This is a genomic window from Kitasatospora purpeofusca, assembly GCF_034043715.1.
Taxonomy (GTDB): domain Bacteria; phylum Actinomycetota; class Actinomycetes; order Streptomycetales; family Streptomycetaceae; genus Kitasatospora; species Kitasatospora purpeofusca_A.
Genome location: NZ_JAXCLC010000076.1, coordinates 1 through 41788, shown reverse-complemented (window position 1 = coordinate 41788; position 41788 = coordinate 1). Strand labels below are relative to the sequence as shown.

The following is a 41788-nucleotide window of genomic DNA, read 5'->3' as shown; positions in this document are numbered from 1 at the left end:
TGGGGGCTCCATTGGTTGCGCTGTGCATTGGGATCGCTACGACCCGTATCCATGGTGGGGCCGGAGGAGCTACGATCGGAAGGTCTTTAACTCTCTAGTCCACGCTGCTTTAAGTGGGGCGATCTTGAAGCGCATTGCACTTGACCCGACGTCATCTCCGCTTGCCGCCTTCGCGGTTCAACTTCGCAGGTTGCGTGAGGCGCGAGGACTGACTCAGGTCGAACTCGGCACCCTAGTTCGATACTCCAGCGTCTACATCTCGAACGTGGAGACGGCAAAGCAGGCCCCGAGCTTAAAGTTCGTCCAGCGGGCCGACGAGGCGCTGACAGCCGGCGGGGCGCTGGAGCTGCTGTGGTGGAGCTGGAAGAACGGAGCCCTCATCCCGGGATTCCCCGAGTACGCCACCAAGGAGCGCGAGGCGATCTGCATAAGGTTCTTCGCAACGGGCCTGGTGCCTGGCGTCCTCCAACATCAGGACTACTCTGCGGCATACGAGGCCGCGATCGTGCGGCGCGGCGAGGCCACTCGTGCTCAGGCGGACGAGCGACTCCGAGTTCTCGCTGTGCGACAGAAGTTGCTGGAGCGGACACTGACGATCCATGCCGTGCTGGACGAAGGCGTTCTTCGCCGTCCGATCGGCGGCGCTGCCGTCATGGCGCAGCAACTCACCTACCTGATGGAGCTGGCGGCCCGACCGAACGTCGTCCTGCAGATCGCGCCGTACGGCCTGGGCGAGGAGCGCCCCCTCTCGCACGCGGTCACCCTCTTGACGCTGCCGAATCGCGCGATGGTCGGGTACACCGAGACGCTTCAACGGGGCTACCTGGAGCAGGATGCCGAAGCCGTCGCGGCCTGGGCTAGAAAGTACGATCGACTTCAGGTTGACGCACTTCCCCGGGCGGACAGCCTGACCATGATCCATGAGGTACGGAAGGAACTTGAACGCCATGCACGTTGATCTATCCGGCGCCGAGTGGCGCAAGAGTTCACACAGCGATGGTGGGGGCGGGTGCATCGAGGTCGCCGATGGCTACACCGATGTCATGCCGGTTCGAGATTCCAAGGACCCGCAAGGCCCCTCCCTCCTCTTCCCCGCCAACGCCTGGCGCGCCTTCGTCGCCAGTGTGCAGGCGGGCGAGTTCGGCACCGCCTGACCTGAACCGACACCTGGGCCCCGACCAGATTTACGGTCGGGGCCCAGGCGTTGAGCGTACTTGCTACCGTGAGTCGCATGACCCCTGTGAGCTGGCGCAAGAGTTCCTACAGCCAGAACGGCGGCAACTGCATCGAGGTTGCCCCCGACTTCCCTGGTCTCATCCCGGTCCGCGACTCCAAGGACCCGTCCGGCCCCGCTCTCCTCTTCCCCTCCGATGCCTGGCGGTCGTTCGTCGCCGCCGTGCAGGCAGACGAATTCGGCATGGTCTGACCTGAACCGACACCTGGGCCCCGAAAGAATTACCGTTCGGAGCCCATGAGTTGAGGACCGCTTGCTACCGTGGGTTGCATGACTCCTGTGAGCTGGCGCAAGAGTACTTACAGCAACAACGGCGGGACCTGCGTCGAGGTCTCCCCCGACGTCCCCGGCCTCGTCCCCGTCCGTGACTCCAAAGACCCCTCCGGCCCCGTCCTCGCCTTCCCCGCCGACGCTTGGCGGTCGTTCGTCACCAGCGTGCAGGCAGGCGAGTTCGGCACGGTCTGACACGAACCAACTCCTGGGCCCCGACCGGATTTCCGATCGGGGTCCACGTGTTGAGGCGTCCGAGCTACTGTAGGTGGCATGACTCCTGTGAGCTGGCGCAAGAGTTCCTACAGCAACAACGGCGGAAGCTGCGTCGAGGTCGCGCCCGACGTTCCCGGTCTCGTCCCCGTCCGTGACTCCAAGGACCCCTCCGGTCCCGTCCTCGCCTTCCCCTCCGACGCCTGGCGGTCCTTCGTCGCCGCCGTTCAGGTGGGCGAGTTCGGCTCCGTCTGATCGGCTAGAGCCGCACGGCGGGTCCCACCAAGGGCCGGAGGGTGGGCGACGAGGAACGGAGCGGCGCAGGGAGGACGCGGTGCAGGGGGGACGGGACGACGCCCCGGCGGGACCACTCGTGCGGGTAGCCGAGCGAGACCTCGTGGAACGGGACGCCGTCCGCGCGCACCGTGCGCGGGATGTGGAGGTGGCCGTAGACCACGGCCACGGCGTGGAAGCGGCGGTGCCAGTCGGCCGTGTGCTCGGTGCCGCACCAGAGGGCGAACTCGGGGTGGCGCAGCAAGTACGTCGGCTCCCGGCGGAGCGGGAAGTGGTTGACCAGCACGGTCGGCAGCGCCGGGTCGAGGGCGGCCAGCCGGCGCTCGGTGACGGCCAGCCTGGCCTGGCACCAGCTCTCCCGATCCGGGAACGGGTCGGCGTGGAGCAGGAGTTCATCCGTGCAGACGACCCCGGCGGCATGCGCGGCGGCGAGGGCGGCGTCCTTGGTGGCGGTGCCGCGCGGGCGGAAGGTGTAGTCGTACAGCAGGAACAGCGGGGCGACGGCGACCGGGCCGTCCGGTCCCGGCCACAGTGCGTACGGGTCCTCGGGGGTCAGCACGCCGAGGCCCCGGCAGGCTTCGACGAGCGCGCGGTAGCGGGCGTCGCCGCGCAGCCGGACCGGGTCGTCCGGGAGGGTCCAGAGCTCGTGGTTGCCGGGTGCCCAGACCACTCGGGCGAAGCGGCCGGCGAGGAGTTCCAGGGCCCCGGCGATCTCGTCGAAGCGTTCGGCGACGTCGCCGGCCACGATCAGCCAGTCCTGGTCGGTGGCCGGGCGCAGCGCCTCCAGGACGGCGCGGTTGCCGGCGTGGCCGACGTGCAGGTCGGCGACCGCGAGCAGGTTCGGCGCGTTCACCGGGTGGCCCCGACGGGGGCGGTGGCGGCGAGCAGTCGGCGGGTGTAGGGGTCGGCGGGCTCCGCGAAGAGCCGGTCGACGGGGGCGGTCTCGACGAGCCGGCCGTCCTTCATCACCGCGACCCGGTCGGCGAGGTGCTGGACCACGCCGAGGTCGTGCGAGATGAACAGCAGGGCGAGGCCCAGTTCGCGGCGCAGGTCGGCGAGCAGGTCGAGGATCTGCGCCTGCACCGAGAGGTCGAGCGCGGAGACCGGTTCGTCGCAGACCAGCAGAGCCGGTGCCGGGGCCAGTGCCCGGGCGATGGCGACGCGTTGGCGCTGGCCGCCGGAGAGTTCGGTCGGGCGGCGGGCCAGCAGGGCGGCCGGCAGGCCGACCTGGTCGAGCAGTTCGGTGACCCGCTGACGGCGGGCGTCGCCACGCGGGACCCCGGTGCGGGCGACGGCCTCGGCGACCAGGCGCTCGACGGTGAAGCGCGGGTCGAAGGAGCCGAGCGGGTCCTGCTGGACGGCCTGGATGCGCAGCCGGTCGGCCCGTCGGCGCCGTTCGGTGAGCGCGCTCCACGGGCGGCCGTCGAGCCGGACGGTGCCGGTGTCGGGGCGTTCCAGGCCGAGCACGATCCGGGCCGTGGTGGTCTTGCCGGACCCGGACTCGCCGACCAGGCCGAGCGTCTCGCCGGGGTGGAGTCGGAAGGAGACGTCCCGGACGACGGGCCGGCCGGCGAAGGAGCGGCCGATCCGGTCGACGTCGAGGACGGGGGTGGCCTCGGGACCGTCGAGGACGGCGGGCGGGGCCGGATCGGGCTCACGGACGGAAAGAGAGGCAACGGCCGCGGCGGCGGTCGGGTGCCAGCACCGCGAGCCGAGCGCGTCGACCGGCGGGAGGGTGCTGCGGCAGGTGTCGTCGGCGGCGGCGCAGCGGGCCGCGTAGGGGCAGCCGCCGGGGGCGGGGGCGGGGCGGCCGGCCGGTTCCGGGGCGAGCCGGGTGCCCCGGGTGCGGGCGCCGGGGACGGCGGCGAGCAGGGCGCGGGTGTAGGGGTGGCGCGGTTCGGCGAGCAGGCGCTCGGCGGGGCCGGTCTCGACGATCCGGCCGCCGAACATCACCGCCACCCGGTCCGCGAGGCGGCCGACCACCGACAGGTCATGGCTGATCAGCAGCAGCGCGGTGCCCCAGCCGCGGAGTTCGTCGAGCAGGTCGAGGACCTGGGCCTGGACGGTGACGTCCAGGGCCGTGGTCGGCTCGTCGGCGATCAGCAGGTCCGGTTCGGCGGCGAGGGCGGAGGCGATCAGCGCGCGCTGGCGCAGGCCGCCGGAGAGCTGGTGGGCGTACTGGGCCGCGCGGCGTTCCGGTTCGGGGACGCCGGTGCGTTCGAGCAGGGAGCGGACCCGGGCGGGGAGTTCGGCGCGGGCGGCGAGGCGGTGGACCCGCAGCGGTTCGGCGATCTCGGCGCCGACGGTGCGCAGCGGGTCGAGCGAGACCAGGGCGTCCTGGAGGACCAGGCCGATCCGCCGCCCGCGCACCTCCCGCCAGCGGGCCTCGGTGAGGGTGCCGAGGTCGAGGCCGTCGAAGGCGAGCCGGCGGGCGGAGACGGCGGCGGGGACGCGTCCGCCGGCGCCGGTGAGGCCGACCAGGGTGCGGGCGGTGACGCTCTTGCCGGAGCCGGACTCGCCGACCACGGCCAGGCACTCGCCCCGGTCGACGGTGAAGGAGACGTCCTGGACGGCGTGCACCGGGCCGAAGCGCACGTCGAGGCCCTCGACGGAGAGCAGCGGCGTCGGGGTGCTCGGCACCACGGGGGCGGCGGGGTGCGTCATGCGTCGGTCCTCCGGGTGAAGCGGGCCTGGGCGCGGCGGCCGAGGACGTTGACGACGAGGGCCGTCGCGGTGATCGCGGCGCCCGGGAAGACGCCGACCCACCAGGCGGTGGCGAGGAAGCGCCGCCCCTGGGAGAGCATCGCGCCCCATTCGGGGCTGGGCGGCTGCGGGCCGAGGCCGAGGAAGCTGAGCCCGGCGGCGGCGATCAGCGCGGTGCCGAAGCCGACGGTGGCGAGTACCAGCATCGGCCCGACGGCGTTCGGCAGCACGTGCCGGACGATCAGCAGCGGGCGCGGCAGGCCGAGTCCGACCGCCGCCTCCACGTACCCGGAGCGGCGGACCACCAGGGTCTCGGCGCGCACGATCCGGGCGTAGCCGGGCACGAAGGCGATCGCGATGGCGAGCATCACGTTGAGCGAGCCGGTGCCGAGCACGGTCACGGCCAGCAGGGCGAGCAGGATCGGCGGCAGCGAGAGCAGGACGTCGGCGAGGCGCATCAGGATCTGGTCCGCCCAGCGTCCGCCGAGTGCGGCGGCGAGGCCGAGCAGGGTGCCGCCGGTGATCGCGAAGGCGGTGGCGCCGAGGCCGAGCAGCAGGGACGGCCGGGCGCCGTGCAGGACGCGGGCGAACAGGTCGCGGCCCAGCTGGTCGGTGCCGAACCAGTGCGCGGCGCCGGGCGGGGTGAGCGCCTCGACCGGGTGGGTCTCGATGGGTGAGGCGGAGCTGAGCAGACCGGGGGCGAGCGCGGCGAGCAGCAGCAGGGCGAGCGCGGCCAGGGCGAGGAGGAGGGTGAGCGGGGGCCGCCGACGGGCGGGCGCGGCCGGGGCCGGGGCTTCCGGCGTCGGCGTTTCCGGCGTCTTGAGGAGCGCGGCGTCGGGCGCGGCGTCGGGACCGGGGGCTGGGTCAACAGTGGTGTGGGCCATGGCGGTTCAGTCGGTCCTCAGCCGTGGGTCGACAACGAGGTAGAGCAGGTCGACGAGGGTGGAGATCACCACGAAGACCAGGGCGGAGAGCAGCACCAGCCCGATCACCAGCGGCAGGTCCTTGTTGGTGGTCGCCTGGAGGGTCAGCGCGCCGATGCCGGGGCGACCGAACACCGACTCGACCAGCACCGCCCCGCCGAGCAGCGATCCGGTCAGCCAGCCGGTGAGGGTGACCACCGGCACCGCCGCGTGCCGCAGCGCGTGACGCAGCACCACGGCGGCCGAACCCACGCCCCGGGAACGGGCGGTGAGCACGAACGGCTGCCCGAGCGCCGTCTCCAGTCCCTCCCGCAGCACCTGCGCGAGCATCCCGGCGACGGGCAGGGCCAGCGTCACGGCGGGCAGTACCAGCGCGGCCACGCCGCCGTCCCCAGCCACCGGGAACACCCGCAGCTGGAAGGAGAACGCGGTGAGCAGCAGGATCCCGATCCAGTAGGAGGGGCTGGACACGGCGAGCAGTTCGGCGAGCGAGCTGAGCGCGCGCAGGGCGGGCCGGCGGCCGGCTGTGCCGACCGCCGCGAGCAGGGCCAGCAGGGCGGCCAGGCCGAGTGCGGCCGTGCCGAGTTGGACGGTCGGGCCGAGCTGGTCGCCGATCAGGTCGGCGACCGGTCGCTGCAACTGGTAGGACTCGCCGAGGTCGCCGGTGAGCAGGTGACCCAGGTAGGTGAAGTACTGCACGGGCACCGGCCGGTCCAGGCCGTACTGCTCCTGGATCGCCGCCTTGACCTCGGGGGTGGCGGCGGTGCCGGGGCCGAGCATCACGGTGACCGGGTCGCCGGGGACCAGTTGGAGCGCCGCGAAGGCGATGGTGGCGGCGCCGAGCAGGACGGCGGCGGCGCCGAGCAGCCGTCGCGCGGCGGCCCGCAGCAGGCGCGGGGCGCCGCCGCGGGCCGGCGCCGGCGTGGCCGCCGGCTCCGCGAACCCGGTGGTTCCGGTGCTCACTTGGCGATCCAGGCGTCGTGGAAGGCGAGCCAGGTGTTGGGGTCGGCGGTGAGCCCGCGGACCTTGGCGGCGGCGCCGACCACGGCGGTGCGCACATACAGGGGGACGATCAGCCCGAGCTCGATCGCCCGCTGCTGCGTCCTGGTGTAGACGTCCTGGCGGACGGCCTTGTCGAACGTGCCCTTGCCCGTGGTGGTCCACTCGTCGAGCTGGGCGTCCTGGTAGAAGGTGGCGTTCTGGCCGCCGGTGGACGGCTTGCTGGCGCTGTGGAAGTAGAGCCGCAGCACGTCCGGGTCGAAGCGGGCCCAGCTGTAGTCGGCGATGTGCTCCTTGCCGCCGTAGACGTTGCCGATGTAGGTGCCGATGTCGAGCCGGGGGCGGGTGACCTCGACGCCGATCTTCTTCAGGTCCGCCTGGATCGCCTGGCCGAGGGTCTCGCGCTGCTCGCGGACGTACTCGGCGGGCGGCAGCGGCCACTCCAGCGAGAGCCGCTTGCCGTCCTTGGTGCGGTAGCCCTCGCCGTCACGGGCCGTCCAGCCGGCCTCGTCGAGCGCCTTCTCGGCCGCCGCCCGGTCGTACGGCCAGGACTTCTCCAGCGACTTGTCGTAGTACGGCGTGCTCGGCGCGATCGGGCTCCAGGCCCGCTTGTAGACGCCGAAGTAGACGGACTGGATGTCGGTGTCGAGGTCGATGCCGCGCTGCACCGCCTTGCGGACCTTCGGGTCGTCCAGCGGCGCCTTGGTGGTGTTGAGCACCAGCGCGTAGTTGGCGCCGGGCGCGTCGGTGGCGAGGGTGCGCAGCTTCGGGTCGCCCTGGACGGTGCGCACGTCGGCCGGCGGGATCGGCTCGGCGACCTGCACCTGTCCGCTGCTGAGCGCGCCGACCCGGACCGAGTCCTCGGTCAGGAAGCGGATGGTGAGCTTCTCCAGGTAGGCGGGGCCCTGGTGGTTGGCGCTCGGCGGCGCCCAGTTGTAGTCCGGGTTGCGGGTGAAGACGGCGCTCTGGCCCTTGGTGTAGCCGGTGAAGACGAACGGGCCGGTGCCGACGTCGGCCGGGCCGCCCGCGCCGAGCTTGGCGCCGTTCTCCTTGATGGCCTTCGGGGAGTAGAAGCCGAGGTAGGCGGTGCCGGCGGCCTGGAGGAAGGGCGCGAACGGCTCGGCAAAGGACACCTTGACCGTGTGCGGGTCGATCACCTCGGTGCCCGTGTAGGGGCCGAGCAGGCTGGCCGCGTACTGGGACTTGGTCTCCTTGGCGACGATCCGGTCGAAGTTGGCCTTCACCGCCTCGGCGTCGAACACCGTGCCGTCGGTGAACTTGACGTCCTCGCGCAGGTGGAAGGTGTAGCTCTTGAGGTCCGGCGCGATCTCCCAGGACTTGGCCAGCCAGGGCTGGAACTCGCCCTTGTCGTCCTGGTGGACGAGCGAGTCGAAGACGTTGCGCTGGATGGCGCCGGTGATGTCCTGCTGGCTGACGTGGATGTCGAAGGAGATCGGCTCGACGTCGGTGGCGTAGGTCAGCGCACCGCCCTGGACCGGCTTCTCGTCGATTCCGGCACCGGCGCCGGCCGTCGCGGCCGCACCGGAGCCGGAGCCGGTGCCGGAGCTGCAGCCCGCCAGGAGCAGCGCCCCGGCGGTGAGGGCGGCGAGCAGCGGAAGGGGCCGGGGCCCGGTGATGGCCATGCTGGTGACTCCGTCGGGGTACGAGGGGTGGCTGGGAGGAATACCGCGACGCTAGCGGCGGGCCGGGGGCGGTGAACCCCTACCGGACCCCTAGCGCACCCTTAGGCCCTCCGAGCGGGGGCCAGGAAAATGGCTTGCCGCCCCGGTGGGTGTCTGTCACCGTTCGGCCTGGATCGACAGTTGATCATCGACCGTCGGTCGATGTCGGCAGGTCGGCGGCCTCTTCGGGATCCTCCGACGAGGCAGAGGTACGACGGGAACCGGTGCCATGGGGAACAGTTACGAGGACGAGTGTCGCCGGTCGTTGGCCGAGGAGCAGGTGAGGAGCCTGGCCGGGACCAACGACTGGGAACACGTGGACAGGGATCGGGTCCACCGGGACTGGGACGCCCTGTACCGGGAGATCACGGTCTGCCTGAACGACGGCGCCCTGCCCGGGGAGCAGAAGGTCCAGGAGCTCGTCCGCAGGCACTTCGACATAGCCTGCCGGTTCTACACCCCCTCCAGGGAGGCCTACGTCGGCATGGCGCTCTTCTACGCCGAGGACGAGGGCATGAGGGCGTTCCACGATTCCTACCACGCCGGGCTGGTGGAGTTCCTGGGTGCCGCGATCAGGGTGTTCGCCGACCAGGGCACCGGGTTCGCCCCCGGGACGGGGTCCGGGGCTGCGGCGCGGTCGGGCGACACGGGTCGGTGACGTGCACCGGTGACACGGGCCGGTGACGTGCGCCGGCGGGTGCGCCCGGACCGTCGTCCGGGCGCACCCGCCGGGTGGTGGTGCCGGGTGGTGGTACCGGGGGGTGGTACCGGGGGGTGGTACCGGGGGGTCAGTCGCGGTGGTGGCGCTGGCGCGGGTAGCGGGGGACGGAGCGGCGGTGGGCGATCCGCCAGCCGTCCGGGGTCCGGGTGTACACGTCGAAGTAGTCGCCGTTGTGGACGCTGCCGTCCGGCAGGATCGCCAGGTAGCGGCTGCGGCCGCGGGCGGTGCCGTCCTCGTCGACGGTGAAGACCGAGTCCAGGGTCTGGTGGTCCGGGTGCTCCGGGCCGAGGTCGCGGGCGAACACCCGGATCTTCTCCAGGCCGGTGAACACCGCACCGGTGCGGGTGAGTTCGATCACCCCGTCCTCGGCGAACACCTCGGCCAGCGCCTGCGCGTCGGCGTTGTCGAAGGCGTGCGAGAAACGGGCGAGCAGCTGGCGCAGCTCCTCGGCGTCGGCCGGGGTCGGGCCGGTCGTCATGGGCGGGCTCCTGAGGGTTGTGGTGGTTGCGGTGCTTCGGCAGTGGGTGCTCGGTGGGGACGGGGCCGGGCCCGGCCGAAGGGGAGCAGGAAGCGGCCGGGCCCGGGTCGGGAGGGGAGGGTCAGACGATGGCCGGGGCCAGCTGCTGGACGATGCCCAGGCGGTCCGGGAGCACGTTGTAGCGGACGACCTTGTTGTCCCGCACCGTCAGCCAGCTGATGCTGTGGCCCACGAAGGACCGCCCGGTGGCCGGCACGCCGAAGATCGGCCCGACGTGGGTGCCCTCGATCCGCCAGAACGCGATCACCCGGTCCCCCTCGGCCACCAGGTCCTCCACGGTGGCCTTCACGTCGCGGACGTTCTGCCACAGCCAGCGCAGGTGCTCCTCGAAGTCCGCGCGGGTGCCGCTGCCGCCCGGGCCGACCCGGGTCTCGTCGGCGGCGTCCGCGGCGACCAGCTCCTCCAGCAGCTCGACCCGCTGCCCGGTGACCAGCTCGTGGTAGTACCGCTCGACCAGGGCCTTGTTCGCCTCGATGCTCATGATTTCTCGCTCTCTTCGTCAGACGGAAAAACGGGGTGGACCGGAATCGGTGGTGGTGCGTGGGTGCGGTTCAGTGGGGTGGGGCGGTTCAGTGGGGTGGGGCGGTTCAGCGGGGCGGTGCGGTTCAGCGGGGCGGGGCCGGCGGCGGGAGCAGGATGCCGCCGTTGGCGCTCAGCCCGCCGTCGACGGGGACGGTGACCCCGGTGACGTACGAGGCCGCCGGGGAGGCCAGGAACCAGACCACCTCGGCCTGTTCGCGTGCCTTTCCCCAGCGCTGGGCCGGGATCCGGCGGGTGATGTAGGCCGAGAACTCCGGGTCGGCGACCTGCCCGGCCGTCAGACCGGTCACCGTGCCGCCGGGCGCGATCGCGTTGATCCGGATGCCCTGCGCCGCGTAGTCGATGGCCGTGGCGCGGACCAGGTTGATCACCGCCGCCTTGGTCGCGTTGTACGCCCAGGTCCCCGGGTCGCCGCGCAGGCCGGACACCGAGGAGGTGGCGACGATCGCCCCGCCGCCGGCCTCCCGCAGCGCCGGCACGGCGGCGCGGATGCCGAGCACCACGCTGCGCACGTTGACCTGGAACAGGCGGTCGAAGCGGTCGACCGCGCCCGGCGCCTCCAACGGCCCGCCGCCGCCCGTCCCGGCGTTCAGGACCGCCGCGTCCAGCCGCCCCCACCGCTCCTGGGCGAGCGCGACCGCGCGGACGTTGGTCTCCTCCGACGACACGTCACCGGCCAGGGTCACGACGCCGTCGAGGTCGGCGAGCGCCTCCAGACCGGCCCTGTCGACGTCCACGGCGACCACGCGGTGGCCCCGCTCGGCGAACAGCCGCGTCGTCGCCTCGCCGATGCCCGACGCCGCGCCGGTGACCAGTACTACGGGGTGGGTCATGCCTGTTTCCTTCCTCAGGGGATCGGTGGTGCCCGCGGTTCTCGTGGGCACCTCGGCAGCTCGTGCTGCGCGGTGGGGGCCGGTGGGGGCCGGTGGGGCCGGTGGGGCCGGTGGCTCAGGAGGCGGGCCGCTCGATGCCTTCGAGCCACTGCCGGACGGCGTCCGCGGTCGTCCCGGTGCGGTGCTCCAGCACGGTGAAGTGGTCACCGGGTATGTCCCGGGCCTCGTGCGGAACGGGCCAGTACGCCCGCCAGTCCTCGCGTTCCGTGGGGTCGACGACCATGCCGCGCAGCGGGGTGTCCGCCCGCAGCGCCAGGATCGGCGCGGTGAGCGGCGCGGGCTGCCAGCCCGCGAACACGTTGTTGTAGCCGCCCATGGCGGTGAGGCTGGCGTCGCTCCAGACCATGTCGTACTGCTCGATCCGGTCGATCATCCCGCCGAGCATCGATTGCAGCCACCACTCCCCCATGCCCTCGCGCGTCGCGCTGTCCATCGGGTACGAGTCGACCAGGACCAGCCCCGCCACCGACCGGCCGCGCGCCTCCAGCCGTTCGGCGACGGCGTGCGCGACGCAGCCGCCCATCGAGCGGCCGACGATGACGAACGGACGCTCGTCGCCGAGGAGTTCGAGCACCGTCTCGGTCTGCATGGTGAGGTAGGTGTCGATGTTGTCGGGAAGCAGGTCGGACGGGTCCCAGCCCGGGGAGGGGACGACGAAGACGTCCCGCTCGCCCTCGAAGGCGTGGCCGAGCCGGGCGTACTCGTGCGGGCCGGAGATCGCGCTCAGCGCCGGGAAGGCGACGACGGCCAACTCACCGTCCCCGGTGGCGAGCCGGATCGGCTTGGGCGCGCGCTCGGCGCGCTCCTCCGCGCCGAAGCGGTCCCGCAGGCTGGAGGCGACGCCGATCAGTGCCGAAGCCTCCGGGAAGCCGCCCCGGGCCGCGAGGCGGCGGTAGAGCGTGGACAGCGGGTTCCTGGGATCGTCCACCTCACCGGCTCCCCCGGTGCCCGCGCTTCCGGCTGCCGCGGCGAACGCTTCGTCCCCGGCCCGGGAGATCAACTCCGAAAGGTGGGTGGAGAGTTCGGTCGGGTCCGGGTGGTCGAAGGTCACCGTCGGGGGCAGCCGCAGGCCGGTGGCGGCGGTGATCCGGTTGCGCAGCTCGACGGCGCTCAGCGAGTCGAGACCCAGGTCGTTGAACGCCTTCCCCGGCGGCACCGCGCCCGGCTCGCTGCCGAGCACGGCCGCGACCTCGGTACGGACCAGATCCAGGACGGCCGCGATCCGCTCCTCCTCGCCCAGCGCCGCGAGCCGGGGCAGCACGGTCGGCGCCGCGACGGCCGGGGACGCCGCACCGGCGGTGCGGCGGGCCGGCGGAACCAGTCCGCGCAGCAGCGGTGGCACCTCCCGCTGCGCCCGGACGGCGGCCAGGTCGAACGGGACGGCGACCAGGAAGCCGGCGTCGACCCGCTCGGCCGCGTCGAACAGGGCCGTCCCGCGCTCGGTCGGGATCGGCCGAAGTCCGGCGCGCGCGGCCCGGTGGAGGTCCGCCTCGGTGAGGTGTTCGGTGATGCCGCTGGCCTCGGCCCACTGCCCCCAGGCCAGGGACTGGGCGGGCAGGCCGATGCTGCGCCGGTGGGCGGCGAGGGCGTCCAGGTAGGTGTTCGCGGCGGCGTAGCTCGCCTGCCCCGGGCCGCCGAGGGTGGCGGCGACGGAGGAGTAGAGGACGAACGCGGCCAGGTCGTGGGAACGGGTCAGCTCGTGCAGGTGACGGGCGCCGTCGGCCTTCGGCGCCCAGACGGCCGCCAGGCGCTCCGGGGTGAGAGCGGTCAGCACACCGTCGTCGACCACGCCGGCCGTGTGGACCACGGCGGTCAGCGGATGCGCCGACGGGACGGCCGCGATCGCGGCGGCAAGCGCCTCGCGGTCGGCGGTGTCGGCCGCCGCGATCGTCACCCTCGCACCCAGGGCGGTCAGTTCGTCCCGCAGTTCGGCCGCGCCCGGCGCGTCCGTGCCACGGCGGGACAGCAGCAGCAGACGACGCACACCGCGCTCGGCGACCAGATGCCGGGCCAGCAGGGCACCGAGGGTCCCGGTGCCACCGGTGATCAGCACCGTGCCCTCCGGGTCCCAGTCCCGCGCCGGAGCCTCCGGGACGGCGACCCGGACCAGACGCGGCACCCGCACCCGGCCCTCGCGCAACGCCAGCTGCGGTTCGCCACCGGCCACCGCCGCGCCGAGCGCGGCCTCCGAGGCGTCGGTGCCGTCGGTGTCGACCAGCACGATCCGGCCCGGGTTCTCCGACTGCGCGGAACGCACCAGACCCCACACCGGGGCGGCGGTCAGCTCCGGCGCCTCCGACTCGTCGACGGCCACGGCCTGCCGCGTCAGCACCACCAGCGGCGCACCCGCGCCGTCGTCCTGCGCCAGCCAGGACTGGAGCGCCGCCAGGGTCTCCGGCACGCCCCCGTCGACCCGCAGCACCTCCCCCAGCGGCACCGAAGCACCCGCGAGCGCCACCTCCGGCCAGTCGAGCCCGAAGAGCGTGTCACGGTCGACGCCGCCCGCCGGAGCCAGCTGCTCGGCGGAGACCAGCCGGGCCCGCAGCGCCTCCACCGAGGCGACCGGCGCACCGGTGGCGTCCGCGACGTCGACGGCCAGCACCTCCGGCTCGGTGTACCGGAGCCGGACCCGCAGTGCGCTCGCCCCGGCGGCGTGCAGCCGCACCCCGCTGTAGGCGAACGGCAGCCGGCTCACCCCGGGCGGGCTGTCGACCAGCCGCTGGTGCACGGTGATGTGGACGGCCGCGTCCAGCAGCGCGGGGTGCAGGCCGAACTTCGCGGCCTCCCCGGCCGTGCCCTCGGGCAGCGCGACCTCGGCGTAGAAGGTGTCGCCGTCCCGCCAGGCGGCCCGCAGCCCCCGGAAGGCGGGCCCGTAGGCGAGGCCCCCGGCGGCGAGTTCCTCGTAGAGGTGCTCGATGTCCAGCGCCTGCGCGCCCGTCGGCGGCCACTGCTCCAGGCTCACGACCGGGCCGGCGGGCGGGGCGCCCAGCAGGGTGCCGCTCGCGTGCCTGGTCCAGGTGTCGTCGAGGGTCGCCGGGAGCGCCGGACCCGCGGCGGGCCGCGAGTGGACGGCCACCCGGCGGGCGCCGACCGCGTCCGGCGCGCCGACGGTCACCCGCAGGTGCACCGCGCCGTGCTCGGGCAGCACGAACGGCGCCTCGATCACCAGCTCGTCCAGGGCGCTCGCACCCACCTCGTCGCCCGCCCGGACCACCGATTCCAGCAGGGCGGTGCCCGGAACGATCACGGTCCCCTGGACGGCGTGGTCGGCGAGCCAGGGGTGGGTGGCGAGGGAGAGGCTGCCGGTGAGCAGCACACCTTCGCCGTCGGGCAGGGCGACCGCCGCGCCGAGCAACGGGTGGCCGGTGGGCGTCAGGCCGAGGCCCCCGGGGTCACCGGTCCGGGCGGCGGGCTCCAGCCAGTAGCGGCGGCGCTGGAACGGGTAGGTGGGCAGCACGACGGACGGGCGGGCGTCGCCCAACAGGGCGGTCCAGTCGACGTGGTGGCCCTGGACGTGGATCCGGGCGAGCGCCGTCAGCGCCGTCCGCTCCTCGGGCCGCTCCCGGCGCAGGACCGGGACGGCGGTGACGGCCTCGTCCAGGATGGCGCCGACGAGGCCCGCGAGGGTGCCGTCGGGGCCGAGTTCGACGAAGGTCGTCGCGCCCTCGGCGGCCAGGGTGGTGACCACGTCGGCGAAACGCACGGCCCCACGGACCTGACGCACCCAGTACTCCGGGTCGGTCAGCTCCTCGACGGTGGCTACCTTCCCCGTGACGTTGGAGACCACGGGAATCGTCGGCCGGTGGAAGGTCAGCGCCTGTGCGACGGTCAGGAACTCCTCCAGCATGCCGTCCATGTGCGCCGAGTGGAACGCGTGGCTCACCCGCAGCCGCCGCGTACGGCGGTCCGCGAAATGCTCGCGCACCTCCTCGACGGCCGCCTCGTCACCCGAAACCACCACCGAACGAGGCCCGTTGACAGCGGCGACGTCCACACCGTCCACGCCGTCCACCAGAACGGCCCGGACCTCCTCCTCCGACGCCTCCAACGCCACCATCGCCCCACCACCCGGCAGCGCCTGCATCAACCGCGCCCGCGCACCCACCAGCACTGCCGCGTCCTCCAACGACAGCACCCCCGCCACATGCGCCGCCGCCAACTCACCGATCGAATGACCCGCCACGAAGTCCGGCCGCACACCCCACGACTCGAACAACCGGAACAACGCCACCTCCACCGCGAACAGCGCCGGCTGCGTCCACCCCGTCTCGTCCAGCCCCTCGCCCGAGGTGATCACCTCGGCCAACGGCAGCCCCAACGCCCCCGCCACCGCGTCGAAGGACTCGGCAAAGACAGGCTGCGACGCATACAACTCACGCCCCATACCGACCCGCTGAGAACCCTGACCCGAGAACAGGAACGCCAGACCACCCGAACCCGCCACCCCCCGCACCACACCCGCACCCTCGAGATCACGCAGCGCCGCCGGATCACCCAGCACCACCGCCCGCTCCTCCAACGCCGCCCGCGTGGCGACCAAGGACCGGGCGACCTCCAGCGGATCAGCCGAGAGCGCCAACTCGGCTACTCGGGACCCCTGTTCGCGCAACGCCTCGGGCGAACGCGCCGACACCACGAACGGCAGCAACGCACCGTCCACCGTCGGCACCACCACCCCCACCGGCACGGACTCCTCCACCGGCGCCTGCTCGATGATCACGTGCGCGTTGGTGCCGCTCGCACCGAAGGCCGAGACGCCGACCCGGCGCGGACCGTCCACGGCGGGCCAGTCCCGGGACTCGGTGAGCAGTTCCACGGCGCCCACCGACCAGTTGACGAACGGGGTCGGCTCCTCGATGTGCAGGGTGCGCGGCAGCACGCCGTGCCGGATCGCCTGCACGGACTTGATCACGCCCGCCACCCCGGCCGCCGCCTGGGTGTGACCGATGTTGGACTTCAACGAGCCGAGCAGCAGAGGCTGTTCGGCGGGCCGGCCGCGACCGTAGGTGGCCAGGATGGCCTGCGCCTCGATCGGGTCGCCGAGCCGGGTGCCGGTGCCGTGCGCCTCGACGGTCTGCACGTCGGCGGCGGACAGCCGGGCGTCGGCCAGGGCGGCGCGGATCACCCGCTGCTGGGCCGGGCCGTTGGGGGCGGTGAGGCCGTTGGAGGCGCCGTCCTGGTTGACCGCACTGCCACGCAGCACCGCCAGCACCTCGTGGCCCGACCGCCGTGCGTCCGAAAGCCGTTCGACCAGCAGCAGGCCCACACCCTCCGCCCAGCCCGTCCCGTCGGCACCCGCCGCGAACGCCTTGCAGCGCCCGTCGGTGGACAGGCCGCGCTGCCGGGAGAACTCGACGAAGCCCTGCGCCGTCGACATCACGCTGACCCCGCCGACCAGCGCGAGGTCCGACTCGCCGGAGCGCAGCGACTGCGCGGCCAGGTGCAGCGCCACCAGCGAGGACGAGCAGGCCGTGTTGACCGTGACGGCCGGGCCCTCGAAGCCGAAGGTGTAGGAGATCCGGCCCGAGGCCACGCTGTCCAGCCCGCCGATGCCCAGGTATCCCTCCAACTCGCCCGGGGCGTCGTGGAGTCGGGGCGTGTAGTCGGTCCCGGCCAGGCCCGCGAACACCGCCGTCCGGCTGCCGCGCAGCGCGGTCGGGTCGATACCGGCCCGCTCGAACGCCTCCCAGGCCGTTTCGAGCAGCAGCCGGTGCTGCGGGTCGGTGGCCAGGGCCTCGCGCGGCGAGATGCCGAAGAACTCGGCGTCGAACTCGGCGGTGGTGTCCAGGAATCCGCCGTGCCGGGTGTAGGAGGTGCCGGGATGGTCGGGGTCCGGGTCGTAGAGGGCGTCGAGGTCCCAGCCCCGGTCGGCGGGGAACTCCGTGATGGCGTCGCCGCCGTCCGCCACCAGCTGCCAGAGGTCCTCCGGCGAGGCGACCCCGCCGGGCAGGCGGCAGGCCATGCCGACGATCGCGATCGGTTCGCGCTTCGCCCGCTCCACCTCCTCGAGCCGGCGGTTGGCCTGGCGCGCGTCGGCCAGGGCGCGCTTCAGGTAGTCGCGGAGCTTCTGGTCGTTGGACATCGGTGCCTCTCGCAGGTGCGGTCGTACGGGTGGTGGCGGGGTGAGGGCCCCGGGTGTCGAGCTGGGGCCCGACGGCCGCCGGGGCGGGCGGCCGTCGGGGAAGGCGGCCGTCGGGGAAGGCGGCCGTCGGGGAAGGCGCGGCGGAAGGGTCAGGCGGACGGGGAGGCGTCGCGGTCCATCAGAGCGAAGAGTTCCTCGTCGGTGGCGTTCTCCAGATCCAGTTCGTCGAGGTCCCCATGACCCTCCGCGCCGGAACCGTCGGCGCCGTCGAAGCCGCCGGTGTCCCAGCGGTCCACCAGCGCCTTCAACCGGGCGAGCAGCGAGGCGCGCTCCCCCTCGGGGCCCGCCGGTCCGGCGAGGGACCGCTCCAGGGCGGCCAGGGCCGCTCCCGGATCGAGCTCCGCGCCGCCCGCGGTGTCCGGGAGTTCGCTGAGCAGCTGGGCGGCGACGGCGGCCGGGGTGGGGTGGTCGAAGACCAGCGTCGCGGGCAGTTCCAGACCGGTGCCAGCGCCGATGCGGTTGCGCAGTTCGACGGCGGTGAGCGAGGTCAGGCCCAGTTCGCGGAAGGCCCGGTCGGCGGCGACGGCGGCGATACCGCCGTGGCCGAGCACGGCCGCGGCCTCCCGGCGGACCAGGTCGAGCAGCACCGCCTCCCGCGCCTCCGCGCCCTCCGCGCCCTCCAGCCTGAGCAGCCAGGGCGCGGGCCCGGCGGTCGCGGCGTCGGCGCCCGCCGCGGCGGCCACGGCTCCGGCCACCGTCGTGTTGGTGACGGTCGCGTCCAGCCAGTAGCGCTGCCGCCGGAACGGGTAGGTGGGCAGCGCCACCGGTCGCGGCCCGGTCCCGGCGAAGACGGCCGTCCAGTCGAACGCCACGCCCCGCACCCAGAGTTCGGCGGCCGAGAGCAGGAACCGCTCCGGCCCGCCGTGGTCGCGGCGGAGCGTGCCGGCCACCACCGAGCGCTTCCCGGCGCCGACGGCGGCGAGGGTGTCCTCGATCGGCACGGTCAGCACCCCGTGCGGCGACACCTCGACGAACACGGTGTGGCCGTCCTCGGCGAGGCGCCGGGTGGCCTCCTCGAAGCGGACCGTCTCGCGCAGGTTGGTCACCCAGTAGTCCGCGTCCAGCCCCGCCGTGTCGAACCAGTCACCAGTGACGGTGGACAGCAGCGGCACGGTGCCGGTGCGTGGCCGGACCGGGGCCAGCAGCTCCACCAACTCCTCCCGCAGGCCGTCCACCTGGGCGGAGTGCGAGGCGTAGTCGACCGGGATCGTGCGGGCCCGGACGCCCTCCGCCCGGTAGGCGTCGACCAGTTCGGCCAGCGCCGCCGGCTCGCCGGAGACCACGGTCGCCGCCGGGCCGTTGACCACGGCTATCGAGAGCAGGTCGGCCCGGTCGGCGATCCGCTCGGCCACCTCGGCGGCGGGCAGGGCGACCGAGGCCATGCCGCCCGCGCCGGCCAGGGCGAGGATCGCCCGGCTGCGCAGGGCCACCACCCGGGCGCCGTCGGCGAGCGAGAGCCCGCCCGCGACCACGGCGGCCGCGATCTCGCCCTGGCTGTGGCCGACCACGGCGTCCGGCCGCACCCCGTGCGCCCGCCACAGCTCGGCCAGCGAGACCATCACCGCCCACAGCACCGGCTGGACGACGTCCACCCGGTCCAGGCCGGGGGCGCCGGGGGCGCCGCGCAGGACGTCCGGCAGCGACCAGTCCGTGTGCGGGGCCAGGGCGGCCGCGCACTCCTCGATCCTGGCGGCGAACACCGGTGCGGTGTCGAGGAGTTCGACGGCCATCCCGGCCCACTGGGAGCCCTGGCCGGGGAAGACGAACACCGTGCGGCCGGTGACGTCGGCGGTGCCGGTCACCAGTGCGGCGGCCGGGTCCCCGGCGGCCAGCGCCCGCAGGGCCTCCGGGTCGCCGACGGCGACGGCCCGTTCCTCCAGCGCGCCGCGGGCGGTGGCCAGGGCGTACGCGACGTCGAGGTCCCGGCCGTCGGGCGCCGGAAGCAGCTCGGCCACCTGGGCGGCCTGGGCGAGCAGCGCGGCGGGGGTGCGGGCGGAGACGAGGTAGGGCAGCGGGCCGGGCGCGTCGGCGGCGGCGTCAGCGGCGTCAGCGGCGTCAGCGGGGTCGGTGACGATCGGCGCCGCGTCCGGGGCCTGCTCGATGATCACGTGCGCGTTGGTACCGGACACCCCGAAGGAGGAGATACCCGCTCGGCGCGGCCGTCCGAGCTCCGGCCATTCCCGCTGCTCGGTGAGCAGTTCGACGGCGCCCGCCGACCAGTCCACGTACGGCGAGGGCTCGTCCACGTGCAGGGTGCGCGGCAGCACCCCGTGCCGGATCGCCTGGACCATCTTGATCACGCCCGCCGCGCCGGCCGCCGCCTGGGTGTGGCCGATGTTGGACTTCAACGAGCCCAGCCAGAGCGGCTGTTCGGCCGGTCGCTGCTGCCCGTAGGTGGCGAGCACGGCCTGCGCCTCGATCGGGTCGCCGAGGGTGGTGCCGGTGCCGTGCCCCTCGACCGCGTCCACGTCCGCCGTGCCGAGCCCGGCCCGCTCCAGCGCCGCCCGGATCACCCGCTGCTGGGCAGGGCCGCTGGGCGCGGTGAGGCCGTTGGAGGCGCCGTCCTGGTTGACCGCGCTGCCGCGGACGACCGCGAGCACCGGGTGGCCGTTGCGGCGCGCGTCGGAGAGCCGCTCGACCAGCAGCAGCCCGACGCCCTCGCCCCAGCCGGTGCCGTCCGCCGCGTTCGCGTACGCCTTGCAGCGGCCGTCGGCGGACAGGGCCCGCTGACGGGAGAACTCGACGAAGGTGGTCGGGGTGGACATCACGGCCACCCCGCCGGCCAGGGCGAGGTCGCACTCGCCGGAGCGAAGCGACTGGGCGGCCAGGTGCAGCGCCACCAGGGACGAGGAGCAGGCCGTGTCCACGGTGACGGCGGGACCCTCGAAGCCGAAGGAGTAGGAGATCCGGCCGGAGGCCACGCTGCCGGCGGTGCCGTTGCCGAGCCAGCCCTCGAGTTCGGCCGGCACTTCGCGGACGCGCGGCGCGTAGTCGTGGTACATCACGCCGGCGAAGACGCCGGTCCGGCTGCCGCGCAGCGCCGTCGGGTCGATGCCCGCGCTCTCCAGGGCCTCCCAGGTGGTCTCCAGCAGCAGCCGCTGCTGCGGGTCGGTGGCGATCGCCTCGCGGGGCGAGATGCCGAAGAACTCGGCGTCGAACTCGGCCGGCCGGTCGAGGAACCCGCCGTGCCGGGTGTAGGAGGTGCCGGGCTTGTCGGGGTCCGGGTCGTAGAGGGCCTCGAGGTCCCAGCCCCGGTCGTCGGGGAAGTCGGTGACGGCGTCCCGGCCCTCGCTCACCAGTCGCCACAGGTCGTCCGGTGTGGCCACGCCGCCGGGGAGGCGGCAGGCCATGCCCACGATGACGATCGGGTCGTCCTCGACGGCGGGCCGGGCCGGGGCGGGGGTACTCACCACGGGCGCCGGGGCGGCGGTGGCGCCGACGAGTTCGGTCCGCAGGTGCTCGGCGAGGGCGGTCGGGTTGGGGTGGTCGAAGACCAGGGTGGCCGACAGGCGCAGGCCGGTGGCGGCGGCGACCCGGTTGCGCAACTCGACGGCGGACAGCGAGTCCACGCCGATGCTGGTGAACGACCGCTGGGCGCCGACCGCTTCGGCCTCGGTGCCGAGCACGGCGGACACCTCGGCGCGGACCAGCCGGAGCAGCTCCGCCTGCCGTTCGGCGTCGTCGGGCAGGGCGGCGAGCCGCTGGGCGAGGGCGCCCCGGCCGTCCGTTCCGGGCGCGGCGGCGGTGCCGGGGAGTGCGGTGCCGTGGAGCGCGGCGCCGGCCGTGCGCCGGGTGGGCCGGACCAGGCCGCGCAGCAGCGGCGGTATCTCGTGCTGGGTCCGGTCCTGCTGCGCCCGCACGGCGGCGAGGTCGAGCGGGGCGGGCACCAGGGCCGCCCGGTCGCCCAGCCGCTGGGCGGCGTCGAAGAGGCGGATGCCCTCGGCGGAGCCGATCGGCCGGATGCCGAAGCGGGCCAGCCGGGCGTGGTCGGTGGCACTGAGGTGCTCGGTGATGCCGCTGGCCTCGGCCCACTGTCCCCAGGCCAGGGACTGGGCGGGCAGGCCGATGCTGCGCCGGTGGGCGGCGAGGGCGTCCAGGTAGGTGTTCGCGGCGGCGTAGCTCGCCTGCCCCGGGCTGCCGAGGGTGGCGGCGACGGAGGAGTAGAGGACGAACGCGGCCAGGTCGTGGGACCGGGTGAGTTCGTGCAGGTGGCGGGCGCCGTCGGCCTTGGGGGCCCAGACGGCGGCCAGGCGCTCGGGGGTGAGGGCGGTCAGCACACCGTCGTCGAGGACGCCGGCCGTGTGGACCACGGCGGTCAGCGGGTGGGCGGAGGGGACGGCCGCGATCGCGGCGGCGAGGGAATCGCGGTCGGCGGTGTCGGCGGCCGTGATCGTCACCTCCGCACCGAGGGCGGTGAGTTCGGTGTCCAGTTCGGCCGCGCCGGGCGCGTCGGCGCCACGGCGGGACAGCAGCAGCAGACGGCGGACACCGCGCTCGGTGACCAGGTGCCGGGCGAGCAGAGCACCGAGGGTTCCGGTGCCACCGGTGATCAGGACCGTGCCCTCCGGGTCCCAGGGCCGGGCTTCGCCGTCGGGGACGGCCGCCCGGACCAGCCGCGGGACCCGTGCCCGGCCCTCGCGCAGGGCCAGCTGCGGCTCGCCGCCGGCCACGGCCGCCGCCAGGGCGGCTTCCGAGACGTCGGTGCCGTCGGTGTCGACGAGCACGATCCGGCCTGGGTTCTCCGACTGCGCCGAACGCACCAGGCCCCACACCGGGGCGGCGGTCAGGTCCGGCGTCTCCGACTCGTCGACGGCCACGGCCTGCCGCGTCAGCACGACCAGCGGCGCACCGGCGCCGTCGTCCTGGGCCAGCCAGGACTGGAGCGCGGCCAGCGTCGCCACCACGTCCCCGTCGACCCGCAGTACGTTGTCCAGCGCTGCCGGCGCGGCCGCGAGGGCCACCTCCGGCCAGTCGACGGCGAACAGGGTGTCCCGTCCGACGGCGGGCTCGGCGCCCACCCGGTCGGTGGGGACGGGCCGGGTGACCAGCGATTCGATGGTGATCACCGGCCGGCCGGCCGGGTCGGCGGCCTCCAGGCGGTAGGAGTCGGATCCGGTCACGGTGACCAGCACCCGCAGCTCGGTCGCGGCGGCGGCGTGCAGGGTGACGCCCCGGTAGGCGAACGGGAGCCGCCGGGTCCGGGCGGCCGGGTCGCCGTCGGCGGGGTCGCGGTCCGCCCCGTCGAGGGCGGGCAGTTGGGCGGCCGCGTCCAGCAGCGCGGGGTGCAGGCCGAACCGGGCGGCGTCCCCGGTCAGTTGCTCCGGCAGGACGGCGTGCGCGTGGAGCGTCGCACCGTCCCGCCAGACCTCGCGCAGGCCCCGGAAGGCCGGCCCGTAGTCGAGTCCGACGGCGGCCAGCAGCTCGTACGCCTCCTCGGGGGTGAGGTGTTCGGCGCCCTCGGCGGGCGCCCAGGCGGTGGGCTCGGCCTCGCCGGGCCGGTCGCCGGACAGCAGACCGCTCGCGTGCCGGGTCCAGGCGCCGTCCACGGCGGCCGGGGAGGCCGGGGGTGCAGGGGCGGCCGAGCCGGGCGCGGGCCGCGAGTGGATCGTGACCGGACGTGCGCCGGTCCCGTCCGGCGCGCCTACCGCCACGTGCAGGTGCAGGGTGTCGCGCTCGGGCAGCACGAGCGGGGCCTCGATCACCAGCTCGTCCAGGGTGCTCGCGCCCACCTCGTCGCCCGCCCGGATCGCCAGCTCGACCAGGGCCGCGCCGGGCGCCAGGACGGTGCCCAGCGCCACATGGTCGGCGAGCCAGGGGTGGGTGGCGAGGGAGAGGCTGCCGGTGAGCAGCACACCCTCCGAGTCGGCCGGGGTGACCGCCGCGCCGAGCACGGCGTGGTCGACGGCCGCCAGGCCGAGTCCGCGCGCGTCGGCGGCGGTTCGGACGGCGGGCTCCAGCCAGTAGCGGCGGCGCTGGAACGGGTAGGTGGGCAGGGCGAGGCTCGGGCGGCGCCCGCCGCCGAACAGGGCGGTCCAGTCGACGTGGTGGCCCTGGACGTGGATCCGGGCGAGCGCCGTCAGCGCCGTCCGCTCCTCGGGCCGCTCCCGGCGCAGGACCGGGACAGCGGTGACGGCCTCGTCCAGGACGCCTCCGACCAGGCCCGCGAGGGTGCCGTCGGGGCCGAGTTCGACGAAGGTCGTCGCACCCTCGGCGGCCAGGGTGGTGACCACGTCGGCGAAACGCACGGCCCCACGGACCTGGCGCACCCAGTACTCCGGGTCGGTCAGCTCCTCCGAACTCGCCACCCGGCCGGTGAGGTTGGAGACCACCGGGATCTCGGGGCGCCGGAAGGTCAGCGCCCGGGCGACGGTCAGGAACTCGTCCAGCATGCCGTCCATGTGCGCCGAGTGGAACGCGTGGCTCACCCGCAGCCGCCTCGTACGGCGGTCCGCGAAGTGCTCCCTGACGCTCTCGACAGCCGCCTCGTCGCCCGAGACGACAACGGCACGGGGCCCGTTGACGGCGGCGATGTCCACGCCGTCCACGCCGTCCACCAGAACGGCCCGGACCTCCTCCTCCGTGGCCTCCAGCGCCACCATCGCACCGCCACCCGGCAGGGCCTGCATCAACCGCGCCCTTGCACCGACCAGCACTGCCGCGTCCTCCAACGACAGCACCCCGGCCACATGCGCCGCCGCCAACTCGCCGATCGAGTGGCCCGCGACGAAGTCCGGCCGCACACCCCACGACTCGAACAACCGGAACACCGCCACCTCCACCGCGAACAGCGCCGGCTGCGTCCACCCCGTCTCGTTCAATCCCTCACCCGAGACGATCACCTCGGCCAACGGCAGCCCCAACGCCCCCGCCACCGCGTCGAAGGACTCGGCAAAGACAGGCTGCGACGCATACAACTCACGCCCCATCCCCACCCGCTGAGAACCCTGACCCGAGAACAGGAACGCCAGACCGCCCGAACCCGCCACCCCCCGCACCACATCCACGCCCTCAAGGTCGCGCAACGCCGCCGGATCACCCAGCACCACCGCCCGCTCCTCCAACGCCGCCCGGCCCACGGCCAGCGACTGGGCGAGGTCCGCCGGATCGGCGGTGAGGGCCAACTCGGCGACGCGTGCGCCCTGTTCGCGCAGCGCCTCCGGCGAACGCGCCGACACCACGAACGGCAGCAACGCACCGTCCACCGTCGGCACCACGGCCTCCACCGGCGCCGACTCCTCCACCGGCGCCTGCTCGACGATGACATGGGCGTTGGTGCCGGAGACACCGAACGCGGACACCGCGGCCCGGCGCGGACGCTCCAGCGCCGGCCACTCCCGCTGCTCGGTCAACAGCTCGACGGTCCCCGCCGACCAGTCCACGTGCGGCGACGGCTCGTCCACGTGAAGGGTGCGCGGCAGCACCCCGTGCCGGATCGCCAGCACCGACTTGATCACACCCGCCACACCCGCGGCCGCCTGGGTGTGACCGATGTTCGACTTCACCGAACCCAGCCACAGCGGCTGTTCGGCCGACCGCTGCTGCCCGTAGGTCGCGATCAGCGCCTGCGCCTCGATCGGGTCACCGAGGGTGGTGCCGGTGCCGTGCGCCTCGACCACGTCGACCTCGTCGGGCGCCAGGCCCGCGTTGGCCAGCGCCGCGCGGATCACCCGCTGCTGCGAAGGACCACTGGGCGCGGTCAGGCCGTTGGAGGCGCCGTCCTGGTTGACCGCGCTGCCGCGCAGCACCGCCAGCACCTCGTGCCCCAACCGCCGGGCGTCCGAGAGCCGTTCGACCAGCAGCAGGCCCACACCCTCCGCCCAGCCCGTCCCGTCGGCACCCGCCGCGAACGCCTTGCAGCGCCCGTCGGGCGACATCGCGCGCTGCCGGGAGAACTCGACGAAGGTGGTCGGGGTGGTCATCAGCAGCACGCCGCCGGCGACGGCGAGGTCCGACTCGCCGGAGCGCAGCGACTGCGCGGCCAGGTGGAGCGCCACCAGCGAGGAGGAGCAGGCGGTGTCCACGGTCACCGCCGGACCCTCGAAGCCGAAGGTGTAGGAGATCCGGCCCGAGGCGACGCTGCCCGCGTTGCCGATGCCGAGGTAGGCCTCCAGCTCCGCCGGGACCTGCTGGGCGCCGCTCGCGTAGTCGCGGCCGGAGATGCCCGCGAAGACGCCGGTCCGGCTGCCGCGCAGGGCGGTCGGGTCGAGGCCGGCCCGCTCGAACAGTTCCCAGGTGGTCTCCAGCAGCAGCCGCTGCTGGGGGTCGATCGCGGGGGCCTCGCGCGGCGGGATGCCGAAGAACTCGGCGTCGAACTCGCCGATGCCGTCGAGGAATCCGCCGTGCCGGGCGTAGGAGGTGCCGGGCCTGTCGGGGTCGTCGGGCGAGTACAGGGCACCGAGGTCCCAGCCCCGGTCGGCCGGGAACTCGGTGAGCGCGTCGACGCCGTCGGCCACCAGCCGCCAGAGGTCCTCCGGCGAGGCGACCCCGCCGGGGTAGCGGCAGGCCATGCCGACGATGACGATCGGGTCGGTCCCGACGGCCGCGCCGGGGGCCGGGGCGGCCGTCCGGTCGCCCTGCGGGTCGGCGTCGGCCGCGCCCCACAGTTCGTCTGCCAGCCAGTCCGCGAGCGCGGCGGGCGTGGGGTGGTCGAAGACGGCGGTCGCGGGCAGCCGGCGGCCGGTGACCGCGCCGAGGCGGTTGCGGAACTCCACGGCCGTCAGCGAGTCGAAGCCCTGCTGCTGGAAGGCCCTGGCCGGGTCGACGGCGTCCGCCGAGCGGTGCCGCTGCACGGCCGCGGCCTCGGCCCGGACGACGCCGAGCAGGCTGCGGCGGCGCTCGGCGGCGGGCAGCGCGCCGAGCCGGGCGACGAGGTCGGCCTCGGCCGCCGCGCCGCCGGCGCCCTGGTGGGCCGGACCGGCCGCGCCGTCGCGGGGCAGCAGCTCGACCACCAGACGCTGGTCCCGGCCCCGGAACAGCGCCGCCCAGTCGACGTCGGCGACGACCAGGTGGCTCTCGCCCCGGTCCAGCGCGGCGCCGAGCAGTTCGACGGCCTGCGTGGGCGGCAGCGAGGCGAGCCCGTGGCGGAGCAGCTGCCGTTCGGCGCCGTCGGCGGCGATGCCCGCGCCGGCCCAGTGGCCCCAGGCGATCGAGGTGGCCGGCAGTCCGGCCGCCCGGCGCTCGGCGGCGAGCGCGTCCAAGTAGGCGTTGCCGGGCGCGTAGTTGGCCTGGCCGGGGATGCCGGCGACGCCCGCGAGCGAGGAGAACAGGACGAACGCGGTCAGCGGCAGCTCGGCGGTGAGTTCGTGCAGCAGCCGGGCGGCGCCCGCCTTGGCGCGCAGGGCGGCGGCGAGCCGGTCGGCGGTGAGGGTGGGGAGCAGGCCGTCGTGCAGGGCGGCGGCGGTGTGGACGACCGCGCCGAGCGGCAGTTCGGCGGGGATCCCGGCGAGGACGGCGGCGAGCTGCTCGCGGTCGGCGACGTCGGCCGCGGCGAAGGTCACCCGGGCGCCGAGGGCGGCGAGTTCGGCCTCCAGGACGGCGGCCCCGGGTGCCTCGGCCCCGCGCCGGCCGACCAGCAGCAGGTGCTCGGCGCCGCGCGCGGCCAGCCAGCGGGCGACATGGCCGCCGAGCGCGCCGGTGCCGCCGGTGATGAGGGTGGTGCCGCGCGGCTCCCAGCGCCGGTCCGCCGGGGCGGACGGCGCGGCTGGGGCCAGCCGGCGGGCGAAGGCGCCGGCCGGGCGCAGCGCGAGTTCGCTCTCCCGGTCGGGCGAGCGGTCGGTGATCAGGGCGGCGGCCTGCTGCCAGGTGTGCCGGTCGGGCTCGGCGGGCAGGTCGATCAGGCCGCCGTGGAGGGCGGGCTGCTCGGCGGCCAGGATCGCGCCGAATCCCCAGGTCAGGGCCTGCTCGGGGGCGGTGACGGGGTCGGTCGCGGAGTCGGCGGGCCCGGTGCTGACGGCGCCCCGGGTGAGGTACCAGACGGGGGCGGGTGCGGTCGCGTCGTCCAGGGCCTGGGCCAGCGCCACCTGGGCGGCGTGCGCCCAGGGGAGTTCGGGGTGGGCGGGGTGGGCGCCGGGGCGCAGGCCGAGCAGGGAGACGACGCCGGTGAGCGGGCCGTCCTCGGTGGTCAGCCGGGCCAGTCCGGCGGCCAGCGTGGGTCGGTCGACGCCGGCGGTGAGCACCCGCACGGTGGCGCCGTGCGCGCCGAGCGCCCCGGCGAGCGCGCCGGCCCAGGGGTGGTCGGCCGGGTCGGGAGCCTCGTCGAGGCCCTCCGGGAGGACGAGCAGCCAGCGGCCCCCGGCGGCGGTCGCGGCCCGCGCCGGGGTGCCGACCGGCCGCCAGACGACGCGGTGCTGCCAGCCGTCGGCGGCGGTCGCGGCGCGGCGCCGGTCCCACCAGGAGGCGAGCGCGGGCAGCAGGGGGACCAGCCGGTCGCCGTCGACCCCGATCGCCTCGCCGAGGCGGCCCGCGTCCTGCTCGCCGACCAGGTCCCAGAACAGGCTGTCCCCGGCGGGCCCGCCCGGGGCGGCGGTCAGCTCCGGGGAGCGGCTGGCGTCCAGCCAGTAGCGCTGCCGCTGGAACGGGTAGCCGGGCAGCTCGGCGTGCGCGGGCCGGGCGTCGGCGAAGGCCGCCGTCCAGTCGACGGCCACGCCGCGCACGGACAGCTCCGCGACGGAGGTGAGCCAGCGCTCGCGCCCGCCCTGCCCGCGCCGCAGCGAGCCGGTGACGACGGCGGACTCGGCGGCGGCCGGGCCCACGGCGTCCAGGGTGTCCTCGATCGCGCCGGTGAGCACCGGGTGCGGGGAGACCTCGACGAACACGGTGTGCCCGGTCTCGGCGAGCCGGCGGGTGGCCTGCTCGAAGCGGACGGTGTGGCGCAGGTTCCGGTACCAGTAGCCGGCGTCCAGGGCGGCGGTGTCCTGCCACTCCCCGGTGACGGTGGACAGCAGCGGCACGGTGCCGGTGCGCGGCCGCAGGTCGGCGAGCAGGGTGAGGAGTTCCTCGCGCAGCGCCTCGGTCTGGGTGGAGTGCGAGGCGTAGTCGATGTTGACCGGTCGGACGGTGACGCCCTCGGCGGTGTACGCGGCGGTGAGTTCGGCGAGCGCGTCGAGGTCGCCGGAGACGACGGTGGCCTGCGGGCCGTTGACGACGCCGATGGAGAGCCGGCCGGGCCAGGCGCCGATCCGCCGTTCGACCTCGGCGAGCGGGCGCGGCACGGACACCATGCCGCCGCGGTGGGAGATCCGGGCGAGCAGCTTGGCCCGCAGGGCGACGATCCGGGCCGCGTCGGCGAGGTCGAGGCCGCCCGCGACGTAGGCGGCGGCGACCTCGCCCTGGCTGTGGCCGACGACGGCGTCCGGGCGGACGCCGTAGGTCTGCCAGAGTTCGGCGAGCGAGACCATCACGGCCCACAGCACCGGCTGGACGACGTCGACCCGGTCGGGGTCGGGGCCGTCGGCGGCGCCGCGGACGACGTCGAGCAGCGACCAGTCGGTGTGCGGGGCCAGGGCCTCGGCGCAGCGGGTGAGGGCGGCGGCGAAGGCGGGTTCGGTGTCGAGCAGTCCGGCGGCCATGCCGGCCCACTGGGAGCCCTGGCCGGGGAAGACGAAGACGGTCCGGCCGGGGGTGGCGGCCCGGCCGCGGACGACGCCGGGGCCGTCGAGCGTGCGCAGCGCCTCGGCCGCGTCGGCGGCCGGGGCGACGACGACGGCGCGTTCGTCGAGCGCGGCCCGGCCGGTGGCCAGGGTGTGCGCGGCGTCGACGGGCCGGGTGCCGGGCAGCCGGTCGGCGATCCGGGCGGCGTGGGCGGTGAGCGCCTCGGGGGTGCGGGCGGAGAGCACGTACGGGAGGACGGCGGGGGCGGGCAGGACCGCCTCGACCGGTGCGGGCTCCTCCGTCGGGGCCTGCTCGACGATGACGTGGGCGTTGGTGCCGGAGACGCCGAACGCGGACACCGCGGCCCGGCGCGGACGCTCCAGCGCCGGCCACTCCCGCTGCTCGGTCAGCAGTTCGACGGTGCCGGCCGACCAGTCGACGTGCGGAGACGGCTCGTCCACGTGCAGGGTGCGGGGCAGCACGCCGTGCCGGATCGCCAGCACCGACTTGATCACACCCGCCACACCCGCGGCGGCCTGGGTGTGACCGATGTTCGACTTCACCGAACCCAGCCACAGCGGCGACGCGCCCTCGGCCCGCCCGGCACCGTAGGTCGCGATCAGCGCCTGCGCCTCGATCGGGTCGCCCAGCCGGGTGCCGGTGCCGTGCGCCTCGACCACGTCGACGTCGGCGGCGGTGAGCCCGGCGGAGGCGAGCGCCGCCCGGATCACCCGCTGCTGCGAGGTGCCGCTCGGGGCGGTGAGCTGGCTGGAGCGGCCGTCCTGGTTGACGGCGGAGCCGCGCAGCAGGGCGAGCACCCGGTGGCCGTTGCGGCGGGCGTCGGAGAGTCGCTCCAGGACCAGCAGGCCGGCGCCCTCGCCCCAGCCGGTGCCGTCGGCGGCGGCGGCGAAGGGCTTGCAGCGGCCGTCGGCGGCCAGGCCGCGCTGGCGGCTGAACTCGATGAACATGCCGGGAGCGGCGAGCACGGTGGCGCCGCCGGCCAGGGCGAGCGAGCTCTCGCCGGAGCGCAGCGAGCGGGCGGCGAGGTGCAGCGCGACCAGGGAGGAGGAGCAGGCGGTGTCGACGGTGACGGCGGGACCCTCCAGGCCGAGGGTGTAGGCGATCCGGCCGGAGGCGACGGAGGTGGTGGTGCCGGTGAGCACGTAGCCGTCGGTCTGCTCGGCGGGCAGGTGGTGCATGCTCGGCCCGTACTCCTGGGCGATGACGCCCGCGAACACGCCGGTGCGGGTGCCGCGCAGGGCCGCCGGGTCGATCGCGGCGTCCTCCAGGGCCTGCCAGGCGGTCTCCAGGAGGAGCCGTTGCTGGGGTTCGGCGGCGAGCGCCTCGCGGGGCGAGATGCCGAAGAAGTCGGCGTCGAACTCGCCCGCGTCGTAGAGGAATCCGCCCTCGCGGGCGTAGCTGCGGCCGGCCCGGTCGGGGTCGGGGTCGTAGAGGTGGTCGAGGTCCCAGCCCCGGTCGGTGGGGAAGGGGCCGACGACGTCGCGCTCCTCGGTGACCAGCCGCCACAGCTCGTCGGGGGTGTCGGCGCCGCCGGGGAAGCGGCAGGCCATGCCGACGATGGCGATCGGCTCCTCCGCGCCGGGGCCGGTCCCGCCGTCGGCGGCGGGGTCGGTGACGGCGGCGCGGGCCTCCGCGTCGCGCAGGCGGCGGCGGGTCTGGTGCAGCTCGGCGGCGACCTTGTTGAGGTAGTCGCGCAGCTTCTGCTCGTTGGTGCTCATATCTGCGGTGCCTCTCTCAGGAAATGCCGAGCTCGTTGTCGATGAAGTCGAAGATGTCGTCGTCGCTGACATCGGTGATGCGGGTGGCGAGGTCGCCGTCCCGGCCGTCGCCGTCGTCGTCGCCGTCGCCCTCGGTGGGGGGCGGGCCGGTCAGGCCGGCGAGCAGGGCGGTGAGCCGGTCGACGGCCCCGGCCCGGGCGGCCGGGTCGGCGGCGAGGGCGGTCAGGGCGTGCTCCAGCCGGTCGAACTCGGCTGTCGCGTCAGCGGGTTCCGCCGCTCCGCCCGAAGCGCCCGAAACGGCCGGGGAGACCGGGGTGGCCGGCGGCGGGGCGAGCCGCTCGCGCAGGTGGGCGGCGAGGGCGGCCGGGGTGGGGTGGTCGAAGAGGGCGGTGGTGGGCAGCCGCAGACCGGTCGCGGTGTTGGTCCGGTTGCGCAGCTCGATCACCCCGAGGGAGTCGAACTCGCTGTCCATGAAGCCGAGATCGGGCCGGATCGCGGTCGCGTCCGGGTGGCCCAGGACGGCCGCGGCGGTGGCCAGGACCAGTGCGAGCAGCTGCCGCTCCTGTTCGGCGGGCGGCTGCCCGGCCAGTCGGGCCAGCAGCGCGGCCGGACCGTCGGCACCGCCCCTGGCGGCCGGGCGGGCCCGGTGCCGGGCGAGTCCGCGCAGCACCGGCGCCAGCCGGTCGGCGGGGACGGCGGCCGGGTCGAGCCGGGCGGCCACCAGGGCGGCGTCCGGGACACCGGCGGTGCCGGGGGCGGCCTTCGGGGAGCCGGCCGGCCCGGCCGGGGCGCCGAGCGCGGCGTCGAACAGCGCGAGCGCCTGCTCGTCGGTCATCGGCGCGAGGCCGGTCGCGCCGAGGCGCTCCCGCTCGGCGGCGGTGAGGCCGGCCGCCATCCCGCCCTCGGCCTGCGCCCAGTGGCCCCAGGCGAGCGAGACGGCGGGCAGCCCCCGCACCCTCCGGTGCTGCGCCAGCGCGTCCAGTTCGGCGTTGGCCGCGCCGTAGTTGGCCTGGCCGGGATTGCCCAGCAGGCCGACGGCGGAGGAGAACAGGACGAACGCGGCCAGGTCGTGGGAGCGGGTCAGCTCGTGCAGGTGCCGGGCGCCGTCGGCCTTGGGCCGGCGGACGGTCCGCAGCCGCTCGGCGGTGAGCGAGCCGAGCACGGCGTCGTCCAGGACCCCGGCGGCGTGCACGACGGCGGTCAGCGGCCGTTCGGCGGGGACGGCCGCGAGCAGCGCCGCGACGGCGTCCCGGTCGCCGAGGTCGGCGGCCCGCACGGTCACCCGGGCGCCCGACTCCGCCAGTTCGGCGACGAGTTCGGCGGCGCCGGGAGCCTGCGGCCCCTGCCGGCCGGCGAGCAGCAGGTGCCGGACGCCGTGCCGGGCGACCAGGCGGCGGGCGACGAGCCGGCCGAGGGCACCGGTGCCGCCGGTGACGAGGACGGTGCCCTCCGGGTCGAGCGGGGCGGGCAGGGTCAGCGCGAGCTTGCCGGTGTGCCGGGCCTGGCTCAGCCGTCGCAGCGCCTGCGGGGCCTGCCGGACGTCCTGGGCGTGGACCGGCAGCGGGCGCAGCGCGCCCCGGGCGAAGAGCCCGGCGAGTTCGGCGAGGATCTCGGCGATCCGGTCGGGGTCGACGTCGAACAGGTCGAAGGCCAGGTAGGCGGCGCCGTCGTGGTCGGCGGCGACGGTCGCCGGGTCGCGGGGGTCGGTCTTGCCCATCTCGACGAACCGGCCGCCGGGGGCGAGCAGGCGCAGCGAGGCGTCGGTGAACTCGTGGGCCAGCGCGTTGAGGACGACGTCGACGCCCCGGCCGCCGGTGGCCGCGCGGAAGGCCGGCTCGAAGTCGAGGGTGCGGCTGGAAGCGACCCGGTCGCCGGCCAGGCCGAGCCCGCGCAGCACGCCCCACTTGCCGGGGCCGGCCGTGGCCAGCACCACCGAGCCGCCGTGGCGGGCGAGTTGGACGGCCGCCTGGCCGACGCCACCGGTCGCGGCATGGATCAGGACGGATTCGCCGGACCGCAGCCGGGCGAGGTCGTAGAGGCCGTGGTAGGCGGTCAGGAAGGCGACCGGGGCGGTGGCCGCCTCGGCCCAGCTCCAGCCGTCGGGGACGGGGAGGAGCAGCCGGTGGTCGGTGACGGCGACCGGGCCGAGGGTGCCCTGCACCAGGCCCATCACCCGGTCGCCGGGCCGCAGTCCGGTGACGCCGGGGCCGACCTCCAGGACGGTGCCCGCACCTTCGGCGCCGATCCGGGCGCCGCCGGGGTAGAGGCCCAGGGTGATCAGCACGTCCCGGAAGTTGAGGCCGGCGGCGCGCAGGGCGATCCGGACCTCCCCGGCGGCCAGCGGCCGGCGGGCCTCGGGGGCGGGCAGCAGGGCGAGCGAGTCCAGGCTGCCGGGGGTGGCGGTGTCGAGCCGCCAGGTGTCGGCGGTGCCGGGGTCGAGCCGGTCGCCCGGGCGGGAGCGGGTGAGCCTGGGGACGAGGATCTCGCCCGCCCGCAGGGCGAGTTGGGGTTCGCCGTCGGCGGCGGCGCGTTGTGCGGCGGCGAGGGCCCCGCCGAGGGCGGCGCGGCTCGCGGGGGTGGTGTCGGTGTCCAGGAGGGCGAAGCGGTCGGGGTGTTCGGCCTGGGCGGTGCGGACCAGGCCCCAGACCGCCCCGGCCGCCGGGTCGGGGACGTCCTCGCCGGGGTGGGTGGCGACGGCGTGCTCGGTGAGCAGCGCGAGGGTGCCGGTGTGCGCGGCGTCGAGCCAGCCGTGCAGCAGGGCGAGTGCCTGTTCGGCGGTGCGGACGGGGGCCAGCACGCTCTGCCCGGGGGCGGCCTCGGCGAGGGAGGCGAGGACGGGCGCGGTGGGCTGCTCCTCCACCTGGTCGGTGGAGCCGGCCGGGCCGGCGGAGCCAGTCAGGTCGGAGGGTCCGGCCGGGTCGGTCAGGAGGGCCCAGTCGACGGGCGGCGCGTCGGCGGTGGTGAGCGGGCGCCAGTCCAGCCGGTACAGCGAGTCCGGACCGGCGGCGGCCGGGGCGCGCAGGGTCAGCGCGCCGACGGTGGCGACCGGCAGCCCGGCCGGGTCGGTCAGCTCCAGCGCGACGCTGTCGGGCCCGGCCGGGGTGATCCGGGCCCGCAGGGCGCCGGTCCCGGTGCCGGTGCGGTGGACGGTGACGTCCCGCCAGGAGAACGGCAGCACCGTCCGGTCGGCGTCCAGGACGACGGCGTGCAGCACGGCGTCCAGCAGTGCCGGGTGGAGGGCGTAGGACTCGGCCTCGGCGGCCGGCAGTGCCGCCGGCGCGGTGACCTCGGCGTAGCGCCGCTCGCCGTGGACGGCGGCCCCGGTGAGGCCCCGGAAGGCGGGGCCGTACTGGTAGCCCCGCTCGGCGAGGCGGTCGTAGGCGTCGGCGAGGTCGAGCGGCACGGCGGCCGACGGCACGGCGGCGGCAGGGGTGTCGGTGGGCCCGGTGGGCTCCGCCGGGGCGGCGGCGACGGCCCCGGTGGCGTGGGTGGTCCAGTCGGAGTCCCCGGCGTCCCCGGCCTCGGACTGGGACCGGATCCGCAGCGGTCGGCGCCCCTCCTCGTCGGCGGCGCCCAGCAGCACCTGGAGCCGCACCCCGGCCCTGGCGGCCGTCGGCAGGGCGAGCGGCGCGGCCAGGTCCAGCGTCTCCACCCGGGCGGCACCGGCCCGCAGCGCGGCCTGCACGGCCAGCTCGAGGAAGGCGGTGCCCGGCAGCAGGACGGCGCCGGCCACCACGTGGTCGGCCAGCCACGGGTGGGTCCGCAGGGAGAGCCGGCCGGTGAACAACCAGCCCTCGCTGTCGGGGAGTTCGGTGGCCCCGCTGAGCAGCGGATGGCCGGTCGGGGCGAGGCCGCCGGGGGCGTCGGCGGTGTGCGCGGCCGGCGTGTCCAGCCAGTGCCGGCGGCGCTCGAAGGGGTAGGTGGGCAGCTCGGGGCGGTCGGCCCCGGGGACGGCCGGCAGGGCGGCGGTCCAGTCGACCGGCACCCCGTGGACGTGCAGCCGGGCCAGCGCCTCGGTGACGGTCGCCCGCTCCGGCCGGTCGGCGCGCAGCAGCGCGGCGAACGCCCGCGCGGGCGGGGCGGGGCGGGACGCGTCGGCGTCGGCGAGCGTCTCCTCGGTGAGGGCGGTCAGCACGGGGCCGGGGCCGAGTTCGAGGTAGGCGGTGGTGCCGAGGCGGTCCAGGGTGCGCACGCCGTCGTGGAAGCGGACCGCCTCCCGAATGTGCCGCACCCAGTAGCCGGGGTCGGTCAGCTCCCCGGCCCGGGCGAGGCCGCCGTGCAGGTTGGAGACCACGGGGGTGTGCGGCTCCCGGTAGTCGAGCCGCTCCGCGACCGCCCGGAAATCCGCCAGCACCGCGTCCATGTGCGGCGAGTGGAAGGCCCGGCCGACCGTCAGCAGCTTGACCCGCCGCCCGCGTGCCCGCCACTGCTCGGCCAGCCGGCGGACCTCGGCCGCGTCGCCGGAGAGGACCACGGAGGACGGGCCGTTGACGGCAGCGATCGCCACCCGGTCGGCGAGCCGGGCCAGTTCGGGCGCGACCTCGGCCTCGGTGGCCCCGATCGCGGCCATCGCGCCGTTCGCCGGCAGCGCCTCCATCAGCCGGCCGCGCGCGGCGACCAGCGTCACCGCGTCGGGCAGGGTGAGCACACCGGCCAGGTGCGCGGCGCTCAACTCGCCGATGGAGTGGCCGATCAGCCGCTCCGGGCGCAGGCCGTACGTCTCGACGGCGAGCCGGTGCAGGGCGACGTGCAGGGTGAAGAGGGCAGGCTGGGTGTAGGCGGTGGTGTCCAGCAGGGCGGCCGGACCGGTGCCGGGCGCGGCGAACAGTACCTCGGTCAGCGGAGTCGCCAGGTGCGGGGCGAACAGCTCCGCGATCTCGTCCACGGCGGCCCGGAACACCGGTTCCCCGGCGTGGAGTTCGCGGCCGGCTCCGGGCCGCTGGCTGCCCTGGCCGGAGTAGAGGAAGGCCGGCCCGGACGGGCGGGCGGCCTCGGCCCGGAGCAGGCCGGGCGCGTCCTGCGCACCTTCGGCCAGCGCCCGCAGGGCCTCGGCGCGGGCCTCGGCCCCGCCGCCCAGGACGGCGGCCCGGTGCGGGAAGTGGGTGCGGCCGGTGGCCAGGGCCCGCGCGACGCCGGGGGCGTCGGGCGCGAGCGCGTCCAGCAGCCGGGCGGCCTGGGCCCGCAGGGCGGCGGGCGTCCGGGCCGACAGCAGCAGCGGGGCGTCCGCCCGCGCCTGGACGCCGTCGAGGGGGGCGGTGGGCCCCTCGGGAACGGCGGGCTCCGCGAGCTCCTCCGGCGCGGCCTCCAGGATCAGGTGCGCGTTGGTGCCGCTGATCCCGAACGAGGAGACCGCCGCCCGGCGCGGCCGGCCCGTGGCGGGCCAGGCGCGCGTCCCGGCGAGCAGCTCCACGGCGCCCGCCGACCAGTCGACGTGCGGCGAGGGCGCGTCCAGGTGCAGCGTGCCCGGCAGTTCGCCGTGCCGCAGCGCCTGCACCAGCTTGATCACCCCGGTGACCCCGGCCGCGGCCTGGGTGTGCCCGAGGTTGGACTTCGACGAGCCCAGCAGGACCGGCTGTTCGCCCGGGCCCCGCTGCCCGTAGGTGGCGAGCAGCGCGCGGGCCTCGATCGGGTCGCCGAGCGCGGTACCGGTACCGTGCGCCTCCACCGCGTCCACCTCGGCCGGGGTGAGCCCGGCCGCGTCGAGCGCCTGGCGGATCACCCGCTCCTGCGCCGGGCCGTTGGGGGCGGTCAACCCGTTGGAGGCACCGTCCTGGTTCACGGCGCTGCCCCGCACCAGCGCCAGCACCCGGTGCCCGTTGCGGCGGGCCGCGGAGAGCCGCTCCAGCAGCACCAGCCCGACACCCTCGGCCCAGGCCGTCCCGTCGGCGGCGGCGGCGAAGGGCTTGCAGCGGCCGTCCGGCGCCAGGCCGCGCTGGCGGCTGAACTCGGTGAACATGCCGGGCGAGGCCATCACCGTGGCACCGCCCGCGAGGGCGAGGTCGCACTCCCCCGCGCGCAGCGCCTGCGCCGCCAGGTGGATCGCGACCAGCGAGGAGGAGCAGGCGGTGTCGATGGTGATCGCCGGCCCCTCCAGTCCGAGCGCGTACGCGAGCCGGCCGGAGGCGACGGAGGTCAGGGTGCCGGTGAGGGCGTGGCCCTCGTAGCCGGCGGGCGTCTCGTGCAGGCGCGGCCCGTAGTCCTGCGGCATGACGCCGACGAACACGCCGGTGCGGGTGCCGCGCAGGGCGGCCGGGACGATGCCGGCCCGCTCGGTCAGCTCCCAGGCGGACTCCAGCAGCAGCCGCTGCTGGGGGTCGGTCGCGGCGGCCTCGCGCGGCGGGAGGCCGAAGAAGGCAGCGTCGAACTCGTCGGCGTCGTACAGGAATCCGCCCTGGCGGGTGTAGGAGGTGCCGGGGCGCTCGCCGTCCGGGTCGAACAGGGCATCGAGGTCCCAGCCCCGGTTCTCCGGGAACGGGCCGATGGCGTCCCGGCCGTCGCGCAGCAGCTCCCACAGCTTCTCGGGGGTGTCGGCGCCACCCGGCCAGCGGCCACTGAGGGCGACCACGGCGATCGGGTCGTCCGCCTCGGGGCGCGGTGCGGCGGTTCCATGAGCGGAGCCGGTACCGGTACCGGCTCCTGCACCGGCGGCGTCCGGTCGCTCGGCGAGGAAGGCCGCGACGGCGCGGGGCGTCGGCCGGTCGTACACCAGGCTGGTCGGCAGGGCGCGGCCCACGGAGCCGGCGAGGCGGTCGCGGAACTCGACGGCGGCGACGGAGTCGAAGCCGAGGTCCTTGAAGGTCCGGTCCGGGTCGACGGCCTCCGCCCCGCCGGACTCGCCGAGCACGATCGCCGCGCCCGCGCGGACGGCGGCCAGGGCGGTCGCCTCGTCCAGGGCGGGAGCCTCCGGGCCGTCCGCCGCGGGAACGTCCACGGCCAGGACGTCCGCCGTCGCCTCGAACACCGTCCCCCCGGCCGCCGTGCGGCCCGACCCGGTCGCCACCGCGAGCGGCCCGCCGTCCGGCAGCCAGAGCCGGCGGCGCTGGAACGCGTACGTCGGCAGACCGGTGAGCCGCTGCCCCGGCCCGGACCAGGTGCGCCAGTCGACCGCGCCGCCGCGCACGAACAACTCGGCGACGGAGCCGCCGAACTGGCCGAGGCCGCCGTGGTCGCGCCGCAGCGTGCCGGTGACCGCCGCTGCGCCGTCCGTCAACTCGCCCAGGCCGAGGGTGAGTACGGGGTGCGGGCTGCTCTCCACGAAGGCCCGGTGGCCGTCGGCCAGGGCGGCCCGTACGGCACGGTCCAGCCGGACGGTGCCGCGCAGGTTGCGGAACCAGTACCCGCCGTCCAGCCCGGCGGTGTCGAGCCGGCCGCCGGTGAGCGTCGAGTAGAAGGCGACGGTGCCGGTGCGCGGGCGGATCCCCGCCAGCAGCTCGGGCAGGGACTCGCGCAGCGGCTCCATCTGGGCGGAGTGCGAGGCGTAGTCGACCGGGACGAGCTTGGCCCGCACACCGGCCGACCGGTACTGCTCGACCAGCGCCTCGACGGCCTCCCGCTCGCCCGAAACGACGGTGGAGGAGGGGCCGTTGACGGCGGCGACGCCGAGCAGGGCCGGGTCCGCCGCGGCGGCGATCGCGGCCTCGACCTCGACGACGGGCAGCGGGACGGCGGCCATCGCGCCCCGGCCGGTCAGGCCGAGCCCGGCGATCGCCCGCGAGCGCAGGGCGACCACGGCGGCCGCGTCCGCCAGCGAGAGCGCGCCGGCCACATGGGCGGCGGCGATCTCGCCCTGGGAGTGGCCGATCACGGCGTCGGGCCGCACACCCGCCGCCTCCCAGAGCGCGGCCAGGGACACCATGACGGCGAACAGGGCGGGCTGGACGACGTCGACCCGGTCAAGGCCGGGCGCTCCCTCCCGACCGCGCAGCACCGCGTCCAGCGACCAGTCGACATGCGGGGCGAGAGCCTTCTCGGTCTCCTCGATCTTCGCTGCGAACACCGGTGCGGTGTCGAGCAGTTCACGTGCCATGGCGTCCCACTGGGCACCCTGGCCGGGGAAGACCAGCACGGTGCCGCCGCCCGACTGCGGCACCGGTGAGGGCGGCACCGCCCGGCCCTGCACCAGGCCCGGCAGCTGGCCGCCCGCGGCGAGTGCGTCCAGAGCGGCGAGCAGTTCGGACCGGTCGGTGCCGGTGACGGCCGCCCGGTACTCGAAGGCGGTCCTGCTGGTGGCCAGCGCCCGCCCGAGGTCCGTCGGCGCCAGCTCCTCCCGCTGGGCCGCGAACTCCCGCAGCCGGACGGCCTGTTCGCGCAGCCCGCCCGGGGTCCGCGCGGACAGCGGCCACAGCGCCGGCCACGGCGCGGGCTCCGGCGCTCCGTCGTCGTCCTTGTCTTCGCCGTCGCCCGCACCGGCGGCGGCCGGGGCCGTCTCCGGGGCGTCGGCGACCAGGACATGAGCATTGGTGCCGCCCACGCCGAAGGAGCTGACCCCGGCGATCAGCCGGCCCTCCGGGTCCGGCCACGGACCGGACCCGGTGCGGACGGCGAGGCCGAGCCGCTCGAAGTCGATGTCCGGGTTCGGCGTACGGAAGTTGAGGCTGGCGGGCAGCCGGCGGTGGCGCACCGCCAGGACCGTCTTCAGCAGGCCGACCAGGCCCGCCGCACCCTCCAGGTGGCCCACGTTGGTCTTCGCGGACCCGACCAGCAGCGGGCGGTCCGCCGGACGCCCCGCGCCGAGGGCGGCACCGAGGCCGGCGGCCTCGACCGGGTCGCCGACCCGGGTGCCGGTCCCGTGCAGTTCGACGTACTGCACCAGGCCGGGCGCGACCTGCGCGCGCCGGGCGGCGGCGCGGACCACGGCGGCCTGGGCCTCGGCGCTCGGCACGGTGAGCCCGTCCGTCCCGCCGTCGCTGTTGACGGCGCTGCCGAGCAGGACGGCGTGCACGGGGTCGCCGTCGGCGACGGCGCGGGCGAGCGGCTTCAGTACGAGCAGCACCGCGCCCTCGCCGCGTGCGTAGCCGTCGGCCCCGGCGTCGAAGGTGGCGCAGCGGCCTTCGGGCGACAGGGCGCCGAACCGCTCGACGGTGAGGGTGGACTCGGGGGCGAGGTTGAGGTTGACCCCGGCGACCAGGGCGACGTCCGACTCGCCGGTGCGCAGGCTCTCCAGCGCGAGGTGGACGGCGACCAGCGAGGAGGACTGCGCGGAGTCGACGGTGAGGCTGGGACCGCGCAGGTCGAGGGCGTGCGAGACCCGGTTGGCGATCAGGCCCCGGTTGACGCCGGTGAGGCTGTGCCGGGTGATCGCGTCGGCCCCGGTGGTGAGAGTGCTCCAGTCCCCGGCGATGGCGCCGACGAAGACACCGGCGCGCCGGCCGGCCAGGGCGGCGGGGAGGATGCCCGCGTCCTCCAGGGCCTCCCAGGCGAGTTCGAGGACGAGTCGCTGCTGCGGGTCGGCGGCGGCGGCCTCGCCGGCGGCGAGGCCGAAGAACTCGGCGTCGAAACGGTCGACCTGGTCGAGCCAGCCGGCGGCCAGGCGCGGCAGCGCCGAGTCGGCGAACCGGCCCGGCGGGACGGTGCCGACGCTGCTGGTGCCGCTGTCGAGCAGCTGCCAGAACGCCTCGGGGTCCGCCGCGCCGGGCAGGCGGCAGGCGGCGCCGACGACGGCCACCGCCTCCGGCGGGCCGGACTGCGGTGCGGACGGGTCGAGGGGTTCCAGGGGCGCCATGGTCGTTCCACTCCTGAGGGCCGGCGGCTCGGGTGACGGACCTCAGCGTTCCGTGGCACCCCGCCCACCGGCCCCCTAGCCAACCCCTGTCGAACCCCTATGGCACCCCCGACCAGCTCGGGAATCGGCCTCCGACCGGCCCGGGCGGGCCGTCACCGCCGCCCCGCCGACGGCCCGTGACCATCGGCCGACGGTCCGTCATCACCACCGTCATCACCACCGTGGGCCGCTCCCCGCCGACCGACTGCTCGGGAACGGGCACTGTCCGGCGACCGCCTCCGGCAGCCCCGGGGCGGCGAATGGGCCGGGCTCTGCGCGAGCGAGCCGCACGCCCTCGGCCCAGCGACCGGAGGGTGGGGCGGGCGCCACGGGCACCGGGGGGAGGGGGCGGGACCAAGGCCGGGGCCGGGAGCCGGGACCGGGACCAAGGCCAGCGCGGGCCGCGCCCGGGGCAGAAGGCCAGGCCGCAGTACCGAAGCCACGCCGTCCGACGGGGTCGCGACCGGGGCGGGAGCCCAGGAAGTCGAACCGGCCGACTTCCCACTCGGTCCCGTGGGCCGGCCGGCTCACGGGACAGCGCGTATCTGTGTGACCGTGCTGCCACGAATCCCGAGTGGCCGCTTACCCGGCAAGCGGCCACCGGAACGCGCTGTTCGTGCGGGCCTCCTCATCGGTGGTCGAGGGTGGTTGCCCCTCGCTCGGCCCGAGCGAGGGGCAACCGATCGGGCCGAAGGCCGGGCGGGGCAGGAAGTCGACACCGCCGACTTCCTGCCCCCGGGGTACGTCGTGAAGCCGTTTCCGGTGGCTCCTTGCTCCACGCAAGGAGCCACCGAAACACACTGAGGGCCGTTGAGCAGCATCCCGAAAGCGCCGGGGCGGAGTAGTAGGAAGCCGAACGGGCCGACTTGCTCATAGGGTGCGACGGCTCCAGCCGCGCCCACTGCCGGTGTGTCAGATTCCCTCGCGCCACACCATGATCATTGTCAGTCAAGATCTACTTCGGCAACATCACTCGCTGATCCGAGTGTGTGCCGATCCCGAGTCGTAGCGGTCGAGAAAGGCGTTCTCCGGGAGGTCGAGCGCATGCAGCTTGGAGAACACCTCCGTACCGACGCCTACCGCCTCGTCGACGCCGGAGATCCGGTACGCCTGCACCATGTCCAGGACTTCAAGACCACCCTCCCCGGCGTACTCGGCCGACTCCCGCTCGGCCAGTTCGACGGCCTCGTCGAGGGACCGTGCCCGGAACAGCACGACACGCTCCTCGTAGGGACGGTTTTCCCAGGTCAGCCATCTGTAGAAGGTTCTGGCGCTGTACCACGCCTCCGGCTCTTGCCTCATTGTGGTCTGCCATTCCCTCGCGCCAGACCATGATCGTCGCAAAGAGAGATCTACTTTCGCAACAGGCCCTACTCCCCGGATTGATCGGCTCAGAGGTCAGCGCATACCCGTGTGCGCTTGCCGCTACGAATTTCCGGTGGCCCCCTTGCTGAGCCCCAGGGGCCACGGGAACGCTGCCCGTTCTGCGGGCTTCCCCGGCTCCCGTGAGGGCCGTGGCCGCTATGCGTGGACAGTGGCGGGGCCCGC

Annotated in this window: 17 protein-coding genes and 1 pseudogene; 6 read left to right on the top strand and 12 right to left on the bottom strand. The window is 75.5% G+C overall.

The features are described 5' to 3' along the window. From SM793_RS30235 to SM793_RS30215, 5 genes are all read left to right on the top strand, one after another. Positions 1-958: helix-turn-helix transcriptional regulator (locus tag SM793_RS30235; RefSeq protein ID WP_320441494.1), on the top strand; the 958-nt coding region annotated here is incomplete at its 5' end. Then, complete coding sequence (locus SM793_RS30230) at positions 921-1154, top strand: DUF397 domain-containing protein (RefSeq protein WP_320441493.1); 234 nt, start codon at positions 921-923, stop codon at positions 1152-1154. The genes SM793_RS30235 and SM793_RS30230, both read left to right, overlap by 38 nt. Before the next feature lie 77 nt (positions 1155-1231). Then, positions 1232-1426 (top strand): DUF397 domain-containing protein, encoded by a 195-nt coding sequence (locus SM793_RS30225; protein ID WP_320441492.1) that lies wholly within the window; start codon positions 1232-1234, stop codon positions 1424-1426. Between the two features lie 78 nt (positions 1427-1504). Continuing rightward, on the top strand, positions 1505-1699 hold the full coding sequence (locus SM793_RS30220; protein WP_320441491.1) for a DUF397 domain-containing protein: 195 nt from the start codon (positions 1505-1507) through the stop codon (positions 1697-1699). A 78-nt stretch (positions 1700-1777) separates the two neighbouring features. Beyond that, the gene (locus SM793_RS30215) at positions 1778-1972 is read left to right on the top strand and encodes a DUF397 domain-containing protein (RefSeq protein WP_320441490.1); all 195 of its coding nucleotides are present in this window, start codon (positions 1778-1780) and stop codon (positions 1970-1972) included. 4 nt (positions 1973-1976) lie between these two features. Here the strand turns inward: SM793_RS30215 and SM793_RS30210 are convergent, their stop codons facing one another. From SM793_RS30210 to SM793_RS30190, 5 genes are read right to left on the bottom strand one after another with little or no spacing between them, the layout of a single operon-like run. Then, positions 1977-2864: a metallophosphoesterase gene (locus SM793_RS30210; protein ID WP_320441489.1), complete on the bottom strand. Its 888-nt coding sequence runs from the start codon at positions 2862-2864 to the stop codon at positions 1977-1979. After that, a complete protein-coding gene (locus tag SM793_RS30205) occupies positions 2861-4675 on the bottom strand; it encodes an ABC transporter ATP-binding protein (protein ID WP_320441488.1) in 1815 nt (604 codons plus the stop codon). Before SM793_RS30205 ends, SM793_RS30210 begins: the two co-directional genes overlap by 4 nt. Continuing rightward, positions 4672-5598 carry an ABC transporter permease gene (locus SM793_RS30200; protein ID WP_320441487.1) on the bottom strand — a complete coding sequence of 309 codons (927 nt, stop codon included), beginning with the start codon at positions 5596-5598 and terminating at the stop codon, positions 4672-4674. The genes SM793_RS30205 and SM793_RS30200 overlap by 4 nt, the downstream gene beginning before the upstream one ends. 6 nt (positions 5599-5604) lie before the next feature. Further along, positions 5605-6600, bottom strand: coding sequence for an ABC transporter permease (locus SM793_RS30195; protein ID WP_320441486.1), 996 nt, complete (start codon positions 6598-6600; stop codon positions 5605-5607). Continuing rightward, positions 6597-8279: an ABC transporter substrate-binding protein gene (locus SM793_RS30190; protein WP_320441485.1), complete on the bottom strand. Its 1683-nt coding sequence runs from the start codon at positions 8277-8279 to the stop codon at positions 6597-6599. Before SM793_RS30190 ends, SM793_RS30195 begins: the two co-directional genes overlap by 4 nt. A 268-nt stretch (positions 8280-8547) precedes the next feature. Here SM793_RS30190 and SM793_RS30185 point away from each other — a divergent pair, with 268 nt between their 5' ends. Continuing rightward, the gene (locus SM793_RS30185; protein ID WP_320441484.1) at positions 8548-8976 is read left to right on the top strand and encodes a TipAS antibiotic-recognition domain-containing protein; all 429 of its coding nucleotides are present in this window, start codon (positions 8548-8550) and stop codon (positions 8974-8976) included. A 130-nt stretch (positions 8977-9106) separates the two neighbouring features. On the opposite strand, the gene SM793_RS30180 is transcribed toward SM793_RS30185, so the two are convergent. The 7 genes and pseudogenes from SM793_RS30180 to SM793_RS30150 form a co-directional block, all read right to left on the bottom strand. Further along, positions 9107-9517, bottom strand: a complete 411-nt coding sequence (locus tag SM793_RS30180) for a nuclear transport factor 2 family protein (RefSeq protein ID WP_320441483.1) — start codon at positions 9515-9517, stop codon at positions 9107-9109. A gap of 121 nt (positions 9518-9638) precedes the next feature. Further along, positions 9639-10058, bottom strand: coding sequence for an ester cyclase (locus tag SM793_RS30175; RefSeq protein WP_320441482.1), 420 nt, complete (start codon positions 10056-10058; stop codon positions 9639-9641). A gap of 124 nt (positions 10059-10182) precedes the next feature. After that, positions 10183-10950, bottom strand: coding sequence for an SDR family oxidoreductase (locus SM793_RS30170; RefSeq protein WP_320441481.1), 768 nt, complete (start codon positions 10948-10950; stop codon positions 10183-10185). Positions 10951-11065: 115 nt separating this feature from the next. Then, the gene (locus tag SM793_RS30165; RefSeq protein WP_413816066.1) at positions 11066-17245 is read right to left on the bottom strand and encodes an SDR family NAD(P)-dependent oxidoreductase; all 6180 of its coding nucleotides are present in this window, start codon (positions 17243-17245) and stop codon (positions 11066-11068) included. Positions 17246-17523: 278 nt separating this feature from the next. Beyond that, positions 17524-30453 (bottom strand): annotated as a pseudogene (locus SM793_RS30160) (type I polyketide synthase); the annotation flags it as partial. Between the two features lie 43 nt (positions 30454-30496). After that, the gene (locus tag SM793_RS30155; protein ID WP_320441478.1) at positions 30497-40201 is read right to left on the bottom strand and encodes a type I polyketide synthase; all 9705 of its coding nucleotides are present in this window, start codon (positions 40199-40201) and stop codon (positions 30497-30499) included. A 1008-nt stretch (positions 40202-41209) separates the two neighbouring features. Further along, positions 41210-41542: a DUF4288 domain-containing protein gene (locus SM793_RS30150; protein WP_413816065.1), complete on the bottom strand. Its 333-nt coding sequence runs from the start codon at positions 41540-41542 to the stop codon at positions 41210-41212. Positions 41543-41788: the final 246 nt, after the last annotated feature.

Bases quoted from the DNA above. Each gene is read 5' to 3' on its own strand.
- SM793_RS30190 (WP_320441485.1), bottom strand. From the start codon at position 8,279: ATGGCCATCACCGGGCCCCGGCCCCTTCCGCTGCTCGCCGCCCTCACC.
- SM793_RS30155 (WP_320441478.1), bottom strand. From the start codon at position 40,201: ATGGCGCCCCTGGAACCCCTCGACCCGTCCGCACCGCAGTCCGGCCCG.
- SM793_RS30205 (WP_320441488.1), bottom strand. From the start codon at position 4,675: ATGACGCACCCCGCCGCCCCCGTGGTGCCGAGCACCCCGACGCCGCTG.
- SM793_RS30175 (WP_320441482.1), bottom strand. From the start codon at position 10,058: ATGAGCATCGAGGCGAACAAGGCCCTGGTCGAGCGGTACTACCACGAG.
- SM793_RS30150 (WP_413816065.1), bottom strand. From the start codon at position 41,542: ATGAGGCAAGAGCCGGAGGCGTGGTACAGCGCCAGAACCTTCTACAGA.
- SM793_RS30185 (WP_320441484.1), top strand. From the start codon at position 8,548: ATGGGGAACAGTTACGAGGACGAGTGTCGCCGGTCGTTGGCCGAGGAG.
- SM793_RS30230 (WP_320441493.1), top strand. From the start codon at position 921: ATGAGGTACGGAAGGAACTTGAACGCCATGCACGTTGATCTATCCGGC.
- SM793_RS30215 (WP_320441490.1), top strand. From the start codon at position 1,778: ATGACTCCTGTGAGCTGGCGCAAGAGTTCCTACAGCAACAACGGCGGA.
- SM793_RS30200 (WP_320441487.1), bottom strand. From the start codon at position 5,598: ATGGCCCACACCACTGTTGACCCAGCCCCCGGTCCCGACGCCGCGCCC.
- SM793_RS30170 (WP_320441481.1), bottom strand. From the start codon at position 10,950: ATGACCCACCCCGTAGTACTGGTCACCGGCGCGGCGTCGGGCATCGGC.
- SM793_RS30180 (WP_320441483.1), bottom strand. From the start codon at position 9,517: ATGACGACCGGCCCGACCCCGGCCGACGCCGAGGAGCTGCGCCAGCTG.
- SM793_RS30220 (WP_320441491.1), top strand. From the start codon at position 1,505: ATGACTCCTGTGAGCTGGCGCAAGAGTACTTACAGCAACAACGGCGGG.
- SM793_RS30225 (WP_320441492.1), top strand. From the start codon at position 1,232: ATGACCCCTGTGAGCTGGCGCAAGAGTTCCTACAGCCAGAACGGCGGC.